Annotated in this window: 54 protein-coding genes, 6 tRNA genes, 3 rRNA genes and 2 other annotated features (2 of these 65 cut by a window edge); of the genes, 62 read left to right on the top strand and 1 reads right to left on the bottom strand. The window is 34.3% G+C overall.

The window, feature by feature from the left end:
- From ftsH to disA, 23 genes are all read left to right on the top strand, one after another.
- Positions 1–1647: the 3' portion of an ATP-dependent zinc metalloprotease FtsH gene (gene ftsH, locus CLJU_RS20460; RefSeq protein WP_013240730.1), read on the top strand. It extends 162 nt beyond the left edge of the window; 1647 of the gene's 1809 nt are visible here — the last part of the coding sequence; its start codon lies beyond the left edge, outside the window; its stop codon occupies positions 1645–1647.
- 314 nt (positions 1648–1961) lie between these two features.
- Positions 1962–2741, top strand: coding sequence for a type III pantothenate kinase (locus CLJU_RS20455; RefSeq protein WP_013240729.1), 780 nt, complete (start codon positions 1962–1964; stop codon positions 2739–2741).
- Between the two features lie 8 nt (positions 2742–2749).
- A complete protein-coding gene (dusB, locus tag CLJU_RS20450; RefSeq protein ID WP_013240728.1) occupies positions 2750–3712 on the top strand; it encodes a tRNA dihydrouridine synthase DusB in 963 nt (320 codons plus the stop codon).
- Positions 3713–3770: 58 nt separating this feature from the next.
- On the top strand, positions 3771–4592 hold the full coding sequence (locus CLJU_RS20445; protein WP_013240727.1) for a hypothetical protein: 822 nt from the start codon (positions 3771–3773) through the stop codon (positions 4590–4592).
- A 169-nt stretch (positions 4593–4761) separates the two neighbouring features.
- Complete coding sequence (greA, locus tag CLJU_RS20440; RefSeq protein ID WP_023162488.1) at positions 4762–5241, top strand: transcription elongation factor GreA; 480 nt, start codon at positions 4762–4764, stop codon at positions 5239–5241.
- Between the two features lie 16 nt (positions 5242–5257).
- Positions 5258–6769, top strand: a complete 1512-nt coding sequence (gene lysS, locus CLJU_RS20435; protein ID WP_013240725.1) for a lysine--tRNA ligase — start codon at positions 5258–5260, stop codon at positions 6767–6769.
- A gap of 130 nt (positions 6770–6899) precedes the next feature.
- Positions 6900–6974: transfer RNA gene (locus CLJU_RS20430), tRNA-Asn, on the top strand.
- A gap of 82 nt (positions 6975–7056) precedes the next feature.
- Positions 7057–7225, top strand: a binding site (T-box leader).
- An 85-nt stretch (positions 7226–7310) separates the two neighbouring features.
- Entirely contained in the window at positions 7311–8702 is a 1392-nt protein-coding gene (locus tag CLJU_RS20425; RefSeq protein ID WP_013240724.1) for a glycine--tRNA ligase, read from the top strand.
- 462 nt (positions 8703–9164) lie between these two features.
- A complete protein-coding gene (gene murD / locus CLJU_RS20420) occupies positions 9165–10541 on the top strand; it encodes a UDP-N-acetylmuramoyl-L-alanine--D-glutamate ligase (RefSeq protein WP_013240723.1) in 1377 nt (458 codons plus the stop codon).
- Positions 10542–10972: 431 nt separating this feature from the next.
- A 16S ribosomal RNA gene (locus CLJU_RS20415) occupies positions 10973–12482 on the top strand.
- 284 nt (positions 12483–12766) lie between these two features.
- Positions 12767–15656: ribosomal RNA gene (locus CLJU_RS20410) — 23S ribosomal RNA — on the top strand.
- A gap of 146 nt (positions 15657–15802) precedes the next feature.
- Positions 15803–15919: ribosomal RNA gene (rrf, locus tag CLJU_RS20405) — 5S ribosomal RNA — on the top strand.
- The 16S, 23S and 5S rRNA genes sit together here with 3 tRNA genes alongside, the layout of an rRNA operon.
- A 5-nt stretch (positions 15920–15924) precedes the next feature.
- A tRNA-Ile gene (locus CLJU_RS20400) sits at positions 15925–16001 on the top strand.
- Positions 16002–16004: 3 nt separating this feature from the next.
- Positions 16005–16080, top strand: a tRNA-Ala gene (locus tag CLJU_RS20395).
- Between the two features lie 54 nt (positions 16081–16134).
- Positions 16135–16209 (top strand) — tRNA-Asn (locus CLJU_RS20390).
- A gap of 222 nt (positions 16210–16431) precedes the next feature.
- Positions 16432–18516 carry an elongation factor G gene (gene fusA / locus CLJU_RS20385; RefSeq protein ID WP_013240722.1) on the top strand — a complete coding sequence of 695 codons (2085 nt, stop codon included), beginning with the start codon at positions 16432–16434 and terminating at the stop codon, positions 18514–18516.
- 130 nt (positions 18517–18646) lie between these two features.
- Positions 18647–18886, top strand: a complete 240-nt coding sequence (locus tag CLJU_RS20380) for a hypothetical protein (RefSeq protein WP_013240721.1) — start codon at positions 18647–18649, stop codon at positions 18884–18886.
- 206 nt (positions 18887–19092) lie between these two features.
- Positions 19093–19575: a CtsR family transcriptional regulator gene (locus CLJU_RS20375; protein ID WP_013240720.1), complete on the top strand. Its 483-nt coding sequence runs from the start codon at positions 19093–19095 to the stop codon at positions 19573–19575.
- 73 nt (positions 19576–19648) lie between these two features.
- On the top strand, positions 19649–20197 hold the full coding sequence (locus CLJU_RS20370; RefSeq protein ID WP_013240719.1) for a UvrB/UvrC motif-containing protein: 549 nt from the start codon (positions 19649–19651) through the stop codon (positions 20195–20197).
- Positions 20198–20199: 2 nt separating this feature from the next.
- Positions 20200–21240 carry a protein arginine kinase gene (locus CLJU_RS20365; protein ID WP_013240718.1) on the top strand — a complete coding sequence of 347 codons (1041 nt, stop codon included), beginning with the start codon at positions 20200–20202 and terminating at the stop codon, positions 21238–21240.
- Positions 21241–21260: 20 nt separating this feature from the next.
- Positions 21261–23702: an ATP-dependent Clp protease ATP-binding subunit gene (locus CLJU_RS20360; RefSeq protein WP_013240717.1), complete on the top strand. Its 2442-nt coding sequence runs from the start codon at positions 21261–21263 to the stop codon at positions 23700–23702.
- 105 nt (positions 23703–23807) lie between these two features.
- Positions 23808–25163 carry a DNA repair protein RadA gene (gene radA, locus CLJU_RS20355; RefSeq protein ID WP_013240716.1) on the top strand — a complete coding sequence of 452 codons (1356 nt, stop codon included), beginning with the start codon at positions 23808–23810 and terminating at the stop codon, positions 25161–25163.
- A gap of 14 nt (positions 25164–25177) precedes the next feature.
- Positions 25178–26242: a DNA integrity scanning diadenylate cyclase DisA gene (gene disA / locus CLJU_RS20350; RefSeq protein ID WP_013240715.1), complete on the top strand. Its 1065-nt coding sequence runs from the start codon at positions 25178–25180 to the stop codon at positions 26240–26242.
- Between the two features lie 39 nt (positions 26243–26281).
- Here disA and CLJU_RS20345 read toward each other — a convergent pair whose 3' ends face one another.
- A complete protein-coding gene (locus CLJU_RS20345) occupies positions 26282–26686 on the bottom strand; it encodes a nucleoside triphosphate pyrophosphohydrolase family protein (RefSeq protein WP_013240714.1) in 405 nt (134 codons plus the stop codon).
- Positions 26687–26989: 303 nt separating this feature from the next.
- On the opposite strand from CLJU_RS20345, the gene CLJU_RS20340 reads away from it, so the two are divergent.
- The 39 genes from CLJU_RS20340 to CLJU_RS20150 form a co-directional block, all read left to right on the top strand.
- Positions 26990–28117 (top strand): PIN/TRAM domain-containing protein, encoded by a 1128-nt coding sequence (locus CLJU_RS20340; RefSeq protein WP_013240713.1) that lies wholly within the window; start codon positions 26990–26992, stop codon positions 28115–28117.
- Between the two features lie 3 nt (positions 28118–28120).
- Positions 28121–28813 (top strand): 2-C-methyl-D-erythritol 4-phosphate cytidylyltransferase, encoded by a 693-nt coding sequence (gene ispD / locus CLJU_RS20335; protein WP_013240712.1) that lies wholly within the window; start codon positions 28121–28123, stop codon positions 28811–28813.
- A 281-nt stretch (positions 28814–29094) separates the two neighbouring features.
- Positions 29095–30492, top strand: coding sequence for a cysteine--tRNA ligase (gene cysS, locus CLJU_RS20330; RefSeq protein ID WP_013240711.1), 1398 nt, complete (start codon positions 29095–29097; stop codon positions 30490–30492).
- Between the two features lie 26 nt (positions 30493–30518).
- On the top strand, positions 30519–30944 hold the full coding sequence (locus CLJU_RS20325; protein ID WP_013240710.1) for a Mini-ribonuclease 3: 426 nt from the start codon (positions 30519–30521) through the stop codon (positions 30942–30944).
- Positions 30945–31254: 310 nt separating this feature from the next.
- Positions 31255–32055, top strand: a complete 801-nt coding sequence (gene rlmB, locus CLJU_RS20320) for a 23S rRNA (guanosine(2251)-2'-O)-methyltransferase RlmB (protein ID WP_013240709.1) — start codon at positions 31255–31257, stop codon at positions 32053–32055.
- Positions 32052–32564 (top strand): NYN domain-containing protein, encoded by a 513-nt coding sequence (locus CLJU_RS20315; RefSeq protein WP_013240708.1) that lies wholly within the window; start codon positions 32052–32054, stop codon positions 32562–32564. Before rlmB ends, CLJU_RS20315 begins: the two co-directional genes overlap by 4 nt.
- A gap of 73 nt (positions 32565–32637) precedes the next feature.
- Positions 32638–33279 (top strand): RNA polymerase sporulation sigma factor SigH, encoded by a 642-nt coding sequence (sigH, locus tag CLJU_RS20310; RefSeq protein WP_013240707.1) that lies wholly within the window; start codon positions 32638–32640, stop codon positions 33277–33279.
- 84 nt (positions 33280–33363) lie between these two features.
- Positions 33364–33438 (top strand) — tRNA-Gly (locus CLJU_RS20305).
- A 9-nt stretch (positions 33439–33447) separates the two neighbouring features.
- Positions 33448–33523, top strand: a tRNA-Thr gene (locus CLJU_RS20300).
- 82 nt (positions 33524–33605) lie between these two features.
- The gene (tuf, locus tag CLJU_RS20295) at positions 33606–34799 is read left to right on the top strand and encodes an elongation factor Tu (RefSeq protein WP_013240693.1); all 1194 of its coding nucleotides are present in this window, start codon (positions 33606–33608) and stop codon (positions 34797–34799) included.
- Between the two features lie 184 nt (positions 34800–34983).
- A complete protein-coding gene (gene rpmG, locus CLJU_RS20290; protein WP_013240706.1) occupies positions 34984–35133 on the top strand; it encodes a 50S ribosomal protein L33 in 150 nt (49 codons plus the stop codon).
- Positions 35134–35176: 43 nt separating this feature from the next.
- On the top strand, positions 35177–35407 hold the full coding sequence (gene secE, locus CLJU_RS20285) for a preprotein translocase subunit SecE (protein ID WP_013240705.1): 231 nt from the start codon (positions 35177–35179) through the stop codon (positions 35405–35407).
- Positions 35408–35448: 41 nt separating this feature from the next.
- On the top strand, positions 35449–35970 hold the full coding sequence (nusG, locus tag CLJU_RS20280; RefSeq protein ID WP_013240704.1) for a transcription termination/antitermination protein NusG: 522 nt from the start codon (positions 35449–35451) through the stop codon (positions 35968–35970).
- A gap of 70 nt (positions 35971–36040) precedes the next feature.
- Positions 36041–36466 (top strand): 50S ribosomal protein L11, encoded by a 426-nt coding sequence (gene rplK, locus CLJU_RS20275; protein WP_013240703.1) that lies wholly within the window; start codon positions 36041–36043, stop codon positions 36464–36466.
- Between the two features lie 56 nt (positions 36467–36522).
- Complete coding sequence (gene rplA / locus CLJU_RS20270) at positions 36523–37212, top strand: 50S ribosomal protein L1 (protein WP_013240702.1); 690 nt, start codon at positions 36523–36525, stop codon at positions 37210–37212.
- Between the two features lie 23 nt (positions 37213–37235).
- Positions 37236–37364, top strand: a sequence feature (ribosomal protein L10 leader region).
- 47 nt (positions 37365–37411) lie between these two features.
- On the top strand, positions 37412–37915 hold the full coding sequence (gene rplJ / locus CLJU_RS20265) for a 50S ribosomal protein L10 (RefSeq protein ID WP_013240701.1): 504 nt from the start codon (positions 37412–37414) through the stop codon (positions 37913–37915).
- A gap of 35 nt (positions 37916–37950) precedes the next feature.
- Complete coding sequence (gene rplL / locus CLJU_RS20260; RefSeq protein WP_013240700.1) at positions 37951–38322, top strand: 50S ribosomal protein L7/L12; 372 nt, start codon at positions 37951–37953, stop codon at positions 38320–38322.
- A 308-nt stretch (positions 38323–38630) separates the two neighbouring features.
- A complete protein-coding gene (gene rpoB / locus CLJU_RS20255) occupies positions 38631–42359 on the top strand; it encodes a DNA-directed RNA polymerase subunit beta (RefSeq protein ID WP_013240699.1) in 3729 nt (1242 codons plus the stop codon).
- A gap of 17 nt (positions 42360–42376) precedes the next feature.
- Complete coding sequence (rpoC, locus tag CLJU_RS20250) at positions 42377–45913, top strand: DNA-directed RNA polymerase subunit beta' (RefSeq protein ID WP_013240698.1); 3537 nt, start codon at positions 42377–42379, stop codon at positions 45911–45913.
- Positions 45914–46026: 113 nt separating this feature from the next.
- Positions 46027–46269: a ribosomal L7Ae/L30e/S12e/Gadd45 family protein gene (locus CLJU_RS20245; RefSeq protein WP_013240697.1), complete on the top strand. Its 243-nt coding sequence runs from the start codon at positions 46027–46029 to the stop codon at positions 46267–46269.
- 80 nt (positions 46270–46349) lie between these two features.
- Positions 46350–46727 (top strand): 30S ribosomal protein S12, encoded by a 378-nt coding sequence (gene rpsL / locus CLJU_RS20240; RefSeq protein WP_013240696.1) that lies wholly within the window; start codon positions 46350–46352, stop codon positions 46725–46727.
- Positions 46728–46882: 155 nt separating this feature from the next.
- A complete protein-coding gene (gene rpsG, locus CLJU_RS20235; protein WP_013240695.1) occupies positions 46883–47353 on the top strand; it encodes a 30S ribosomal protein S7 in 471 nt (156 codons plus the stop codon).
- A 78-nt stretch (positions 47354–47431) separates the two neighbouring features.
- Complete coding sequence (gene fusA, locus CLJU_RS20230) at positions 47432–49501, top strand: elongation factor G (RefSeq protein ID WP_013240694.1); 2070 nt, start codon at positions 47432–47434, stop codon at positions 49499–49501.
- A gap of 39 nt (positions 49502–49540) precedes the next feature.
- A complete protein-coding gene (tuf, locus tag CLJU_RS20225; RefSeq protein ID WP_013240693.1) occupies positions 49541–50734 on the top strand; it encodes an elongation factor Tu in 1194 nt (397 codons plus the stop codon).
- Positions 50735–51081: 347 nt separating this feature from the next.
- On the top strand, positions 51082–51390 hold the full coding sequence (gene rpsJ / locus CLJU_RS20220; protein ID WP_011988802.1) for a 30S ribosomal protein S10: 309 nt from the start codon (positions 51082–51084) through the stop codon (positions 51388–51390).
- Positions 51391–51459: 69 nt separating this feature from the next.
- On the top strand, positions 51460–52089 hold the full coding sequence (rplC, locus tag CLJU_RS20215; RefSeq protein WP_013240692.1) for a 50S ribosomal protein L3: 630 nt from the start codon (positions 51460–51462) through the stop codon (positions 52087–52089).
- A 24-nt stretch (positions 52090–52113) separates the two neighbouring features.
- On the top strand, positions 52114–52734 hold the full coding sequence (gene rplD / locus CLJU_RS20210) for a 50S ribosomal protein L4 (RefSeq protein WP_013240691.1): 621 nt from the start codon (positions 52114–52116) through the stop codon (positions 52732–52734).
- Positions 52734–53033 carry a 50S ribosomal protein L23 gene (gene rplW, locus CLJU_RS20205; RefSeq protein ID WP_013240690.1) on the top strand — a complete coding sequence of 100 codons (300 nt, stop codon included), beginning with the start codon at positions 52734–52736 and terminating at the stop codon, positions 53031–53033. Before rplD ends, rplW begins: the two co-directional genes overlap by 1 nt.
- Positions 53034–53087: 54 nt before the next feature.
- On the top strand, positions 53088–53921 hold the full coding sequence (gene rplB / locus CLJU_RS20200) for a 50S ribosomal protein L2 (protein WP_013240689.1): 834 nt from the start codon (positions 53088–53090) through the stop codon (positions 53919–53921).
- A 111-nt stretch (positions 53922–54032) separates the two neighbouring features.
- On the top strand, positions 54033–54329 hold the full coding sequence (gene rpsS, locus CLJU_RS20195; RefSeq protein WP_013240688.1) for a 30S ribosomal protein S19: 297 nt from the start codon (positions 54033–54035) through the stop codon (positions 54327–54329).
- Between the two features lie 21 nt (positions 54330–54350).
- The gene (gene rplV / locus CLJU_RS20190; RefSeq protein WP_013240687.1) at positions 54351–54686 is read left to right on the top strand and encodes a 50S ribosomal protein L22; all 336 of its coding nucleotides are present in this window, start codon (positions 54351–54353) and stop codon (positions 54684–54686) included.
- 18 nt (positions 54687–54704) lie between these two features.
- Positions 54705–55376, top strand: a complete 672-nt coding sequence (gene rpsC / locus CLJU_RS20185; RefSeq protein ID WP_013240686.1) for a 30S ribosomal protein S3 — start codon at positions 54705–54707, stop codon at positions 55374–55376.
- A 17-nt stretch (positions 55377–55393) separates the two neighbouring features.
- Positions 55394–55837 carry a 50S ribosomal protein L16 gene (rplP, locus tag CLJU_RS20180; protein WP_013240685.1) on the top strand — a complete coding sequence of 148 codons (444 nt, stop codon included), beginning with the start codon at positions 55394–55396 and terminating at the stop codon, positions 55835–55837.
- Positions 55827–56039 carry a 50S ribosomal protein L29 gene (gene rpmC, locus CLJU_RS20175; protein WP_013240684.1) on the top strand — a complete coding sequence of 71 codons (213 nt, stop codon included), beginning with the start codon at positions 55827–55829 and terminating at the stop codon, positions 56037–56039. The genes rplP and rpmC overlap by 11 nt, the downstream gene beginning before the upstream one ends.
- A 20-nt stretch (positions 56040–56059) precedes the next feature.
- Entirely contained in the window at positions 56060–56314 is a 255-nt protein-coding gene (rpsQ, locus tag CLJU_RS20170; RefSeq protein WP_013240683.1) for a 30S ribosomal protein S17, read from the top strand.
- 28 nt (positions 56315–56342) lie between these two features.
- Positions 56343–56711, top strand: a complete 369-nt coding sequence (gene rplN / locus CLJU_RS20165; protein WP_013240682.1) for a 50S ribosomal protein L14 — start codon at positions 56343–56345, stop codon at positions 56709–56711.
- A gap of 18 nt (positions 56712–56729) precedes the next feature.
- Positions 56730–57047 (top strand): 50S ribosomal protein L24, encoded by a 318-nt coding sequence (gene rplX / locus CLJU_RS20160; protein WP_013240681.1) that lies wholly within the window; start codon positions 56730–56732, stop codon positions 57045–57047.
- A 22-nt stretch (positions 57048–57069) separates the two neighbouring features.
- Positions 57070–57615 carry a 50S ribosomal protein L5 gene (rplE, locus tag CLJU_RS20155; RefSeq protein WP_013240680.1) on the top strand — a complete coding sequence of 182 codons (546 nt, stop codon included), beginning with the start codon at positions 57070–57072 and terminating at the stop codon, positions 57613–57615.
- A gap of 12 nt (positions 57616–57627) precedes the next feature.
- Positions 57628–57671: the start of a type Z 30S ribosomal protein S14 gene (locus tag CLJU_RS20150; RefSeq protein ID WP_013240679.1), read on the top strand. 142 nt of this gene lie beyond the right edge of the window; the window shows 44 of its 186 coding nt (coding positions 1–44); the start codon lies at positions 57628–57630; the stop codon falls past the right edge of the window.

Here is a 57671-nt window from a genome sequence, read left to right as displayed (position 1 = left end):
GAAGATAAAATGACAGTTCAAGGTAGTTTAAAAAATGGAACAGCATATGAGACTGTAGTCCCATCTGAAAGATTATTTCAATTTATAGGTCAGCATCCTAAAGATGGTGAAGTTCAAGAAATGTATGCTAAACCTGCAACAATACCTATGTGGGTACAATATTTACCAACGGTTCTTTTAATACTTATGCTTGTAGCATTTTGGTTTATGTTTATGCAGCAATCACAAGGTGGCGGTGGAAATCGTAATGTGATGAATTTTGGAAAGAGCAGAGCTAAAATGGCCACGCCAGACAATAATAAGAAGAAAGTTACTTTTGCAGACGTTGCAGGAGCAGAAGAGGAAAAAGCAGAATTAGCAGAAATAGTAGACTTTTTAAAACAACCTAAAAGATATATAGAAATGGGAGCTAGGATACCTAAAGGAGTTTTACTTGTAGGACCTCCAGGAACAGGAAAAACTCTTCTTGCTAAAGCTATATCTGGTGAAGCTGGAGTACCGTTTTTTAGTATATCTGGTTCAGATTTTGTGGAAATGTTTGTTGGTGTAGGAGCTTCTAGAGTTAGAGACTTATTTGATCAAGCCAAAAAAAATTCACCTTGTATAGTTTTTATAGATGAAATAGATGCAGTTGGAAGACAAAGAGGCGCTGGACTTGGCGGAGGACATGATGAAAGAGAACAGACCTTGAATCAACTCTTAGTTGAAATGGATGGATTTGGAGTCAATGAAGGAATAATCATGATAGCTGCTACAAATAGACCTGATATATTAGACCCTGCACTTTTAAGACCTGGAAGATTTGATAGGCAAATACTTGTAGGTGCACCTGATGTTAAGGGAAGAGAAGAAATACTTAAAGTTCACTCTAAAAATAAGCATTTATCAGATGAAGTTAAGTTAGATGTATTAGCTAAAAGAACACCTGGATTTACAGGTGCAGATCTGGAAAATCTTATGAATGAATCTGCACTTTTAGCAGTTAGAAAGAGTAAAACACTAATTGGTATGGATGAGCTAGAAGAAGCAGTAACTAGAGTAATAGCAGGACCTGAAAAAAAGAGTAGGGTAATTGATGAGGAAGATAGAAAGCTTACAGCATATCACGAGGCAGGTCATGCTGTTGTTATGAAACTTTTACCTAATTCAGATCCCGTTCATCAGATAAGTATAATACCTAGAGGAATGGCAGGAGGATATACCATGCACCTTCCTGAGAAGGACAGTTCTTATATGTCAAAGTCAAAACTGGAAGATGAAATTGTGGGTCTTCTAGGAGGAAGAGTAGCAGAAAAATTGATTATAGGCGATATAAGTACTGGAGCCAAAAATGATATTGAAAGAGCTACAACTATAGCTAAAAAAATGGTAATGGATTATGGTATGAGTGATTTAGGTCCTATTGCATTTGGATCAGGACATGATGAGGTATTCTTAGGTAGAGATTTAGGCAAGGGTAGAAACTTTAGTGAAGAAGTAGCTTTTGAGATAGATAAGGAAATAAGGAAATTAATAGATGAAAGTTATGATAAAGCAGAAAAGCTTCTTTCAGATAACTTAAATAAGCTTCATGCAGTAGCAAAACAGCTTTTAGAAAAAGAAAAACTTGAAGCAAATGAATTTGAAGAAATATTTGCTCAAGCCTAATTGAATATATTTAAGTAGAGAGTTCCTGTGATAGTATGCAGGGACTTTTTCTATATTACCACTACTTGTGCTAATACTCCTATGTATACTATAAAAGTGACTATCCCAAAGTTGTAGAACCTTTGGAGTATATGATTTTCTTTAAAGTGGATGATAGCAATTTAATCTTGACAAATAAAATTTTATTGATACAATTAAATTATTATTTTGACTTAAATTGATGTTTTATAGGGGCAGCTACAAAGCTGCTCCTTAATTGTGTATATCATGGGATTAATCATTATTATTTCGATTTAGAAGGGTGGTGTTGTTTAATGATTCTAGTTCTAGATGCAGGAAATACTAACATTGTTTTAGGAGTATATGATGAAAATAAACTTATTTCAGTATGTAGATTGTCTACAGATTCTAAAAGGACAGCAGATGAATATGGAATTCAAGTAATGGAACTTTTCTTACATGAAAAACTGGATCCTTCAGATATAAAAGGAGTTATCATATCCTCTGTAGTTCCAAATATAATGTACTCATTAGAGCATATGATAATGATATATTTTGGAATAGTTCCAATTATAGTTGGACCTGGAGTAAAAACTGGAATAAATGTGAAGTATGATAACCCAAGAGAAGTAGGGGCAGATAGAATAGTGAATGCTGTAGCAGCTCATGAAATGTATAATAGATCTATAATTATAATAGATTTTGGTACAGCTACTACATTTTGTGCAGTTACTGCAAAGGGAGATTATTTAGGGGGAGTAATATGCCCTGGAATAAAAATATCTGCAGATGCTTTAGTTGAAAAGGCAGCTAAACTTCCAAGAGTGGAAATAACCAAGCCTCAAAAAGTAATATGCAAAAACACAGTTGCTAGTATGCAATCTGGCATAGTGTATGGTTATATAGGTCAGGTGGATTATATAGTTGGGAAAATGAAAAAAGAAATGATAGATTTAGGAGAAGATGAACCTTTTGTAATAGCTACAGGTGGCCTTGCTAAACTGATAAATGAGGAGTCAAAGTCTATAGATAAAATAGATTCTATATTGACATTAACGGGACTTAAGATAATCTATGACAAAAATAAAGAGTAGGTGCTTTGATGAAAATAGGAAATTTTGAATTGAAAGATAATGTGGTTTTAGCTCCTATGGCTGGAGTTACAGATAGGGCTTTTAGAGAATTGTGCATAGAGATGAAGTGCGGATTTACCTATACAGAAATGATAAGTGCCAAAGCTCTTTTCTATGATAGTGATAGAACTAAACAGATGCTCAAAGTGTCTTCTATAGAAAAGCCTTTAGGTGTTCAAATATTTGGAAGTGATCCACTTATAATGGCTAAAGTTTGTGATTTTTTTAATTGCAATGAAGATATCGCCATTATAGATATAAACATGGGGTGTCCTGCTCCTAAAATAGTAAAAAATGGAGAAGGATCTGCACTTATGAAAAATTCTTCTCTTGCTTCTCAAATAGTAAAAGAAGTGAAAAAAGCTTCTGCAAAACCGGTTACTGTAAAAATGAGAATAGGATTTGACTTTGATAATATAAATGTAGTGGACTTTGCTCAAATTATGGAACAATCAGGAGCTGATGCTGTGACTGTTCATGGTAGAACTAGCACACAGATGTATAATGGCAGTGCAAATTGGGATATAATAAGTCAAGTAAAGAAAAAGGTCAACATTCCTGTAATCGGAAATGGAGATGTATTTACAGCAGAAGATGCAATTAGACTGTTTAATAATACAGGATGCGATGGGGTAATGGTTGGAAGAGGTTCTATGGGAAATCCGTGGATATTTAAACAGATATGTGAAATCAGAAATCATCAACCAGTTATATTTCCAAGTCCTTTAGAAAAAATAAATTTGTGTATGGAACACTATAGAAGGGCAATATATTATAATGGTGAAGATAGGGCTGTAAGAGAAATGAGAAAGCATATAGCATGGTATATAAAAGGACTAAAAAATAGTAAAGAGATAAAAGATAAAATAAATTGTGAAAAAAAGAGTGAAAATGTATTTAAAATTTTAAATGAATATAAATCTTTGCTGTAATTTTTAATAGAATAGGGGAATAGGATATTACTGTAAGCAATGTAACAGGAAGAAAAGTGTGAAATCGATTTTATATACTACACCGCAAAAAATTAGATTCTATAATGACAGTAGCTTTTGGGGAAAAATTAAGGATAGATTTAGGTTAAAATTGAAGGAAAAAATCTTTATAAAAGAACTAAAATTAGAAATAAAAAATGTTAAATTTCCGCCAAATATTAATATAGAGTCTTATAATAGTAACATTCTAAGGGCGAAAAAGATATCAAGGATAAGAGATATGGAACTAGCTCCTAAAGTATATAGATATTTAGATTATAATTTATACAATAAATTTCAAAGGGAACTAATGGCTTTTAGTATTATAAAGAGTTTAAAAATTATACTTAGAATTAAGAAAAAGAGTATAAGACATAGTTGCATAGTTGTTTATGATGCTTCAGAGAGAATTTTATTTGATACTATATGCTATTTGGCTAAAGAAGCTAAAAATATAATATTACTTTCTAGAGATATTATGAAAACTAATGATATTGGACAATATATTATTGCTAACTATGGAGTAACTCCCATAATTACATCTGATATGAAGTTTTCTTTTGAAAGTGCAGATTTTGTAATAAGTTCTAAGAATATCACTGTAAAGAGTGATGCATATGTATGGTATATAGATAATAGTTATATACCCAGTAATGGAGGCGTAATAGTGAACGATGTTGGTTATAAAGTTCCATGGGATTGTAAGTACAATGGAGTATCTTTTGAACTTTTAGGGTCCATACTTTGTCAAATGAATGAAAAAAATGTGGAAAAATCTTTATCCTATAATGGAATATTTCTTGATAAAATAAAATTTAATGAGGATATGCTAGTTTTATAATCTAGAAGAAATTGTAATATGAAAATTCAATTTTCAAAATGTTGACATTATAATAGTGCTGTTTTATAATTACTTAAATAATAATTAGTATGAGTAAAAGAGAGCACGTTGATGGCTAATAGGGTTATCTATAAGAATTTTAGATAAATTGTTAAAAGGGGATAGTTAAATGAGTGGATCAAAAAAATATGTAATGACCTATGAAGGAATAACAAAGCTTGAGGATGAATTAGAATATTTAAAAACAGCTAAAAGAAGAGAAATTATGGAAAAGATTAAAGTAGCACTTTCTTTTGGAGATTTAAGTGAAAATTCAGAGTATGATAGTGCTAAAAATGAACAAGCATTTGTAGAAGGAAGAATAGTACAACTTGAAAATATGCTAAAAAATGCTACTATAGTAGATGAAGAAGAAATTCCGCCAGGAGTAGTAGGCATAGGATCTATTGTAAAAGTTAGGGACTATGATTTTAATGAGGAAGTAGAATATTTGATTGTAGGTTCTGCAGAAGCGGATCCAATTAACAATAAAATATCCAATGAATCTCCAGTAGGTAAAGGACTTGTAGGTAAAAAAGCTGGAGATATAGTTGAAGTACAGGTTCCAGATGGAGTTAGTAAGTACGAGATACTTAGTATAAGAAGATAATTGGAGGGTAACATTGATGTCAAAAGACGAAAAGAAATTACATGCACTAGAAGAAAAGTCTAATGAGCTCATTAGGGAGAGACTGCAAAAATTTGAAGACCTTAAAGAAGCAGGAAAAGATCCTTTTGACGTATATAAAGTAGAAAGGACACATACTTCAAAAGAAGTAAAGGACAACTATGATACTTTAGAAGGTAAAGATGTAACTGTAGCAGGAAGGCTTATTTCGAAAAGAGTTCATGGAAAAGCTGGATTTTCCGATTTGTATGATAGATATGGAAAGATACAGTTATATATAAGGATAAACGATGTAGGTGAAGAGAAATTAAAAGAGTACAAATCCTATGATATTGGTGATATTTTATCTGTAACTGGTAGGGTATTTAAAACTAAAACAGAAGAAATATCAATTCATATTACAGATTTTGAACTGGTAGCTAAGTCTCTCAAACCGCTTCCAGAAAAATGGCATGGCTTAAAAGATCCAGATTTGAGATATAGGCAGAGATATGTGGATTTAATAATAAACAGTGACGTTAGAGATACTTTCTTGAAGAGAACTGCCATAATAAAGTCAATAAGAGAATTCCTAGATAATAAGGACTACATAGAAGTGGAGACTCCAATACTTTCGTCAATAGCTGGAGGAGCTGCAGCAAAACCTTTTACAACCCATCATAATGCACTTGATATAGATATGTATTTGAGAATTGCTACAGAACTATATCTTAAAAGACTTATAGTTGGTGGTTTTGAAAAAGTATATGAAATAGGTAAATGCTTTAGAAATGAAGGTATGGATATAAGGCACAATCCAGAATACACATCTATTGAATTATATGAAGCTTTTGCAGATTATAACGATATGATGGAAATTACTGAAAATATGATAGCCTATGTATGTGAGAAAGTCCTTGGTACTACAAAGGTAGTTTATGAAGATACGGAAATAGACTTTAAGCCACCATGGAATAGAATTACTATGGTAGAAGCAGTTAAAAAATTTGCAAATGTAGATTTTGATGAAGTGAAAGACGATGAAGAAGCTAGAGAAATTGCTAAAGGAAAACATATTGAATTAAAGAAGGAACTGAAGGATTGTTCAAAGGGTGATATATTGGATGCTATGTTTGAAGAATTTTGCGAAGAAAAGTTTATTCAACCTACTTTTGTAATGGATTATCCTGTAGAAATATCACCTCTTACTAAAAAGAAAAGAGGAAATCCTAAGTTTACGGAAAGATTCGAAGGATTTATATTTGGAAGAGAAATATGTAATGCATATTCAGAACTAAATGATCCTATAGTGCAGAGAGAAAGATTTATGCAGCAGCTAAAAGAAAGAGAACTAGGTGATGATGAGGCATATATGATGGATGAAGATTTCTTAAATGCACTTGAGATAGGCATGCCTCCAACTGGAGGTTTGGGAATAGGAGTAGATAGACTTGTAATGTTCCTTACGAATGCCACTTCAATAAGGGATGTTATATTATTTCCTACAATGAAGCCAAATCAACAGCAGTAAGTATATAACTTGTTTGAAGACCTAAGGAAATTTCAGTTAAAATCCATAGGTCTTCAAAATGTTTTTACATAAAAAATAAAAAAATGTTGCATTTTTAAAATCCCATGATATAATATTATATGTAAGTTATTCCGTGGTAGCTCAATGGTTGAGCATTCGGCTGTTAACCGAAGGGTTGGAGGTTCGAGCCCTCTCCACGGAGCCATTTCATTTTTTGTAATATTTAAAGACTTATTATTTACATTTAAAGATAATAGGATAAGATGAAAACTATATAGAAAAAATTAATATATGCTGTGATAAAGAATAGTATTAATGTAAATCTCTACAGAGAAGTTGTGGATGGTGTAAACAACTGGGATTTTATTTATGAAGGAACTTTTGAGCTAACTATGTATTTAAAGATGAGCTTGTGCTAAAGAGGGTGGAACCGCGGAAATAAAATTCGTCCCTTATGTGGCAGGTTCTTTTTTTATATTTTAAAATCCCAATTTAATGTTTAATAATAAGTAATGAATTAAAATAGAAAGGGGAAAAAATAATGTCTTTTGAAAAAACTATGGATAAAGTAGTAGCTTTAGCTAAAAGTAGAGGATTTGTATATCCTGGGTCAGATATATATGGGGGCCTTGCTAATACATGGGATTATGGCCCTATTGGAGTAGAACTAAAAAATAACGTAAAGAAAGTTTGGTGGCAAAAGTTTGTTCATGAAAGTGAACATAATGTAGGAATAGACTGTGCCATACTTATGAATAATGAAGTTTGGGTAGCTTCAGGTCATGTGGGGAACTTTTCTGATCCACTTATGGATTGTAAAGAATGCAAGGCTAGGTTTAGAGCTGATAAGTTGGTAGAAGAACATATGACAGCACAAGGAGTAGAAAAGGCTAGTGCTGATGGATGGAGCAATGAAAAATTAGAGAAATACATAGACGACAACAATATTGTTTGCCCTAGCTGTGGAAAGAAGAATTTTACTGATATCAGACAATTTAATCTTATGTTTAAAACATTTCAAGGAGTTACAGAGGATTCAAAATCAGAAATATATCTGAGACCTGAAACTGCACAGGGGATATTCGTAAATTTTAAAAATGTTCAAAGAACAAGTAGAAAAAAGATACCTTTTGGAATAGCACAAATAGGTAAATCTTTTAGAAATGAAATAACTCCAGGAAACTTTACTTTTAGAACTAGAGAATTTGAACAGATGGAACTTGAATTTTTCTGTAAACCGGGAACTGACTTAGAATGGCATGATTATTGGAAAAAGTATTGCTGGAATTTCTTATTGAGTCTTGGAATAAAAGAAGAAAATATAAGATTTAGAGATCATGATAAGGAGGAACTTTCCCATTATAGTAATGCCACTTCTGATATTGAATATTTATTTCCATTTGGATGGGGCGAGCTTTGGGGTGTAGCAGATAGAACGGATTATGATTTAAAACAGCATCAAGAGCATTCTGGTAAGGATATGACTTATTTAGATACGGTAACTAAGGAAAAATATATACCATACTGTATAGAACCTTCTGTAGGAGCTGATAGAGCTGTACTTGCATTTTTAGTTGATGCATATGATGAAGAAGAATTAGAAGGAGGAGATGTAAGGACAGTACTACATTTTCACCCTGCTATAGCTCCATTTAAAGCAGCTATTTTACCTCTTAGTAAAAAGTTATCAGAAAAAGCTTTAGAAGTATACAACATTTTAAGAAAAGATTTTAATGTGGAGTATGATGATGCAGGAAGTATAGGTAAGAGATATAGAAGAGAAGATGAAATTGGAACGCCTTATTGTATAACAGTAGATTTTGATACAATGGATGACAATACTGTTACTGTAAGAGATAGGGATACCATGGAGCAGTTTAGAATAAAAATAGAAGAATTATCGGCATTTATACAAGAAAAAGTGCAGTTTTAAAGTGCAGTTTTAGTAAAAAGGTGTCATATAAATTTGAGAAAATTTATATGACACCTTTTGTTATTCTGCGGTTATTTGTTCGGAATAGCAGTACTCTATATTTTTTATTAAAAAAATTTACCGAATCAAAAGATCCGGTAAATTAGGGTTTAATCATGGGGATATGTTATATGTTTAATTAAAACTTGGGGAATTATATTAATGTTTCCTTACGGCACGAATATAGTATAACATAACACAATAATAATTTTCAATAGAGTCATATAAAGTCATTAAATTAAATATTTTCTCACAATTTAGACTTTAATAGTATATTAGGGCGAATAAGCTAAATATTGTTTAAGATCTATACCGTCGGAGTTATTCTAGTACGATATATCTACTTCATACAAATTTATAGAAAATTATGTTATGATATAAGCGTGATTATAATTAGCAGATTTATTTTTGGAGGTTTTTTTAATGAAGGAAGATTTTGATAACTTTAAAAAGTTTATAAAGAATAAAAAGACGGCAGTAGTTGGAATAGGAATAAGTAATAGACCTTTAATTAATTTTTTATTGGGACTAGGTGCACAGGTAAGTGCTTTTGATAAAAAAGATGAAGGGGAACTTGGTGAAGTTGCCAAGGAATTAAAAAAGCGAGGAGTGAATTTAGTATTAGGCAAAAATTATCTCGAATATTTAGATAATTTTGATGTAATATTTAAGACTCCCTCTATGAGAATAGATAGTCCTGCACTTGTAAAAGCTAAACAAAATGGGGCATATGTAACTTCAGAAATGGAAGAGTTTATTAAATATTGTCCTGCTAAGATATATGGAGTAACTGGCAGTGATGGGAAAACTACAACTACTACGCTTATATACAATATGTTAAAGGAACAGGGATATAAAAGTTGGGTTGGCGGAAATATAGGTGCCCCATTATTTTCCAGGATAGAAGAAATAGATCCTGAGGATAAGGTAGTTCTTGAACTTTCAAGCTTTCAACTTATGGGTATGGATGTATCACCAGAGGTAGCTGTGATTACTAATATAAGTCCAAATCATCTTGATATTCATAAGGATATGGAAGAGTATGTGAATGCAAAAAAAAGTATATTTAAGTATCAAGGAAACCAGGATGTGGTCATTCTTAATAGAGATAATGAGTGTACTAATGCTATGGTAAAAGAAGCTAAAGGAAAAGTAAGACAGTTTAGTATTGAAGAAGAATTAACTTCTGGTGGATATTTAAAGGGAGACATTTTATGTATTGATGGGAAAAAAGTATGCAAGATAAGTGAGGTTAAACTTAGAGGAATGCATAATGTTGCAAATTTGCTTACTGCATTTTCTGCAATTAAAGAGGATGTTTCTGTAGATAATATGAAAAAAGTTGCTACTACATTTGAGGGAGTAGAGCATAGGTGTGAATTTGTAAGAGAATTAGATGGAGTTAAATATTATAATGATTCTATTGCCTCTAGCCCTACAAGAACATTGGCAGGATTAAGAGCTTTTGATAAACCTGTAATATTAATAGCAGGTGGATATGATAAAAAGATACCTTTTGATGTTTTGGCGGAGGAAGGATATTCAAAAATAAAAACTTTAATACTTATGGGAGCTACAAAAGATAAAATTAAAAAATCATTTGAGAAACTTAAGTGTGAAAAGGGAATTGACGTGCCTATAGTATCTGTAGATTCACTAACAGACGCAGTAAATGTTGCTAAAGAGTTATCAACTAATGGTGATATTGTGACTTTTTCACCTGCATGTGCTAGTTTTGATATGTTCCCTAATTTTGAAGTTAGGGGCAATGCGTTTAAGGATATAATAAATAATTTTTAGAATACATGAGAAGAGAAGTTGTTATAAAGAAGCAATTTCTCTTTTTTTGCCAAATTTATTGTAATAACGTTTCCTCGTGTATCGGTATGTGAATATTAAAGATTTTTATAGAAATTTATAGTATTATTTAGATAAATGATGCATATAATATGTAAGTATATAAAAGAAAATTGTAGGTATGGTATTATATCAACTGTTGTCACGTAAATAAGTCACACAGTTTGTTGAAAGTAAATTAAAAAATGTGTTGACAAAGAAAAAAATACATGATAAACTATAAAAGCTGTCGAAGTGAGGCAGCAAAATGATCCTTGAAAATTAAACAGAGGAAGATATAAGTACAACTTATTTAGAATAAACCAGCAATTCTTTTGAGCTGCGAGAGCAGCTAAAAAAGTAATTTCGTAATAAGAAGAGTCAATACAAACTTTTAAATTAAGAGTTTGATCCTGGCTCAGGACGAACGCTGGCGGCGTGCTTAACACATGCAAGTCGAGCGATGAAGCTCCTTCGGGAGTGGATTAGCGGCGGACGGGTGAGTAACACGTGGGTAACCTACCTCAAAGAGGGGGATAGCCTCCCGAAAGGGAGATTAATACCGCATAATAATCAGTTTTCACATGGAGACTGATTTAAAGGAGTAATCCGCTTTGAGATGGACCTGCGGCGCATTAGCTAGTTGGTAGGGTAACGGCCTACCAAGGCGACGATGCGTAGCCGACCTGAGAGGGTGATCGGCCACATTGGAACTGAGAGACGGTCCAGACTCCTACGGGAGGCAGCAGTGGGGAATATTGCACAATGGGCGAAAGCCTGATGCAGCAACGCCGCGTGAGTGAAGAAGGTTTTCGGATTGTAAAGCTCTGTCTTTGGGGACGATAATGACGGTACCCAAGGAGGAAGCCACGGCTAACTACGTGCCAGCAGCCGCGGTAATACGTAGGTGGCGAGCGTTGTCCGGAATTACTGGGCGTAAAGAGTGCGTAGGCGGATATTTAAGTGAGATGTGAAATACCCGGGCTTAACCCGGGCACTGCATTTCAAACTGGATATCTAGAGTGCGGGAGAGGAGAATGGAATTCCTAGTGTAGCGGTGAAATGCGTAGAGATTAGGAAGAACACCAGTGGCGAAGGCGATTCTCTGGACCGTAACTGACGCTGAGGCACGAAAGCGTGGGTAGCAAACAGGATTAGATACCCTGGTAGTCCACGCCGTAAACGATGAGTACTAGGTGTAGGAGGTATCGACCCCTTCTGTGCCGCAGTAAACACAATAAGTACTCCGCCTGGGAAGTACGATCGCAAGATTAAAACTCAAAGGAATTGACGGGGGCCCGCACAAGCAGCGGAGCATGTGGTTTAATTCGAAGCAACGCGAAGAACCTTACCTGGACTTGACATACCCTGAATATCTTAGAGATAAGAGAAGCCCTTCGGGGCAGGGATACAGGTGGTGCATGGTTGTCGTCAGCTCGTGTCGTGAGATGTTAGGTTAAGTCCTGCAACGAGCGCAACCCCTGTTGTTAGTTGCTAACATTTAGTTGAGCACTCTAGCAAGACTGCCGCGGTTAACGCGGAGGAAGGTGGGGATGACGTCAAATCATCATGCCCCTTATGTCCAGGGCAACACACGTGCTACAATGGGCAGTACAGAGAGAAGCAAGACCGCAAGGTGGAGCAAACCTCAAAAACTGCCCCCAGTTCGGATTGCAGGCTGAAACTCGCCTACATGAAGTTGGAGTTGCTAGTAATCGCGAATCAGAATGTCGCGGTGAATACGTTCCCGGGCCTTGTACACACCGCCCGTCACACCATGAGAGCTGGCAACACCCGAAGTCCGTAGTCTAACTTAGGAGGACGCGGCCGAAGGTGGGGTTAGTAATTGGGGTGAAGTCGTAACAAGGTAGCCGTAGGAGAACCTGCGGCTGGATCACCTCCTTTCTAGGGAGTCGAAAGATAGAGTATAATCTATCTTATAAATTGATGGTTTAAGTAAGTTAGAAAGTCTACTCTGTTTAATTTTGAAGGATCAGATAGATTCTTCTTTCAGTTTACAAGCAATTAGGAATGTAAATTGAAAAATTGTCCTTTGAAAATTGCACAGTAAATAAGAAATAAAGTAAAGCTAAGGTTATAATATAACCTTTGTAGAATAAACTTTAATATCATTTTAAAGATTTAAGATGATACAAAGAAAATTGCTAATAGCAATTTTCGACAATAAAGGTCAAGCTACAAAGGGCGCATGGAGGATGCCTTGGCACCAGGAGCCTAAGAAGGACGCGATAAGCTGCGAAAAGCTCTGGGTAGGCGCAAATAGCCAGAGAACCAGAGATATCCGAATGGGGAAACCCACCTAGACAACGCTAGGTACTGCAAACTGAATACATAGGTTTGTAGAGGCAAACCCGGGGAACTGAAACATCTAAGTACCCGGAGGAAGAGAAAGAAACATCGATTTCCTAAGTAGCGGCGAGCGAAAGGGAAAGAGCCCAAACCAGGAACTTGTTCCTGGGGTTGCGGATAGGTCATAAAAACTGTGAAGTGTTAATTGAAGAGAGCTGGAAGGCTCCGCCGGAGAAGGTAAAAGCCCTGTAAATGAAAACAAAGAGCAGTCAGATCTAATCCAGAGTACCACGAGACACGAGAAACCTTGTGGGAAACAGGGAGGACCACCTCCCAAGGCTAAATACTACCTGGTGACCGATAGAGAAGGAGTACCGTGAGGGAAAGGTGAAAAGAACCCCGGGAGGGGAGTGAAATAGAACCTGAAACCGTGTGTCCACAAACAGTCGAAGTACGTAAAGTACGACGGCGTGCTTTTTGTAGAACGAGCCAGCGAGTTACGATATGCAGCAAGGTTAAGTACTTAAGGTACGGAGCCGGAGGGAAACCGAGTCTGAAAAGGGCGAAAAGTTGTATGTTGTAGACCCGAAACCGAGTGACCTATCCATGGCCAGGTTGAAGCGGAAGTAAAATTCCGTGGAGGACCGAACCACGTTGGTGTTGAAAAACCATGGGATGAGCTGTGGATAGCGGAGAAATTCCAATCGAACTCGGAGATAGCTGGTTCTCCTCGAAATAGCTTTAGGGCTAGCGTCGGAAATGAGTAATGGAGGTAGAGCACTGAATGGGGTAGGGGCTGACAACAGTTACTGAACCTTATCAAACTCCGAATGCCATATACTTGAATTCCGGCAGTCAGACTGCGAATGATAAGATCCGTGGTCAAAAGGGAAACAGCCCAGACCACCAGCTAAGGTCCCAAAGTGTAAGTTAAGTGGGAAAGGATGTGTGATTTCTAAGACAACTAGGATGTTGGCTCAGAAGCAGCCACTCATTTAAAGAGTGCGTAATAGCTCACTAGTCAAGAGATCATGCGCCGAAAATGTCCGGGGCTAAAACTTACCACCGAAGCTGTGGACTCGAAAGAGTGGTAGAGGAGCATCCTGTATGAGTAGAAGTCGTACCGGAAGGAACGGTGGATTGTACAGGAGAGAGAATGCTGGCATAAGTAGCGAGAAATAAGTGAGAATCTTATTGGTCGAAAACCTAAGGTTTCCTGGGGAAGGTTCGTCCGCCCAGGGTAAGTCGGGACCTAAGCCGAGGCCGAAAGGCGTAGGTGATGGACAATCGGTTGAAATTCCGATACCGCATAAAAGCGTTTGACAAAAGGGATGACGCAGGAGGATAAGGTGTGCATACAAATGGATGTATGTCTAAGCATCGAGTCAGGTATACCAGGAAAATCCGGTATATCAATGATGAGGTGTTATGGGGAACCCGCAAGGGGAAGTACCTGATTTCACGCTGCCGAGAAAAGTCTCTATGGAGTTTTTATGTGCCCGTACCGCAAACCGACACAGGTAGGTGAGGAGAGAATCCTAAGACCATCGGAAGAATTGTTGTTAAGGAACTAGGCAAATTAACCCCGTAACTTAGGGAGAAGGGGAGCCACGCAAGTGGCCGCAGAGAAAAGGCTCAAGCAACTGTTTATCAAAAACACAGGTTTCTGCTAAAGCGAAAGCTGAAGTATAGGAGCTGACGCCTGCCCGGTGCTGGAAGGTTAAGGGGAAGACTTAGCGCAAGCGAAGGTCAGAACTTAAGCCCCAGTAAACGGCGGCCGTAACTATAACGGTCCTAAGGTAGCGAAATTCCTTGTCGGGTAAGTTCCGACCCGCACGAATGGCGTAATGATTTGAGCACTGTCTCGACAACAAATCCGGCGAAATTGAAGTGCAAGTGAAGATGCTTGCTACCCGCGATTGGACGGAAAGACCCCGTAGAGCTTTACTGCAGTTTAGCACTGAATTTCGGTATTGTCTGTACAGGATAGGTGGGAGACTAGGAAGTAGTGGCGCCAGCCATTACCGAGTCGATGTTGGGATACCACCCTGATAGTACTGGAATTCTAACCGGGCTCCATGAAACTGGAGACGGGACAATGTTAGGCGGGCAGTTTGACTGGGGCGGTCGCCTCCTAAAAAGTAACGGAGGCGTACAAAGGTTCCCTCAGAAGGGTTAGAAATTCTTCGAAGAGTGCAAAGGCAGAAGGGAGCTTGACTGCGACACAAACAGGTGGAGCAGGGACGAAAGTCGGGCTTAGTGATCCGGTGGTACCTCGTGGGAGGGCCATCGCTCAACGGATAAAAGCTACCTCGGGGATAACAGGCTGATCTCCCCCAAGAGTTCACATCGACGGGGAGGTTTGGCACCTCGATGTCGGCTCGTCGCATCCTGGGGCTGAAGTAGGTCCCAAGGGTTGGGCTGTTCGCCCATTAAAGCGGCACGCGAGCTGGGTTCAGAACGTCGTGAGACAGTTCGGTCCCTATCCGTCGCGGGCGCAGGAAATTTGAGAGGAGCTGTCCTTAGTACGAGAGGACCGGGATGGACCGACCGCTGGTGAACCAGTTGTTCCGCCAGGAGCATAGCTGGGTAGCCAAGTTGGGAAGGGATAAACGCTGAAAGCATCTAAGTGTGAAGCCCACCTCAAGATAAGATTTCCCATAGCGTAAGCTAGTAAGACCCCTCGAAGAACACGAGGAGATAGGTCAGAGGTGTAAGCAGGGCAACTTGTTAAGCTGACTGATACTAATAGGTCGAGGGCTTGACCAAATAAAAACGAAAGAAAAAAAGTTTACTGTGCAATTTTGAGAGGACAAAGTTCTTCTTTAACTATAAAATTTTTATAGTTAAATTCATGTTTAGTATTGACAGTTGTTTAAAAGCACTGTATAATATAAAACTGTGATAAGAAAATATCTGGTGGTAATGACGTGAAGGTAACACCCCTTTCCATACCGAACAGGAAGGTTAAGCTTCAGGGTGCCGATGGTACTGCAGGGGAGGCTCTGTGGGAGAATAGGTCGCTGCCAGGTAATAAGGATCTTTAGCTCAGTTGGTTAGAGCAACCGGCTCATAACCGGTGGGTCCGGGGTTCGAGTCCCTGAAGGTCCACCATGCGGGGGTATAGCTCAGCTGGGAGAGCATCTGCCTTGCACGCAGAGGGTCAAGAGTTCGAATCTCTTTATCTCCACCAAAACGAGTAACATTTTGTTACTCGTTTTTTAAAGAAATACACTGCATAGATTGTTCCGTGGTAGCTCAATGGTTGAGCATTCGGCTGTTAACCGAAGGGTTGGAGGTTCGAGCCCTCTCCACGGAGCCATTTTTATTTTTTGAATTTATTTAATTAAAATAGATTAGTAAAAATAAACCAAAGGTAGCTCACCTTTGGTTTATTTTTTATGAAGTGCATATTTTAGGTACTTGTTTTCATAGATAATAATATAAAAGTAAAATTATTTTGAAAATTTAATTAATTGTAGGAGGAATTTTAATTAGCAAATAGAATATATAATTAATCGAAAAGTAAGGGGAGGGATTGCTTATGAAAAAATATTCAGTAAATAATTTAAGAAATGTAGGATTTATTGGGCATAGCGGTTCTGGTAAAACTACATTAACAGAAGCAATACTTTATTACACAAAAGTTATTGATAGGTTTGGAAGAATTGAAGATGGAAGTACTGTTAGTGATTACGATATTGAAGAAAAAAAGAGAAAAATATCCATAGCTTCATCTTTAGCTTCTTGTGAATGGAAAAATACAAAGATAAATTTAGTTGATATGCCAGGATATTTTGACTTTATAGGAGAGACTATGGAAGGACTGAGGGCAATTGATGTAGCTATAATTGTTTTATCAAGTGTATCTGGAATTCAAGTGGGAGCTGAGAAATCTTGGAGTGGTGTCAATAAAAGTAAACTTCCTAGAGCTTTTTATATAAATAAGTTGGATAGAGAAAATTCAAATTTTGATAAAACATTGGCAGAATTAAAAGAAAAGTTTGGTATGTCTGTAGTACCAATTCAATATCCTATAGGAACGGAAAATAATTTTAAAGGAATTGTAAACGTTATTTCAGGAAAAGCTAAAATAATGAATAATAAGAACATAGCAGAGGAAACTACTATACCAAAAGATATTTTGGATAAAATCACAAAATGTAGAGATATGGTTATGGAAGCTGTGGCAGAAACAGATGAGGAACTTTTAGATAAATATTTTAGTGAGGGTACTTTAAGTGATGAGGACATTTACAAAGGATTAGTAAGAGGCTGTTCAAGAGGTGAAATTGCACCTGTAATGTGCGGATCTGCTGTAAATGGGATAGGAATAGATACTTTATTAGAAGATATAATCCAATGTTTCCCATCTCCTGAAACTTCAGAGGTAATTGATGTTAATTTAGAACAAAAATCACAGGTTGTAGTTAAAGTAGATGAAAAAAGTCCATTTTCAGCTTTTATTTTTAAAACTATAGCTGACCCTTTTGTAGGTAAGTTATCTCTATTTAGAGTTATGACTGGTAAGCTTAAATCAGATATGACAGTATATAATGTAAAAAAAGATAAAAGTGAAAAAATAGGAACCTTATATTTTTTAAAGGGAAAACAGCAGATACCTGTATCGGAAATAGGAGCTGGAGATTTGGGTGCTGTTGCTAAACTACAATTTGCCAGCACAGGGGATACCTTATGTGATCCATCGTCTTTGGTCGTATTTAAAGATATTGAATTTCCAGAACCAGTAATTTCGATGGCCATGCTACCTAAATCTAAAAATGATGAGGATAAAATATTTAATGGATTAAGTAAATTGTTAGAGGAAGATCCTACTTTTAAGATATCTAGAGATATAGAAAATGCAGAGACTATAATTTCTGGACAGGGTGAAGTTCATATTGACGTGATATCATCTAAATTAAAGTCTAAATTTGGGACGGATGTTATTCTGAGAGAACCAAAAGTACATTATAGAGAAACAATAAGGAAAACCTCAGATGTACAGGGCAAACACAAAAAGCAATCAGGAGGACATGGACAGTATGGAGATGTAAAAATCAAGTTTGAGCCAAGAAATGATAATGAAGATGATTTAGAATTTGTGGATAAAGTAGTAGGGGGAGTAGTTCCAAGACAGTATATACCGGCAGTTGAAAAAGGGCTTAGAGAATGTATTAGTCATGGGGTTTTAGCTGGATACCCTATAATAAGGATAAAAGCTACATTACATGATGGATCATATCATCCAGTAGACTCTTCAGAAATGGCTTTTAAGGTAGCAGCATCTTTAGCCTATAAGAAAGGAATTTTAGAAGCTGATCCTGTATTATTAGAACCAATTTTACATGTAGAAGTATGTGTCCCTGAAGAGTATATGGGAGATATAATTGGGAATATAAATAAACGAAGAGGTAGAGTACTGGGAATGGAAACTTCCGGCAAGAATCAGATAATAATAGCTGAAGTACCTGAAGCAGAAATGTTTAAATATGCTACAGATTTAAGGTCCATGACTCAAGCTAGAGGAAGTTTCAATATGAAATTTGAAAGATATGAAGAAGTCCCAGATGTTCAAGCAAATAAGATAATAGAAAGCAAAAATAAAATAAAAGTTAGGCAAGAATAAATTTCAGCCTCAATAGAATATAATTCTATTGAGGCTTTTTAAAACTAAATATTGTGTATATTTTAATTCACTACAATGAATAATAATTTTATTAATCATTAGATGAACTTTTCAATTAAGGAGAGATTATATGTCTGAATATAAAATGAGCATAAAAGGTAAAATTACTTTAGAGGATTATAGTAGTATATATGATTATATAGCAATAGTAAATAAAAATGATAAATTAACTATAGTTGTAGATAGCAATGAAAATGAAAATGTAGAGATAGTATGCAATATGTTAAAAAATAAGTATTTTACTGTTAATCCAAATAGGCCCTGTGATGGAGGAAAGTATTGTATAAAAGCATTTAAGAATGAGGATTAAATTATTCTACAGGGTGACTATTCTTATTTAACACATATAAACAGTATACAATAGTATGTATTAGAAAAATGGAGAAAATAGTATTTGAACTTAGTATTTATGTATAAAACAAATATATTTAGTGAAATATAGAAGTTGAATAAAACCTAAATTAATAATATTATTAATTTAAGGTCAAAGAAAGTCAAAGTCAAGAAGGTGGTAAATTGGCAAGATTATCAGATATAATAGAAGACTTTATAAAAGAAATGCTTAATAATAGTGAGGAGACTAAACTTCAAATTGGCAGAAACGAACTAGCTAATTATTTTAGCTGTGCGCCCTCCCAGATAAATTATGTATTGACTACTAGATTTACTATGGATAAAGGTTACTACATAGAAAGCAAGAGGGGCGGCGGCGGATGTATAATTATACGAAAAGTAGAATTTGACTGTAATGAGAATTTACTTAAAAGTATAATAGAAAAAATAGGGGATACCATAACATACAATACTGCTGCACAGCTTATAGAAACGCTACTTGAAGAGCAAGTTATAACGGAAAGAGAAAACATAATATTAAAGACTATAATAAATGATAGGACACTAAATATTGCATTGAATAATAAAAATAAATTGAGGGCAGATATATTAAAATCAATTATAGTAGTTATATTTAGAAGCCCTAAATTTGGTATGAATAGATAGATAAATATATGATATAATATTTATTGTATTAAATTACATTAAATGTTAATCATATATGCATAGGAGTGATGATATGATTTGTGATATATGTAAGAAGAATGAAGCTACAGTTCATATAACAAAAATAATAAATGGTTCCAAGCAGGATATTAATTTATGTGAAAAATGTGCTATGGAAAAGGGAGAACTTAATTTTGTACCTCAAATAGACTTTGTTTCTCCATTTGGATTCCAAAATATTTTAAGTGGAATCATGGATTATATGACAAGTGGCAATAATGAAGAACATAAAACCTTTGATATATCTTGTAAAACTTGTGGTACATCTTATAGTGAATTTAAAAAAACAGGTCTTTTAGGATGCAGTGAGTGCTATAAAAATTTTAGTAATATTTTAGGACCTGTAATTAAGAGGGTTCAAGCAAATTTAGGTCATACAGGTAAAATACCTAAAAATCAGGGAAAAAGTATTATTGAAAGAAATAAGCTTTTGAAGTTAAAGTCAGATCTTCAAAAGGCAGTATCCTTAGAGGAGTATGAAAAAGCAGCAACTATAAGAGATGCTATAAAAGAAATTGAGAAACAAGTTCATGTGAGCAACGAAAATAGGAAGGAGGGTTAACTTTGAATAATTGGACGACTACTTGTGATGACAGCAACGGCGGTTTGGTAATAAGTAGCAGGATAAGATTAGCTAGAAATTTGGCTGAAGTTCCATTTCCACATAAATTAAATGAAGAAAAAAGCAAAGAGGTAATCAAACTAGTAGAGAATGCTTTTTATACACCTTCTAGTAATAAGGACACATTTAAGACCAATTATTTGTGGGAAGAAACTGATAATGAGAAGCGAAATTATCTGGAAAAGCACCTTATAAGCAAAAATTTGATAGATAACAGCCACAAATCTGCTTTTATACTAGATAATCAGCAGACTATAAGTATTATGATAAATGAAGAAGATCATATTAGAATTCAATGTATAACAGCAGGGTTAAATTTAGAAGAAGTGTATAATGTAAGTGATAAAATAGATGATTTATTGGAAGGAAATTTAAAGTATGCATTTGATGAAAAGTTAGGTTATCTTACAGCATGTCCTACTAATATAGGAACGGGACTTAGAGCTTCTGTTATGCTGCATTTGCCAGCACTTTCTTTAAACAATCAGATGAATGGATTTTTAAATGCATTATCTCAAGTTGGAATGACTGTTAGAGGATTGTATGGTGAAGGTTCAAAGGCCATAGGGAATATATATCAAATTTCCAATCAGGTTACTTTAGGTAGAAGCGAAGAGGAAATACTGAGCAATTTAAAAGCTGTAGTTGTTCAGGTAACAAATGAAGAAAAGGCTTCTAGAGAAAATCTTATGAAAAAATTTAAATATGAGGTAGAAGATAAAATTTACAGAGCATTGGGTATATTAAAATCAGCAGTGATTTTAAATGTAAATGAATGTTTCAAACTTTTGTCTGATGTAAGATTAGGCGTTGAAATGGGAATAATTAAGAATATAAGCAAGGCAACTTTGAATAATCTTTTAGTAAGTACACAGCCTGCTACAATACAAGATGGAAATGAGAAAATTTTATCAGCCATTGAAATGAATCTTAATAGGGCAAAAATTGTAAAAGAAAAATTAAATATTGATAAAGTTCAATAAGAAGGATGGTGAAATATACTATGATGTTTGGAAGATTTACGGAAAGAGCACAAAAAGTATTAGTTTATGCTCAAGAAGAAGCACAAGCACTTCAACATGGATATGTAGGTACAGAACATATACTTTTGGGAATATTAAAAGAAGAAGGAATATCCAGGAATCTTTTAAGTGATATGAATGTAAACATTGAAACAGTAAGAAATTTTATAGAAGAATATGAGGGTAGGGGAGAAATAAATTTGTACAATAAAGAAATCCCTCTTACTCCAAGGACAAAAAGGCTTTTAGAGCTAAGTTTGTTTGAAGCCAGAAATCTAAACCATAACTATATAAGTCCAGAGCATATCCTACTTGCACTTATAAGAGAAGCAGAGGGAGTTGCGTTTACTATTTTAAATAATTTGGGAGTAGATTTTAATAAGCTGAGGAAGGAACTTGTGGATTCACTTTCGGGAGAGCAATCATCAATGAATTCAAACAGTACTAAGAAAGAAAATGGAGAGCCAACCCCAACTTTAGATCAGTTTGGAAGAGACTTAACAGACATGGCAAAAGAGGGAAAGTTGGACCCTGTTATAGGAAGAGATAAAGAAACTCAGAGGGTTTTGGAAATACTAAGTAGAAGAACTAAGAATAATCCTTGTCTAATAGGAGACCCTGGTGTAGGTAAAACTGCAATTGCAGAAGGATTGGCAGAAAAGATAGTATCGTGTAATATACCTGAACTTTTAAGGGGAAAAAGAGTAGTAACATTAGATCTTTCTTCAATGATAGCGGGATCAAAATATAGAGGAGAATTTGAAGAAAGACTTAAAAAAGTTATGGAAGAGATAAGAAAATCAGGTAATGTAATATTATTCATAGATGAAATTCATACTATAATAGGAGCGGGAGCAGCAGAAGGTGCTATAGATGCATCTAATATATTAAAACCAGCTTTAGCTAGAGGAGAAATACAATGCATAGGAGCCACTACTATAGATGAATATAGAAAATACATTGAAAAGGATGCTGCACTTGAAAGAAGATTTCAGCCTATAATAGTAGGAGAACCTACTAAGGAGGAGGCAGTTTTAATATTAAAAGGTCTTAGAGATAAATATGAGGCTCATCATAGAGTAAAAATAATAGATGAAGCTATAGATGCAGCAGTAAATTTATCAGATAGATATATTACAGATAGATATTTACCTGATAAGGCAATTGATCTTATAGATGAAGCAGCTGCTAAAGTTAGAATACAAAATTTAATTGCCCCACCAGATTTAAAAAATTTAGAAGAAGAATTAGAAAAGGCAACTAAGGAAAAAGAGGATTCTATTAGAGTACAGGATTTTGAAAAAGCTGCTAGTTTAAGGGATAAAGAAAAGGAATTAAAAAATAAGTTAGAAGGATTAAAAACTAACTGGAAGACTAAAAAAGAAGTATCAACACTTACGGTAGGAGAAGACCAAATTGCATCAGTGGTATCTCAGTGGACCAATATACCTGTAGAGAAGTTAACTGAAAAAGAATCAGAGAGATTGCTCAAACTAGAGGAAATTCTTCATAAGAGAGTAGTAGGTCAAGATGAAGCAGTTAAATCCATTTCTAAGGCAGTAAGAAGGGCTAGAGTTGGGCTTAAAGATCCAAAGAGACCTATAGGTTCATTTATATTTTTGGGGCCTACAGGTGTTGGAAAAACTGAGTTGTCAAAAGCTTTGGCAGAGGCTATGTTTGGCGACGAAAACAATATGATAAGAATTGATATGTCGGAATATATGGAAAAGCATACAGTATCTAGACTTATAGGATCGCCTCCAGGGTATGTAGGCTATGATGAAGGAGGACAGCTTACTGAAAAAGTAAGAAGAAATCCTTATTCAGTAGTATTGTTTGATGAAATAGAAAAAGCACACCCAGAAGTATTTAATATATTACTTCAAATACTTGAAGATGGAAGATTAACCGATGGAAAAGGAAAAACAATAAACTTTAAAAATACCATAATAATAATGACTTCTAATGTAGGAGCAGCTACCATTAGAAAACAAAAATCTATGGGATTTACTGCTGCTAAAGGTGATGACAAGGAAAGTCAATATGAAAAGATGAAAGATAATATAATGGAGGAACTTAAAAATTCTTTTAGACCTGAGTTTTTAAACAGAATAGATGATATTATAGTCTTCCACCAGTTAGAAGAGGAAGATTTAAAACAAATAGTAAAACTCATGTTAAAAGATGTTTCCTCAAGGCTTAAAGATCAGGAAATAGAAATTGGATTTACAGATAAAGCGCAGGAGCTTTTGGCAAAAGAAGGCTTTGATTTAACTTATGGTGCAAGACCGCTTAGAAGAGCAATTACAAAAACTGTAGAAGATAAACTTTCTGAAGAAATGCTTAGAGGTAATGTTAAAAAAGGAGATAAAGTTAAAGTAGTTGTAGAAAAAGGAGAATTATCATTTAATAAAGTCAATTAATGATTGACTCACATAAAATTAAACTTTATACTTTTTACAGTATAAAGTTTAATTTTTATATAAATTTAGCTATTTTTATCGATTTATACAGGAAGAGATGATTCAATGGTAAAGAAAAAAACGGTTTTTGTATGCCAGGAATGTGGATATGAATCCCCAAAGTGGCTTGGTAAATGTCCTAACTGTAATAAATGGAACTGCATGATAGAAGAGATTAAGTCACCTCAGGAAGTAACATTTTCTAATATGAAATTTAGCAGCACGCCAAAAAGTATAAATAATATAAAATCTGGTGAATACGAAAGGCTAGATACTGGTATAATGGAATTGAATAGAGTTCTTGGAGGAGGTATTGTAAAAGGTTCAATAACACTTATATCCGGGGCTCCTGGTATTGGAAAATCAACTCTGCTTTTACAGACAGCCAGCAATATTGCTGAAAAATATGGGAAAGTGCTGTATGTCTCAGGAGAAGAGTCAGAAGAACAGATAAAGATGAGGGGAGATAGACTTGATTCTTTGTCTAATGATCTTTATATAGTTTCAGAAGTTAATATTGATAAAATAAAAGCTCATATAGAACAAACTAAACCCGTATTTGTAGTAGTGGATTCTATTCAGACTTTATTTAAAGAATCTATTAGCTCAGCACCGGGTAGTGTGTCTCAAGTAAGGGAAACTTCTAACGATATTATGCGTATAGGGAAGTCTAATAATATATCTTTTTTTATAGTGGCACATGTTACAAAGCAGGGTGAGCTAGCAGGACCTAGGGTACTAGAGCACATGGTGGATACTGTACTGTCTTTTGAAGGAGAAAGAACTGGAGAGCTAAGAATTTTAAGAACTGTAAAAAATCGTTTTGGTACTACCAGTGAAATTGGTGTATTTGAAATGGCAGGAAGCGGACTTAAAGAAATATTAAATCCTTCTGCAGCATTTTTAGAAGATAGAGAATTTCAAAAAGAAGGTTCTGTAATTATTGGTATAATGGAAGGAAGAAGACCTATACTAGTAGAAATACAAGCGTTGGTTAGCGAAACTAAAGCAGTTATGCCAAGAAGAACAGCCGTTGGAGTAGATATTTCTAGATTAAATTTAATTTTAGCGGTACTTGAGAAAAAACTTAGAATTACATTTTATAATTGTGATGTTTATGTAAATGTAGTGGGGGGACTTAAGATAGAAGGAACTTTCGGAGATTTAGGGCTTGCACTTGCACTTATATCTAGTGCTAAATCTAGGGAAATTGGACTAGATAATCTTTTAGCAGTAGGTGAAGTTGGACTTACAAGTGAAGTTAGACCAGTATCATTTTGTGATAGAATAGTAAATGAAGCAAAAAAAATGGGATTTAGGAATATAATAATACCAGATAGAAATAAGGAAAAGGTAAATTCTAAAGATATAAATGTTATAGGTGTATCCTCCCTAAAGGAGGCATTAAATAAAGTTTTTTAATTAGGGTGATGATTTTGAGATTAGAAAAAGATAAAGAACTTAAAAGTATATTAAAACTTTTAGCACCAGGTACTCAACTTAGGGAAGGTCTTAGAAATATTTTGAGAGCTAAAACCGGTGGACTTGTAGTTTTAGGAGATAGTGAACAGATAATGAAAGTGGTAGACGGTGGATTTACCATTAATTCTGAGTACAGTTCTTCTTATATATATGAGCTTGCAAAAATGGATGGTGCTATAATATTGAGCAGTGATTTAAAGAGAATATTATATGCAAATACTCAACTTATTCCAGATTCATCTATTCCAACTTTTGAAACTGGAACAAGGCATAGAACTGCAGATAGAGTGGCTAAACAAACAGGGGCTATAGTTATTGCTATTTCTCAAAGGAGAAATGTCATAACCGTATATAAAGGATACATTAAATATGTATTACAGGATAGTAGTGTTATGCTTGGAAGGGCTAATCAAGCACTACAAACTTTAGAAAAGTACGTCTCTGTACTTGATGGGGTTGTTAACAATCTTAATATTTTAGAGTTTCAAGACATAGTAACATTATTTGACGTAATGACGGCTATCCAAAGAACTGAAATGGTAATGAGAATAGTATCAGAGATTGAAAGATACATATGTGAACTTGGCAATGAAGGAAGATTAATTTCAATGCAATTAAATGAATTAATTAAAAGCGTTGAGAGAGACGGAATATTTATGATAAGAGACTATTGTCAAAGTGGTATGGATTATGATGAAATATATAAGCAACTTCAAGAAATAAGTTCAAGTGAACTATTCAATCTTGATTGTATTTCTAAATCTTTAGGATATGCAGGAGTTCCTCTAGTTGATACATTGATATCACCAAGAGGATACAGAATGTTAAATAAAATTCCTAGAATACCAACTAATGTAATAGAAAATTTAGTGAAAAATTTTAAGGAGCTTAAAGGTGTTATGGAAGCATCTTATGAGCAGCTTGATAGAGTTGAAGGAATAGGAGAAGCTAGGGCCAGAGCTATAAAGAATGGATTGAGAAGGCTTAGAGAACAAATCATGATAGACAATAAGTTTTAAGCACAAAATAATATGACTGGTATTATTTTGTGCTAGAAATTATCTGAAAGAATACTTACCTAGGGTATTTATTTTGTCATACTCTTTTAAAAGTATGTCATATAGATTTATATCCAGCGTATTACATAAACAAGTAAGATAAAATAAATTATTTCCTATTTCGTTTTGTATTACATCTCTACAGTTGTCACATAGCTTACCTTTTACATGTGTACTTAAGCAAGATCTTAGGGATTCAATATCCAAAGTATTATCTTCGGATGGAATATGTTGTTTCTTACCACAAACTTCTATACATCCGCAATTAGTAATAGATTTTGCAACAGCTCTATTTATTCTAGCATTTGACTCCTGAAGTTTCGTAATTATATCTAAAATACTCTTATGCCTTAATAAAGATTCACTTACTGCGTTTTGAAAATTATCAAAAATTATATCTTTCATCAAGTTCAACTCCTTATATATTTAGGATATTATTTGTAAACTTTAGTTAGTACTAAGTAAAATTGCTCTATGCATATATAATAAACCAAGAATAAATTTATGAATAGGGGGATTGTCATGTGAAATAATGGACAAAAATGTTTATAAATTTTATTTTTTGGTATAATTATCTAAAAGGAGGTTGTTAAATTAAGGACGTAAAGTAAATAATTTATTAAATAAATTTGGTTTTATTGAAAAATCTAGTTTATTAATATATAGTAAGTGTAATGAAAAAACATCAATGTAGGGGAGGTGAGTCTATTGTTAAAAAAAATACTGAGAGGACTTTTTACAATAATAGGCTTAATATTAGGATATTTGTTAGGAAAGAGTGCGTTAAGTTCTGACTATTTTGCTAAAATGTTTTATCTAGCCAATAGTCCGGTTAAACAATTTTTATTTTTATCTATATTAACTTTGTTTTTTGGAATCATTTTATTTTTAATATCACCGTGGATTAATTCAATTATTATGAAAACTATGGATTATATCGAAAAGAGCCTTCAAAAACTTCCTGCAGTAGAAATATTATTAGGTGTTTTGGGAGCATTAATAGGACTTCTAATATCAGCAGTATTTCTTAACTTGTTAGAAAAGATACCAGTTGTGGGGACTGTACTTGCAGTAATAGTAGCTATACTTATGGCTGCATTAGGTGCAAATATTGCCATACGAAAAAGGGAAGAATTAATGTCCATGTTTTCTAATATAGCAACTAGTGTAGCAACTAAAAGACTTCAGGGAACTAGAGAAAAAAAATCTAAAGGGGAGCACCAACATGCACATAAAGGTTACCCTAAGGTTTTAGATACTTCTGTAATAATAGATGGAAGAATATTTGATATATGCCAAACAGGATTTATAGAGGGGCCACTTGTAATTCCAAACTTTGTACTAGCAGAATTAAGACATATAGCTGATTCTTCAGATGGGTTAAAGAGAACTAGGGGAAGAAGAGGATTAGATATATTAAATAAGATACAGAAAGAGTTAAATATTGACGTCCAGATATATGAAAAAGATTTTCCAAACATACCGGAAGTAGATGCCAAGCTTTTAAAACTATCACAAGTTTTAGATGGAAAAGTAGTGACTAATGACTACAATTTAAATAAAGTTGCAGAGTTCCAAGGAGTACCAGTACTTAATATAAATGAACTTGCTAATGCGGTGAAACCTGTTGTACTTCCAGGAGAAGAAATGAATGTACAAATAATTAAGGACGGAAAAGAATCAGGACAGGGTATTGCATATTTAGATGATGGAACAATGATAGTTGTAGAAGGTGGAAAAAAGTATATAGGAGATACAAAAGGTGTGGTAGTAACTTCTGTTCTGCAAACAGCAGCAGGGAGAATGATATTTGCAAGACAAAAAGGGGATCTATAGCTTATGAATGGTAATTATGCTATTATTGTAGCTGCCGGCAAGGGAAAAAGAATGGGAACTACTATTAATAAGCAATTTATTAAAATTAAGGGTAAGCCTATATTATATTATTCCATAAGGGCATTTTCCATAAATCCTCTTATAGATGGAATTATACTGGTATGTGCAGAAACTGAGATAGAATATTGTAAAAGAGAAGTAGTAGATAAATATGGGCTTCAGAAGGTAATTAAATTAGTTGCTGGGGGTAAAGAACGTCAGGATTCGGTATTTAATGGACTAGGAGTTTTAGAAAAAGAAAACTGTAGTGTTGTTCTAATTCACGATGGGGCTAGACCTTTTGTCACTAGTAAAATTATTGATGATGGAATAAAATATTCTAATAGGTATGGGGCTTGTGCTTGTGGAGTTAGGCCTAAGGATACACTAAAAGTTAGGGAAGAAAGTGGATTTTCTTCTTCTACATTAGAGAGAAAAAGTTTATTTGCAGTTCAAACTCCGCAGTGTTTTAAATATGATTTAATTTATGACTGTCATAAAAAATTAATGAATGAAAAAATGTGTGTTACTGATGATACTATGGTAGTAGAGCGTTATGGAAATAAGGTTTATTTGTATGAAGGTAACTATGAAAACATAAAAGTGACCACACCAGAAGATTTAAATATAGCTGAAAGTATAGTTGAAAAATATTAAAGTAAGTTAAAGACCTATAAGTTTCCATGATGTTATGGATACTTATAGGTCTTCCTTATCTAAAGCAATGGGGATAAAAATATTAATAGCACTTAAATAAGTTATAATAATGTGATAAAATATTTAGGGAATTTAAATCGAAATTAGAGTAAAAATTTTATCCAATAGCTATCTATTGCAGATGAGAAATTCTAAGGATTTTATTTGGTGTAAAAAACTTTATTTATATTTTTAATTTAGCTTATATAAATAGAGAAACTAAACAAGGAGGCCAAAATATCATGAAAATTTTTAATACAATGACCAGGGAAAAGGAAGAATTCGTTCCATTGGATTCCGATGAAGTAAAAATGTATGTATGTGGCCCTACAGTATATAATTTTTTTCATATAGGCAATGCAAGAACTTTTGTTGTGTTTGATACGGTTAGACGGTATTTAGAGTACAAGGGATATAAAGTAAGATTCGTGCAAAATTTTACGGATATTGATGATAAGATGATAAAAAAAGCACAAGATGAGCATATAACTGTAAAAGAACTGGGAGATAAGTTTATAAAAGAGTATTATAAGGATGCGGATGCCTTGCATATAAAAAGAGCTACTGTAAATCCTAGAGCTACTTTATACATAACAAAAATAATTGAATTTATAGGAGATTTAATAGATAGAGACTATGCCTATGAGATAGATGGGGATGTCTATTTTAGTACAAAAAAATTTAGCAATTATGGAAAACTTTCCGGACAAAATATAGATGATCTTAGAGCAGGAGCTAGGATAGATGTTGATGAGAGAAAAAAAGATCCTATGGATTTTGCAGTTTGGAAGGGGCAAAAACCTGGTGAACCTGCATGGGAAAGCCCTTGGGGAATGGGAAGACCGGGATGGCATATAGAATGTTCTTGTATGGCGCATGATTTATTAGGAGAAACTATAGACATACATGCAGGAGGGTCTGATTTAATGTTTCCCCATCATGAGAATGAAATAGCTCAAAGTGAAGGTAGGACCGGTAAAACATTTGCTAGGTATTGGATGCATTCTGCTTTTGTAAATGTAAATAACCAAAAGATGTCAAAATCATTAAACAACTTTTTTACTGTAAGGGAAATTCTGGAAAAGTACGAACCGGACGTAATAAGAATGTTTATGCTATCAGGTCATTATAGAACTCAAATAAATTTTAGTATGGAACTTTTAGATTCTACAAAATCAGCGTTAGATAGATTGTACAATTCAATAACAAATTTAGAAAATCTTTTAGATAATAAAGAAGACATACCAATTTCAGAAAATGAAAAAGAGTATAGAAATAAATTAGGTAAGTACAAGCAAAGATACATTGAAAAGATGGATGATGACTTTAATACAGCAGATGCTATATCTGTAATTTTTGACCTGGTAAAGGATATAAATGTAAGCATAAATAAGGATTCCTCTGTGGAAGTAATTAGGGATTCGCTCAATTTAATAAGGGAACTGGGAGCTCCACTTGGAATACTACAGCAATCTAAACGAGGAAGCATTGAAAAAGAAATTGAAGCTTTAATAGAGAAGAGACAAATAGCTAGAAGTGAAAAAAACTGGGCACTTTCCGATAAAATAAGGGATGATTTGAAGGCGCAGGGAATAGTATTAGAAGATACACCAGAAGGAGTAAGATGGAAAAGAGTATAGAGATTATAATTTAACGGGGGATAAAGATGGAAAATGATTTGTTAGAGATAAGAATGAGTGAAGCAGAGGTAAGACAGATGAGTCCCCTTGCACTTGCGTTTATTGGAGATGCTGTATATGAGGTGTTTGTAAGAACTTACTTAGCCAGTGAACACAGAAATATGTCTGTACACAATTTGCATGTGGAAGCTATAAAATTTGTAAAGGCACATTCTCAAAGTGAAGTTATAAAAAAACTGGAACAAGAGTTATCTGATAGAGAAATGTATTTTTTTAAAAAAGGACGAAACGCTAAGTCAGGGACAGTTCCTAAAAATGCAGATGTACAGGAGTATAGATTTGCAACTGGATTTGAAACATTAATTGGCTTTTTATATTTAATAGGTAACCGAGATAGATTAAATTATTTATTTAGGTTTATAATAAACTTGAAGAATAAAGGGGGATTTTAATTGGCATTAAAGGTTAAGCTAATTGAATATACGCCTAATTTGTTTATCCGATGACTACCTGCTCTAATAATCCCACTTCTCCAAGTGGGATTAAAGAGTAGCTACGTCCCTGGATAACGATTCCTAAGCATCAGGTGGAGTCAAAACTCCATCTGATGCCAAGAACTCTGTTTATGAACTGTGGACCTTCCTGTGTAAATGGATATTGCTCGGAAGGGAAAATGACTTGTGGAAAATTATAAGAGATACGAAAGAAATATAAGGTAGACGAAAAAAGTAAATAAGAAATTGAGGTATAAAGGGTAGGATTATGAAAAATAAGTATAAAAAATCAACGAACTTGACAGATAAAACTGAGTTTAGAGAGGATTTAATTGAAGGCAGAAATGCAGTTATTGAAGCTTTAAAATCAAGTAATACAACTATAGAACAGATTTTTCTTGCAGAGGGAAATATGTCAGGTTCTATAAATATAATACTTGCTAAAGCTAAAGAGAAGCATATAGTTGTAAAACAGGTGGATAGAAAAAAGTTAGACAAAATTTCCCAAACAGGAGCACATCAAGGAGTAATTGCACAGATAACTCCCTATAAATACTGTGAAGTAGAGGATATACTAGAATACGCCAGAGAAAAAAAGGAAGCTCCTTTTATAATTGTATTAGATGAAATAGAAGATCCCCATAACTTTGGTGCAATAATAAGAACTGCTGAAATATGCGGTGCTCATGGAATTATAATACCTAAAAGAAGAAATGTGGGAATTACGCCTGTAGTATATAAATCCTCTGTAGGAGCAGCAGAGTATATGAAAATATGTAAAGTTACAAATTTAAATACTACAATAGAAAAATTAAAGAAAGATGGTATATGGGTATATGGGGCTGATATGAGTGGAGAAAATTATTGCTTTGATGTCGATTTTAAGGGACCTGCGGCTTTAATAATAGGAAGTGAAGGAAGAGGAATAGCTAAATTGACTAAAGAAAAATGTGATGTGCTGGTAAAGATACCTATGGTAGGAAGAGTATCATCCTTAAATGCTTCTGTGGCAGGTGGCATATTGATGTATGAAATATTAAAGCAAAGAATAAAATGTGGTAGAAGTTGAGAAATATTTTTGTAGATGGATATAATGTTATAAATAGTTGGCCTAAGTTAAATAATATAAAAAATTATAGCCTTGAAACCGCAAGACAGTCGCTTATAGAAACTTTAAGCAATTATTCGGTATATAAGGGCTATAAAGTTTTTATAGTATTTGATGCCCATATGGTATCGGGAAGCTTAGAAAAAAAAGAAAAAATTAATAAAAATGTTGTAGTAGTATTTACTAAAGAGAATGAGACGGCAGATAGTTTTATAGAAAGAACTGTAAACAATATAGGACGTAAAAATGAGGTATTTGTAGTAACTTCTGATTCGCTGGAACAGCAAGTAACATTTCAAAGGGGCGCTGTTAGGATGTCTTCTATTGAATTTTATCATGAAGTTAATAATGTTGAGAACCATATAAAAAGTAAAATTGAAAAGAAATATCACGAGCAAAGAAATACTTTGGAGGATAGCATAAAAGAGGATGTATTGGAAATACTTGAAAAGATTCGTAAAAGTGACTAAAATGTATTGACTATAAATTTACTTTTAATGTATAATTGTAGCAGTGGTTTATAATTATGTTGGAGGGGATACCTTGGATAATAGGAGTTATAATGCTAGGAAAGTTTCCCCCTTTGAAGAAAAATTAGATGAAGAAATAGTTATTGAAGCAAAAAAAGGGGATGTAAGTGCTCAAGAGTACCTGATAAATAAATATGGAAATTTTGTTAAATCAAAATCAAAGTCATATTTTTTAATCGGTGCGGATAAGGAGGATATCTACCAAGAAGGTATGATAGGTTTATATAAGGCTATAAGAGATTTTAAACCAGATAAGTTATCATCTTTTAAAGCTTTTGCAGAACTTTGCGTGACCCGTCAAATAATAACTGCTATAAAAACTGCTACTAGACAGAAGCATATTCCATTAAATACATATATATCTTTAAATAAGCCTATATATGATGAAGAATCAGATAGAACTTTATTGGATGTTTTGTCTGAAACTAAGGTGGCAGATCCCGAAGAACTTGTAATTGGAAGGGAAGAGCTAAATCATATACAAAGTGAAATAGGAGAAGTGTTGTCAAATTTAGAAATGGAAGTACTTATGTCTTATGTGGATGGGAAGTCATATCAAGAAATTGCATGTGATTTAGATAGACATGCCAAGTCTATAGATAATGCTTTACAGAGAGTTAAAAGAAAATTGGAAAAATGTTTAATTCATAAATAAAAAATAGTATATTGACAAAAAAATATACTTGTATTAGAATTAATAACTGATATGTTACTTTTGATATTTAATTGAAGTTTATTGGCGGGAGTAGTTCAGTGGTAGAACACCAGCTTCCCAAGTTGGCCGTCGCGGGTTCGAGTCCCGTTTCCCGCTCCAAGAGAAATTGCCCATGTAGCTCAGTAGGCAGAGCGTCACCTTGGTAAGGTGGAGGTCACCAGTTCAATCCTGGTCATGGGCTCCAATAATGATGTATAAAGTTTTTACAACACACCAGGATGAGTTTACTTAAATAAGATGTGTATAACCAACAAGGAGGAAGAGTAATGTCAAAAGAAAAATATGAAAGAACCAAACCACATGTAAACATAGGAACAATAGGACACGTAGACCATGGTAAGACAACATTAACAGCAGCAATAACAATGGTATTGTCAAAAGAGGGAAAAGCAGCAGCAACAAAGTATGATGAAATAGATAAAGCACCAGAAGAAAAAGAAAGAGGAATAACAATAAATACAGCGCATGTAGAATATGAGACAGACAAGAGACACTATGCTCATGTAGACTGCCCAGGACATGCAGATTATGTAAAGAACATGATAACAGGAGCAGCACAGATGGATGGAGCAATCCTAGTAGTAAGTGCAGCAGATGGTCCAATGCCACAGACAAGAGAACATATATTGTTAGCAAGCAGAGTAGGAGTACAGTATATAGTAGTATTCTTAAATAAGTCAGACCAGGTAGATGATCCAGAATTACTAGAATTAGTAGAGATGGAAGTAAGAGAGTTATTAAGTGAGTATGGATTCCCAGGAGACGACGTACCAATAATAGTAGGAAGTGCATTAAAGGTATTAGAGAACCCAGATGATCCAGAAACAACAAAATGCATACATGAATTAATGGATGCAGTAGATGAATATATACCAACACCAGAAAGACCAACAGATAAAGACTTCTTAATGCCAATAGAAGATGTATTCACAATAACAGGAAGAGGAACAGTAGCAACAGGAAGAGTAGAAAGTGGAGTATTAAAAATCGGAGACGAATTAGAGATAGTAGGATTAAAGGAAGAAAAGAAGAAGACAACATGTACAGGAGTAGAGATGTTTAGAAAACTTCTAGACCAGGCAATGGCAGGAGATAACATCGGAGTACTATTAAGAGGAATACAGAGGGACGAAGTAGAAAGAGGTCAAGTACTAGCAAAACCAGGAACAGTACATCCTCATAAGAAATTTGTAGGTCAGGTATATGTACTTAAGAAAGAAGAAGGCGGAAGACATACACCATTCTTCAATGGATACAGACCACAATTTTACTTCAGAACAACAGATGTAACAGGATCAATCGCTTTACCAGAAGGAGTAGAAATGGTAATGCCAGGAGATCACATAGACATGAACGTAGAACTTATAACACCAGTAGCAATGCATGAAGGATTAAGATTTGCAATAAGAGAAGGCGGAAGAACAGTTGGTTCAGGTGTTGTTACTACAATAACTGAGTAATATTTTAGGGACTGGGTTTCTAAATCCAGTCCCTTTGAAAGTAAAAAATTAGGTAGTACCTGTTTATATTTTAAGCCATTGACATAAAAACTAAGTTGTGATAATTTAGTTAAGTAATGCATGATTTTCAAAATAAATTTCTAATTGATTATGTTTGTGAGCTATATTAGGAGGTTAGAGAATAATGAGAGTAAAAGTGATACTAGCGTGTACAGATTGTAAACAAAGAAATTACAATACAATGAAAAACAAGAAAAATGATCCAGATAGATTAGAAATGAAAAAGTATTGTCCTTTTTGTCATAAACACACAGTTCATAAAGAAACTAGATAATATTGTAGAGGCACATATTAAATTGTTTTGAGGATGTGAGCAAATGGGTGCAAACGGTGATATGAAAAAAGTTGATAAGCAGACAGCACTTGAAGGTGGGTTCTTTAATTTTTTTAAAGGACTAGTATCAGAATTCAAACGGATAACTTGGGCCTCTAAAGAACATACAAAAAAAGCTACAATTGCCGTTATTGTATTTTGTGCTATTTATGTGGTGATTGTTGGAGTTATAGATTTTGGATTTAATTCTTTAGCTAAGATTATTATGAAATAAAAAGGAGGTAGGGACTAAGAAATAGTTTTGTCCCTAGAGTTATGTCAGATAAAGCTAAGTGGTATGTAGTTCATACATATTCTGGTTATGAAAATAAAGTTAAAGTTAATCTTGAAAAAACCATAGAAAATAGGAACCTTTATGATTGGATAGATGATGTTCAGGTTCCAATGGAAGAGCAAGTTGAAATTAAAGATGGAAAAAAGAAAATAACTTTAAAAAAAGTATTCCCAGGATATGTTTTAATACACATGATAATGACTGATGATTCTTGGTATATAGTTAGAAATACTAGAGGAGTTACAGGCTTTGTTGGACCTGGTTCTAAACCTGTTCCACTTACTGATGAAGAAGTAAAGGATATGGGAATTAGCGAAAAACCAGTAAATGTAGATATATCAGTAGGAGAAAATGTAAAGGTGAAATCGGGACCGTTAGAGAACTTCTTAGCTGTTATCCAGGAAATAAATACTGAGAAAAGAAAAATTAAAGCTTTAGTTAACATGTTTGGCAGGGAAACTCCTGTTGAACTTGATTTTAATCAAATAGAAAAAATAGAATAATGCATAAAGCAAAAGTTTATAGTAAGTGGGAGATGTATTTATACATAACCACATATAGGAGGTGTATATTATGGCTAAAAAAGTAGTAGGAATGATAAAACTTCAACTTCCTGCAGGAAAAGCAAGCCCAGCACCACCAGTTGGACCAGCACTTGGACAGCATGGTGTAAACATTATGGGTTTTTGTAAGGAATTCAATGCTAAGACTGCTAAACAAGCAGGATTTATAATTCCAGTAGTAATTACTGTATATCAGGACAGATCTTTTAGTTTTATACTAAAGACTCCTCCAGCAGCAGTATTACTAAAGAAAGCAGCAGGAATAGAAAGTGGATCTGGTGTACCAAATAAAACTAAAGTTGCTAAAGTAACTAAAGAGCAAGTAAGACAGATTGCTGAAACAAAAATGCCAGATTTAAATGCTGCATCAGTTGAAACTGCTATGAAGATGATAGCAGGAACTGCAAGAAGTATGGGAATAACTGTAGAAGACTAGTTAACCAAAATAAGTGGGAGGTATAAACCGTTAAAACCACAAGGGAGGATTTCGACATGGGAAAAAAGTATGTAGAAAGTGCTAAGCTTATTGATAAAGGTACATTATATGAACCATCAGAAGCTATAGAACTTGTCTTAAAAACATCAAAAGCAAAGTTTGATGAAACAATAGAATTAGCATTAAAGCTTGGAGTAGATCCAAGACATGCAGATCAACAAGTTAGAGGAGCTGTAGTTCTTCCTCATGGAACAGGAAAAAAAGTTAAAGTACTTGTATTTGCAAAAGGCGCTAAGGTTAAAGAAGCTCAGGAAGCAGGAGCAGATTACGTAGGTGCACAAGAATATGTTGATAAGATTCAAAAAGAAAATTGGTTTGATTTTGATGTTGTTGTAGCAACCCCAGATATGATGGGAGTTGTAGGAAGATTAGGAAGAGTGCTTGGACCTAAGGGATTAATGCCAAATCCTAAATCTGGTACTGTTACTTTTGATGTTGCAAAGGCAATAGAGGAGATTAAGGCTGGTAAAGTTGAATATAGAGTAGATAAAACTAGTATAGTTCATGTTCCAATAGGAAAGAAATCTTTTGAATCACAAAAGTTATTAGATAACTTTCATACATTAATGGAAGCTGTAGTAAAAGCAAAACCATCAGCATCTAAAGGTCAATATTTGAAGTCTGTAGTAATATCAAGTACTATGGGACCAGGAATAAAGATAAATTCAACAAAAGTTTTAGATTAAATTAACTTGTATGTGATGCAAAAATTAAATATGTAAATATTCCGTAGACAATAGGTGCGATAGCATAACGGTGTAACCAACCTATCAAGGATTCCAATAGAAAGTATAGTTGGTCTCTCTCTGTGTCTATGGAGAGACTTTTTAATTTATATGTGTTTATTATGTATTGTAGTTTAGACTGCAAGGAGGTGGATACACAGTGAAAAAGAATTATAGAGAAGTAAAAGAAGCTAGAGTTCAAGAGATTAAGGAAAAAATGGAAAAGGCTCAGGGCGTAATATTAGCTAAATATCAGGGCTTAACTGTAGAAGAGGATACTAAACTTAGAAAAGAATTAAGAGATGCAGGTGTAGAATATAAAGTTTACAAAAACACATTAGCCTTAAGAGCTGCTAAAGAATTGGGATTTGACCAATTAGAAGATTACTTTATAGGTCCAATATCTATAGCATTTGGATATGAAGATCCAACTGCACCAGCAAGAATTCTTAATGATTTTTCAAAAGATCATAAGGTTTTAGAACTAAAGGCAGGAATTGTTCAAGGCGAAATCTTTGATGAAAATAAAGTTAAAGAGCTTGCTACAGTACCACCGAAAGAAGTACTTATTGCAAAATTACTTGGAAGCTTCAAAGCTCCATTATCAAATTTTGTATATGCATTAAATGCAATTGAAGAAAAACAAAAATCAGAAGAAGCTTAATAATTTAAAGAGAGAAATTTTGGAGGTGTTCATTAATGAGTAAAGAAGAAATCATTCAAGCAATAAAAGAGATGAGTGTTTTAGAATTAAATGAATTAGTAAAAGCATGTGAAGAAGAATTTGGAGTAAGTGCAGCAGCACCAGTAGCAGTAGCAGGAGCTGCAGGAGCAGGAGCCGCAGCTGGAGCAGAAGAAAAAACTGAATTTGACGTAGTACTTAAAGCTGCAGGTGGAGAAAAGATAAAAGTTATAAAAGCAGTTAGAGAAGCAACAGGATTAGGATTGAAAGAAGCTAAAGCATTAGTAGATGGAGCTCCTAAGACTTTAAAAGAAGCTGTAAGCAAGGAAGATGCTGAAGCTATGAAAGCTAAATTTGAAGAAATTGGTGCTGAAATAGAATTAAAGTAATAAATTAATATAAGGCTTATAAAAGGGGCACTTTAATTTAAAGTGCCCCTTTTATAGTTTTTTATTATAAGTTTACAAATTTTATTGTTGACAATTTTTTGATATTATGATAACATAATAAATTGCATTGATTAGTTATGCAGAAAACATAAATACTTTATTATTTAACACAAATTGAATTAATTATAAAAAAATAGGTTATACTATTACAATGGCAATTAATAAATCCATAAACATCCATATAGTACATATATATACATTGTGAATGTTTTTGGTTATTTTTAGTTTATGCAAGGGGTGAAAAATCAATGGTACATCCTGTCCAGGTTGGTAAAAGAACAAGAATGAGCTTTTCCAGACTTAAAGAAATAGGCCACATGCCTAATTTAATTGAGGTTCAGCTAGATTCCTACAATTGGTTTTTGAAAGAAGGATTACAAGAGGTATTTGATGATATTAATCCTATTCAAGATTATACTGCTAACCTTAATTTGGAATTTGTAGGATATAAGTTAGATATGGATAATATCAAATATTCTGTAGAGGAATGTAAAGAAAGAGATGCAACTTACGCAGCACCTTTAAAAGTAAAAGTAAGGCTAATTAACAAAGAAACTGGTGAAGTTAAAGAGCAAGAAGTTTTTATGGGAGATTTCCCTCTTATGACGGAGCAAGGAACCTTTATAATTAATGGTGCAGAGAGAGTTATAGTTAGCCAACTTGTAAGATCACCAGGTGTATATTATGATCTTTCAGTTGATAAAACAGGAAAAAATCTTTTTTCTTCAACTGTAATACCTAATAGAGGAGCTTGGCTAGAATATGAAACTGACTCTAACAATGTAATATACGTTAGAATAGATAAAACTAGAAAGTTACCCATAACTATTCTTATTAGAGCCATGGGTTATGGTACAGACGCAGAAATTACTAATTTCTTTGGAGAGGATGAAAGGCTAAAAGCCACAATTGAAAAAGATAATACAAAGACTCATGAAGAGGCTTTGCTTGAAATATATAAAAGGTTACGACCGGGAGAACCTCCTACAGTGGATAGTGCCCAATCACTAATTGAATCTTTATTTTTTGATGCGAAAAGATATGATCTTTCAAGAGTTGGAAGATACAAATTCAATAAGAAGTTATCATTACACCTAAGAATTGCTAATCAGATAGCAGCACAGGATGTAGTTAATCCAGATACAGGAGAAATTCTTATCCAAAAAGGTGAAAAGATAAATAGAGAAAAGGCAGTAGAAATCCAACAGTGTGGAATAAATGTAGTAGATATCCAAATTGAAGATATAGTTTTAAGAGTTATAGGTAATAACTTTGTAGACATACGTAGTTTTATTGACTTTGATATAGATGATTTAAATATAAAAGAAAGTGTTCATTATCCCACTTTAAAGAAAATTTTAGATAATTATAGTGATGAGGAAAGTATTAAGGAACAAATAAGAAAGAACATCCATGAATTAATTCCAAAACATATAGTTAGAGATGATATGTATGCTACCATTAGCTATGAGTTGGGATTAGCATATGGAGTAGGTCATACTGATGACATAGACCATCTTGGAAATAGAAGACTTAGATCTGTTGGTGAATTACTTCAAAATCAATTTAGAATAGGTCTCTCAAGAATGGAGAGAGTGGTTAAGGAAAGAATGACCATACAGGATCAGGAAGTTATAACACCTCAAGCTCTTATAAATATAAGACCAGTAGCTGCGTCTATAAAAGAGTTTTTTGGAAGTTCTCAACTTTCTCAATTCATGGATCAAACTAATCCATTGTCAGAGCTTACCCATAAGAGGAGACTATCTGCTTTAGGACCAGGCGGACTTTCAAGAGAAAGAGCTGGATTTGAAGTCAGGGATGTTCATCACTCACATTATGGAAGAATGTGTCCAATAGAGACGCCAGAAGGACCTAACATAGGACTTATTAACTCTCTAGCTACATATGCAAGAGTTAATCAATATGGCTTTATAGAAACGCCTTATAGAAAAGTAGATAAAGAAAATAAGAGAGTTACAAATGAAATTGTATATATGACAGCAGACGAGGAAGATGAATATTTAATAGGTAGGGCAAACGAGCCTATTGATGAAAATGGTAATTTTATAGATAATAAAATTACAGTTAGAGATAAAGAAGATGTTATTGTAGTACCTGGTCAAGACGTTGATTATATGGATGTGTCTTCAAGGCAATTAGTTTCTGTAGCTACAGCTATGATACCATTCCTTGAAAATGATGATGCCAGCCGTGCACTTATGGGATCAAATATGCAAAGGCAGGCAGTTCCACTTTTGAAACCACAAGCACCTATTGTAGGAACAGGTATTGAATACAAGGCTGCAGTAGATTCAGGAGTACTTCCTAAAGCTAGAAATGCAGGCGTTGTCTCTTATGTATGTGCTAACGAAGTAAGGGTTAAGAGAGACTCAGATGGAGGAACAGATATTTATAGACTTCTTAAGTTCCAGAGATCTAACCAATGCACATGCATCAATCAAAGACCTATAGTTGAAAAAGGGGAAGTAGTTAAAAAGGGAACAGTTTTAGCAGATGGACCTTCTACAGATCTTGGAGAAATAGCACTTGGAAAAAATATTAGAATGGGATTTACAACTTGGGAAGGATATAATTATGAAGACGCAATGCTTATATCTGAAGAGTTAGTAAAAAAAGATGTATTTACATCAATACATCTAGAGGAATACGAATCTGAGGCTAGAGATACAAAATTAGGACCAGAGGAAATTACAAGAGATATACCAAATGTAGGAGAAGATGCATTAAAGGATATAGATGAAAGAGGAATTATAAGAATAGGTGCAGAAGTTAGAGCAGGAGATATATTAGTAGGTAAAGTAACACCTAAGGGGGAAACTGAACTTACAGCAGAAGAAAGGCTTTTAAGAGCAATATTTGGCGAAAAGGCCAGAGAAGTTAGAGATACGTCCCTTAGAGTACCACATGGTGAAGCGGGCATAATTGTAGATGTAAAAGTATTTACAAGAGAAAATGGAGATGAGCTTTCACCAGGAGTTAACAAATTAGTTAGATGTTATATAGCTCAGAAGAGAAAGATATCTGTAGGAGATAAAATGGCAGGAAGACACGGAAATAAAGGTGTTATTTCTAGAGTACTACCAGAGGAAGATATGCCTTTCCTACCAGATGGAAGACCTCTTCAGATATGCTTAAATCCACTTGGTGTACCTTCACGTATGAATATAGGTCAGGTATTAGAAGTTCATTTAGGATGGGCTGCCAGTAAATTAGGATGGCATGTAGCGACTCCAGTATTTGATGGAGCCACAGAAGAAGATATATTGGAATGCTTGAAAAAAGCAGGGTATAGAGAAGACGGAAAAACAATACTATATGATGGTAGAACAGGAGAAGAATTTAATAGGCCTGTAACTGTAGGATATATGTATATCTTAAAATTAGCACATTTGGTTGACGATAAGATCCATGCAAGATCTACAGGACCATATTCGTTAGTAACTCAACAGCCATTGGGTGGTAAAGCTCAATTTGGTGGCCAAAGATTTGGTGAAATGGAAGTTTGGGCATTAGAGGCATATGGAGCAGCTCATACACTTCAGGAAATATTGACAGTTAAGTCAGACGATGTAGTTGGAAGAGTTAAAACTTATGAAGCTATTGTAAAAGGTGAAAATATACCAGAACCGGGAATTCCAGAATCATTTAAGGTTCTGATAAAGGAACTTCAAGCTTTATGCTTGGATGTAAAAGTATTAAATGATAATAAAGAGGAAATCAAACTTAAAGAGTCTGTGGACGAAGAGATGGAAAAACTAGATGTAAATATTGAAGGAAAAGAAGATTCTACTGATTTACCTCAAGAACAAAATGATGACTATAATACTGAGCAAGAAGAAAACAATGATAGTGAAAATGACAGCGATGAAGATCTTGATTTAGATTATGAAGATCTTACTTTAGATGATTTGCAGAGTGATTTAGAAATAGATGATTTTAATGATGAACATTAGGAAGGGAGGATGTACCCTTGTTTGAATTAAATAATTTTGATGCACTTCAAATAGGCTTAGCTTCACCAGAAAAAATAAGAGAATGGTCAAGAGGTGAAGTAAAGAAACCAGAAACAATAAATTATAGAACATTAAAACCTGAAAGAGATGGACTGTTCTGTGAAAGAATTTTTGGACCAACTAAAGATTGGGAATGTCACTGTGGTAAGTATAAGAGGATAAGATACAAAGGTATAGTTTGCGATAGGTGCGGTGTAGAGGTAACTAAGGCAAAGGTTAGAAGAGAGAGAATGGGACATATTGAGCTTGCAGCTCCTGTATCCCATATATGGTACTTTAAAGGAATACCATCCCGAATGGGATTGATCTTGGATATGTCACCTAGAGCTCTTGAAAAAGTACTATATTTTGCGTCTTACGTTGTTTTAGATCCAAAAGAAACTCAACTGTTAAAAAAGCAACTTTTAACTGAAAAAGAATATAGGGAAGCTGCAGACAAATATGGTGAGCAAAATTTTGTAGCAGGTATGGGTGCTGAATCTGTTAAGAAACTATTAGAAGAAATAGACTTAGACCAGTTATCTGTAACCCTAAAAGAAGACCTAAAGAGCAGTACAGGGCAAAAAAAGGTAAGGATAATTAGAAGATTGGAAGTAGTTGAATCTTTTAGAAAATCTGGTAATAAGCCTGATTGGATGATTATAGATGTAATACCTGTAATCCCACCTGATTTGAGACCTATGGTTCAATTAGATGGAGGAAGATTTGCTACATCAGATTTGAATGATCTTTATAGAAGAGTAATAAATAGAAATAATAGGCTTAAAAAATTATTAGATTTAGGTGCGCCGGATATAATAGTTAGAAATGAAAAGAGGATGCTTCAGGAAGCTGTAGATGCTCTTATAGATAATGGTAGACGTGGAAGAGCAGTAACGGGACCTGGAAATAGACCTTTAAAATCATTATCTGATATGTTAAAAGGTAAACAAGGTAGATTTAGACAAAATTTGCTGGGAAAACGTGTAGATTACTCTGGGCGTTCTGTTATAGTAGTTGGACCTGAACTTAGAATGTATCAATGTGGTCTGCCTAAAGAAATGGCACTTGAATTATTTAAGCCATTTGTTATGAAGAAATTAGTAGAAAGTGGCTTAGCACACAATATTAAAAGTGCGAAGAGAATGGTAGAAAGAGTACAGACTCAAGTATGGGATGTATTAGAAGAAGTAATATCAGACCATCCAGTAATTTTAAATCGTGCTCCAACTCTCCATAGATTAGGAATTCAGGCATTTCAGCCTGTACTTGTAGAGGGTAGAGCTATAAAACTTCATCCATTAGCATGTACTGCATATAATGCAGACTTTGATGGAGACCAAATGGCGGTACATGTTCCTCTATCTGTTGAAGCTCAATCAGAGGCTAGATTTTTAATGCTTGCTGCACATAATATATTAAAACCTTCAGATGGAAAGCCGGTAGTTGTGCCTACACAGGATATGGTACTTGGTTCATACTATTTAACTATAGAAAAGGATGGAGCTAAAGGAGAAGGCAGAATTTTTTCTTCACCGGACGAAGTAATAATGGCATATCAGTTAAAACAGGTTGATATTAATGCCAAAATAAAGGTTAGACTTACTAAGGTTAAGGACGGAAAAACTATAAGTGGTATAATTGATGCCACCCCAGGTAAAATAATATTTAATGAATCCATACCTCAAGATTTGGGATTTGTAGATAGAAGTAAACCTGAGAACGAGTTTAAACTTGAAATTGATTTTCTTGTAGCTAAGAAAAACTTAGGTAAGATAATAAATAAGTGCTATATGAAGCATGGTGCTACTAAAACTTCCATAATGCTTGATAAAATAAAAGCTAGAGGATATCATTATTCTACTATAAGTGGTATAACAGTTTCCACTTCAGATATGGTGGTTCCAGAAGCTAAAAAAAGGCTCTTGGGCGAAGCAGATGCAGCAGTAGATAAAATAGAAAAAATGTATAGAAGAGGATTTATATCAGAGGAAGAAAGATATCAAAGAGTTATTGAGAAATGGACTAAAACTACAGAAGATGTTGCAGATGCACTTATGGATAATCTAGATAAATTCAATCCAATATTTATGATGGCGGATTCAGGAGCTAGAGGATCTAAAAGTCAGATCAAGCAGCTTGCAGGTATGAGAGGACTTATGGCAAATCCTTCAGGAAAGATAATAGAACTTCCTATAAGAGCATCTTTCAGGGAAGGTTTGGATGTACTAGAATATTTCATATCAACTCACGGAGCTAGAAAAGGTAATGCAGATACTGCATTAAAGACTGCTGATTCTGGTTATCTTACAAGAAGGCTTGTAGATGTAAGCCAGGATGTTATAGTAAGACAAGAAGATTGTGGAACTCACGAAGGATACGACGTTTCTGAAATAAAAGAGGGAAATGAAGTTATAGAAAGTTTGGCAGAAAGACTTACTGGTAGGTATTCTGCTGAAGATATTAAAGATCCTAAAACTGGAGAAATAATAATACCAAAAGATGTTTATATGGATCCAAAAATAGCTGAGAAAATAGAAGCTTCTGGAATTAAAAAAGTAAAGATTAGGTCCGTATTTACCTGTAAGTCAAAACATGGAGTATGTGCAAAGTGTTACGGTATGAATATGGCTACTGCAAAGAAAATTGATATAGGAGAGGCTGTAGGTATAATAGCAGCTCAAAGTATAGGAGAGCCAGGTACACAGCTCACTATGAGAACTTTCCATACTGGAGGAGTTGCAGGATCTGATATAACTCAAGGTCTTCCTAGAGTTGAAGAATTATTTGAAGCTAGAAAACCAAAGGGGCTTGCTATAGTAAGTGAGGTTTCAGGTACTGTAAAAATGGAAGAAACCAAAAAGAAGAGAAGTGTTTCCATAGTTATGGATACTGGAGAAGAAGTAAGCTATGATATACCGTTTGGTTCAAGACTTAAAGTATCTAATGGAGATACAATAAGTGCTGGAGATGAGATAACAGAAGGTTCTGTAAATCCACATGATATTTTAAGAATAAAAGGTGTTCAGGGAGCTAAAAATTATCTTTTGTCTGAAGTTCAAAAAGTTTACAGACTTCAGGGTGTTGATATAAATGATAAGCATCTAGAAGTAGTAATAAGACAGATGACAAGAAAGATTAAAATAGAGGAATCGGGAGATACAGAATTGCTTCCAGGAACTATGATTGATATGTTTGATTTTGAAGAGGCTAATGAAAAAGTAGAAGCTAATGGTGGAGAACCAGCTAAAGGAAGGGTAGCTTTACTTGGTATAACTAAAGCAGCACTTGCAACTGAATCTTTCCTTTCTGCAGCGTCGTTCCAGGAAACTACAAGAGTTCTTACAGATGCAGCTATAAAGGGCAAAATAGATCCATTACTAGGATTGAAGGAAAATGTAATTATAGGTAAACTTATACCAGCAGGAACAGGTATGACCAGGTATAGGTCTGTAAGAATTAATACAGAAGATAAATCTGAAGAAAAACAGGTAAGTGATGAGGCAGAAGTGTAGCATATAATTTATTGACATAGCAATATTAAAATGATAAAATACATCTGTATGTTTTTTCAAGAACAAAGTATCATGTACTTTATTTATATAGAATTGAAGGAGGGAATAAAATAATGGTTAACAGACTAAAAGGAAACAAGGTTGTCGGTTTAAAGCAAACAGTTAAAGCAATAAAGAATAGCACTGCAAAAACTGTTTATATAGCTAAAGATGCTGACGATAAGTTAATACAGTCAGTGAAAGTGTTAATTGAAGATAATTCCCCTGAGTTGATTTATATAGATACTATGAAAGAATTGGGAAAATTATGTGGTATAGATGTAGGAGCTGCTACAGCTGCTGTATTAAAAGATTAAATATACAGTATACTAAATAAGCTTTCAAGAATAATTAATATAAATTGTAAGATATTTTAATTAAAAGAGGAGGTGTAGATATGCCAACAATAAGCCAATTAGTAAGAAAAGGCAGAAAGACAATAAGCACAAAATCAACAGCACCAGCACTAAAAGAATGTCCACAGAAAAGAGGAGTTTGTACAGTAGTAAAAACTACTACTCCTAAAAAGCCAAACTCAGCACTTAGAAAAATTGCCAGAGTTAGGTTGACAAATGGATATGAAGTAAGTGCGTACATCCCAGGTATAGGACATAACTTACAAGAGCACAGCGTTGTTCTAATAAGAGGAGGAAGAGTTAAAGACCTTCCAGGTGTCAGATATCATATTGTAAGAGGAGCATTGGATTCAGCTGGAGTTGCTGACAGATTGCAGTCAAGATCAAAATATGGCGCAAAAAAGCCAAAACAAAAGTAATTGATTAATTAAGTTGAGTATTAGTGCTATGTCTTCAGCGTTTATATATATTTACAGTACTTTATCATATTTTGCAGGAGTACAAAGCACTTTGCGGCTTTATTAAAGCCGAGTACCGATGAACTTAAATTTTAATTGTTAAGGAGGGAAGAAAAGTGGCAAGAAAAGGACATATAGGAAAAAGAGATGTATTACCAGATCCAGTATATAATAGTAAGGTAGTTACAAAATTAGTAAACAGTATAATGGAAGATGGTAAAAAGGGAGTAGCTCAAAAAATATGCTACGGAGCTTTTGACATAATTCATGAAAAAACAAATAAAGAGGCAATGGAAGTTTTTGAAGAGGCAATGAACAATATAATGCCTTTACTAGAAGTAAAAGCAAGAAGAATTGGTGGTGCAACATACCAGGTTCCAATAGAAGTTAGACCAGAGAGAAGACAGACTTTAGGAATAAGATGGCTTCTTATTGCATCAAGAAAAAGAAATGAAAAATATATGAGAGAAAGACTTGCTTCAGAATTAATGGATGCAGCAAATAATACAGGTGCAGCTGTTAAGAAGAGAGAAGATACTCATAAAATGGCTGAAGCTAACAAGGCTTTTGCACATTATAGATATTAATATTAAAAACTGTTTTGGTATTTTTACTAAAGCAGTTTTGTCAAATCCTAAATTTACACTTGCGAGGAGGAAATTTAAGTGGAAAGAGAATATCCGCTAGAGAAGTTCCGTAATATAGGAATAATGGCACATATCGATGCCGGAAAAACTACTACTACGGAGCGTATACTCTTCTATACGGGAATAACCCATAAAATAGGAGAAGTACATGATGGTGAAGCTACAATGGATTGGATGGCTCAGGAGCAAGAAAGAGGAATAACTATAACTTCTGCTGCTACTTTTTGTAAATGGAAAGGCCATGCAATAAATATAATAGACACACCAGGACACGTAGATTTTACAGTAGAAGTTGAAAGATCACTTAGAGTTCTTGATGGAGCTGTTACTGTTTTAGATGCCAAAAGTGGTGTTGAACCACAAACAGAAACTGTATGGAGGCAGGCAGATAATTACGGTGTACCAAGAATGGTTTATGTAAATAAAATGGACTCAGTAGGAGCAGATTTTTACATGTGTATAAATACTTTGAGAGAAAGATTACACTGTAATGCAGTTCCTATCCAAATCCCAATTGGAACAGAAGATAAATTTAAAGGTATAGTAGATCTTATTAGAAATGAAGCTATAATATACGAAGATGATCTTGGAACTGTTATGGATGAAGTTAAAATACCTGATGAATTAGCAGATAAGGCAGAAGAGTATAGGACAGCTTTAATTGAAGCAGTAGCTGATGTAGATGAAGATTTAATGATGAAATATTTAGATGGAGCAGAAATAACACAAGAAGAAATAGTAGCTGCTATGAGAAAAGGTGTTATTGAAAATAAAATAGTTCCAGTTTTATGCGGATCTTCTTATAAGAACAAAGGCGTTCAGCCAATGATAGATGCTGTAGTTGATTTTATGCCATCACCTCTTGATGTACCACCTGTAAAGGGTACTAATCCGGATACTAAAGAGGAAGAAGAAAGAGTAGCTGATGATAATGCACCATTAACTGCATTGGCATTTAAAATTGCTACAGATCCTTTTATAGGAAAATTAGCATTTACAAGAGTTTACTCAGGAATTATGAAGAGTGGTACTTATGTATATAACTCAACAAAAGGAAAAAAAGAAAGAATTGCAAGACTTGTAAAGATGCATTCAAATCATAGACAGGAAGTTGACGAACTTCGTGCAGGTGATTTAGGTGCTATAGTAGGATTGAAAGATACTACTACAGGTAATACTCTTTGTGATGAAAACAGTCCTATAGTACTTGAAAGTATGGAATTCCCTGAACCAGTTATACGTGTAGCTATAGAGCCAAAGACAAAGGCTGGTCAGGAGAAAATGGGTATAGCTTTAGCTAAACTTGCTGAAGAAGATCCAACATTTAAAACTTATACAGATCAAGAGACAGGTCAAACAATTATAGCAGGTATGGGAGAACTTCACTTAGAAATAATTGTTGATAGACTTCAAAGGGAATTTAAAGTAGAATGTAATGTTGGTGAGCCACAAGTTGCCTATAAAGAGACTATTAGAAAAACTGTTAAAGCACAAGGTAAATTTATTAGACAGTCTGGTGGACATGGACAATATGGTGATTGTTCCATAGAAATGTCACCTTCAGAAGAAGGATATACATTTGAAAATGCCATTGTAGGAGGAGCAATTCCTAAAGAATTCATTGGACCAGTTGATAATGGAATTCAAGAAGCTGCTCAAAATGGTGTAATTGCAGGATATGAAACTATAAACTTTAAAGTTAAGTTATATGATGGATCTTATCATGATGTAGACTCATCAGAAATGGCATTTAAAATAGCTGGATCTATGGCATTTAAGAATGCTATGAATAAAGCAGACCCAGTTTTACTTGAGCCAATGATGAAAGTTGAAGTTACAATACCAGAAGAGTATATGGGAGATGTAATGGGAGATATAAATTCCAGAAGAGGAAGAATCGAAGGAATGGATCCAAGATCAGGAGCTGAAATTATAAGAGCTTTTGTTCCATTGTCTGAAATGTTTGGATATGCTACTACACTTAGATCTAGAACACAAGGTAGAGGAGTTTATTCAATGACATTTGACCATTATGAAGAAGTGCCAAAGAGTATTCAAGAGAAAATTGTAGGAGAGAGAAATAGCTAATTTTAATTAATATATTAGTGTATTTAAGGAGGAAGAGTAATGTCAAAAGAAAAATATGAAAGAACCAAACCACATGTAAACATAGGAACAATAGGACACGTAGACCATGGTAAGACAACATTAACAGCAGCAATAACAATGGTATTGTCAAAAGAGGGAAAAGCAGCAGCAACAAAGTATGATGAAATAGATAAAGCACCAGAAGAAAAAGAAAGAGGAATAACAATAAATACAGCGCATGTAGAATATGAGACAGACAAGAGACACTATGCTCATGTAGACTGCCCAGGACATGCAGATTATGTAAAGAACATGATAACAGGAGCAGCACAGATGGATGGAGCAATCCTAGTAGTAAGTGCAGCAGATGGTCCAATGCCACAGACAAGAGAACATATATTGTTAGCAAGCAGAGTAGGAGTACAGTATATAGTAGTATTCTTAAATAAGTCAGACCAGGTAGATGATCCAGAATTACTAGAATTAGTAGAGATGGAAGTAAGAGAGTTATTAAGTGAGTATGGATTCCCAGGAGACGACGTACCAATAATAGTAGGAAGTGCATTAAAGGTATTAGAGAACCCAGATGATCCAGAAACAACAAAATGCATACATGAATTAATGGATGCAGTAGATGAATATATACCAACACCAGAAAGACCAACAGATAAAGACTTCTTAATGCCAATAGAAGATGTATTCACAATAACAGGAAGAGGAACAGTAGCAACAGGAAGAGTAGAAAGTGGAGTATTAAAAATCGGAGACGAATTAGAGATAGTAGGATTAAAGGAAGAAAAGAAGAAGACAACATGTACAGGAGTAGAGATGTTTAGAAAACTTCTAGACCAGGCAATGGCAGGAGATAACATCGGAGTACTATTAAGAGGAATACAGAGAGATGAAGTAGAAAGAGGTCAAGTACTAGCAAAACCAGGAACAGTACATCCTCATAAGAAATTTGTAGGTCAGGTATATGTACTTAAGAAAGAAGAAGGCGGAAGACATACACCATTCTTCAATGGATACAGACCACAATTTTACTTCAGAACAACAGATGTAACAGGATCAATCGCTTTACCAGAAGGAGTAGAAATGGTAATGCCAGGAGACCACATAGACATGAACGTAGAACTTATAACACCAGTAGCAATGCATGAAGGATTAAGATTTGCAATAAGAGAAGGCGGAAGAACAGTTGGTTCAGGTGTTGTTACTACAATAACTGAGTAATTAAACTAGAAATATATTGCTTGTAAAATTTACTAAATATGTTGTATTAAAAGGGAAAGAGTGCACTCTTTCCTTTTTAATAGGCAGAAATATAAATTTTTACTTGTCATGTATATAAATTTATTGTATAATTAAGAAGTTGTGATGTTATAACAGCGATGAGGCAAGAGGTTGCCGGGCTTCCGGGTAATTCTTGACTGAGTATGCCTAGGTCTTGAACTTAGGCGACGGTGATTTTGTAAAGACAGTGCTTTCATAAAATAAAAGAAACGCCTGGAACAGTTTACAGAATATATCCGCTGTTGTACGTAAGAAGCATAGCGTGCATGAAAAGGAGGGAAATAACAATGGCAAAACAAAAAATTAGAATAAGATTAAAGGCTTTTGATCATACAATATTAGATCAATCATCTGAAAAGATAGTAGAAACTGCTAAGTCCACAGGGGCAAAAGTAGCAGGACCAGTACCACTGCCTACAGAAAAAGATGTGGTTACAATTTTGAGAGCCCCACATAAATATAAAGATTCAAGAGAACAATTTGAAATAAGAACTCATAAAAGATTGATAGATATAATAAGCCCATCACCAAAAACTGTTGATGCGTTAATGAGACTTGACTTACCAGCAGGTGTTGATATTGAAATAAAATTGTAATAAGTGGTTTATTACTAACTATTATGACCGTTTTGGCGATCCGCTAATATGTTTAGGAGGTGTATGTAAATGAAAAAAGCTATATTAGGTAGAAAGCTTGGTATGACTCAAATATTTAATGAAAATGGAAAGGTAATTCCTGTTACAGTAATTGAAGCAGGACCTTGTGCTGTTATACAGAAGAAAACTGTAGAAAAAGATGGATATGAGGCTGTACAGGTTGGTTTTAGCGATATAAGAGAAAAGTTGGTAAACAAACCAATGAAGGGACATTTTGAAAAAGCAGGAGTTACATTAAAGAGATTTATAAAGGAATTCAAACTTGAAAATGCTAGTGAATACAAGGAAGGCCAGGAAATAAAGGCAGATGTTTTCACAGCAGGAGATAAAGTTGATGTATCTGGAGTTTCTAAAGGTAAGGGATTCCAAGGTACAATAAAAAGATGGAATGCTCAAAGAGGACCAATGTCCCATGGTTCTAAATTTCACAGGGCACCAGGTTCAATGGGAGCTTGCTCAGATCCGTCCAGAACATTCAAGAATATGAAAATGGCAGGACATATGGGAAATAGAAACACAACAGTGTTAAATTTAGAAGTTGCAAAAGTTATTCCTGAGAAAAACATTATTTTAATAAAAGGTGGAGTACCGGGACCTAACAAAGGACTTGTAGCAATAAGAAATACAGTTAAGGCTTAGTCTTAGTAGAAAGGAGGATGCAGAATGCCTAAAGTAGGATTATTTAATAAAGAAGGTCAAAAAGTAGAAGATTTTGAATTATCAGATAAAGTATTTGGAGTTGAAGTAAACGAAAATGCTGTTCATCAAGTAGTTGTAGCATTACTTGCTAATAAGAGACAGGGAACTCAGTCAGCAAAGACTAGAGCTGAGGTTTCTGGAGGTGGAATTAAACCATGGAGACAAAAGGGAACAGGTAGAGCAAGACAAGGATCTATAAGAGCACCACAATGGATTCACGGTGGTATAGTTTTTGCTGTAAAACCTAGAGACTATAGAATTTCACTTACAAAATCAGTTAAAAGAGTAGCTATGAAATCAGCATTGTCAAGTAAAGTAGCAGATAACGAAATGGTTGTTTTGGAAAACTTAGAATTAGAAACTCCAAAAACAAAAGAAATAGTAAAGATGTTAGACGCATTCAATGCAAAGAAGGCATTGATTGTTACAGCTGAATCAAATAAAAACGTATATGTATCAGGTAGAAATATACAGGGCGTATCAGTTATACCTGTTAACAATTTAAATGTTTATGATTTATTAAAGTATGAAAAACTTATAATAACAAAGGACGCTGTATCAAAAATTGAGGAGGTGTATGCATAATGAAATATACTAATTATGATATCATAAGAAGGCCTGTTGTAACAGAAAAGAGCATGGCTGGTATGAATGAGAAGAAATACACCTTTATAGTTGACATACATGCAAACAAATCAATGATAAAGAAAGCTGTAGAAGATGTTTTCGGAGTAAGCGTTGAAAATGTAACAACAGCAAGATATATAGGAAAGAAAAAAAGAGTTGGCGTTCATATTGGAAAAAGAGCGGATTTCAAAAAAGCTATTGTAAAACTTAAAGAAGATAGTAAGACAATAGAATTTTTTGATGGAATGGAACAATAATTAAAGCAGTTATTGGAGAAATCCAGATAAGCGAAAAAAGGAGGGAATACCGTTATGGCAGTTAAAGGATTTAAACCTACTACACCTTCAAGAAGGAATATGACTGTAAGTACATTTGAAGAAATAACTACAGATGTACCAGAAAAATCACTTCTTGCAGCTTTAAAAAGAAGTGGTGGTAGAAATGCTCACGGTAAAATAACAGTTCGTCATATAGGTGGCGGGGCAAAGCAAAAGTATAGATTAATAGATTTTAAGAGAAATAAAGATGGTATACCAGCAAAAGTTGCTACTATAGAATATGATCCTAATAGATCAGCTTATATAGCTTTGGTAGTTTATGCAGATGGAGAAAAGAGATATATAATAGCTCCAGTTGGATTAAAAGTTGGAGATGCTGTAGTTTCAGGACCAGATGCAGATATAAAAGTTGGAAATTGTTTGCCATTAGTAAATATACCTGTTGGTACTATAATTCATAATGTAGAATTACAAGCAGGAAAGGGAGCACAACTTGTAAGATCTGCAGGAGCTTCAGCTCAGCTTATGGCTAAAGAAGGAAAGTATGCAACATTAAGACTTCCAAGTGGCGAGATGAGACATGTAAGAATAGCATGTAGAGCTACAATTGGAACAGTTTCAAACTTAACTCATGAGATAGTTAATATAGGTAAAGCAGGAAGAAAGAGACATTTAGGAGTAAGACCTACAGTTAGAGGTTCTGTTATGAACCCTAATGACCATCCACATGGTGGTGGTGAAGGTAAGGCTCCAGTAGGTCATCCAGGACCACTTACTCCTTGGGGCAAACCTGCATTAGGATATAAGACTAGAAAACATAATAAGTATTCAGACAGATTTATAGTTAAGAGAAGAAATAGTAAATAGTTTGAAGAGAATATATGTTCTCTTCACTGATTTCTATTTAATAAACTAGTCGCTTTTAGCTATAAACAAAAAAGTTATATCATGCAAATTGTATGAAGGGAGGCAAAATGAATGAGCAGATCAGTAAAAAAAGGACCTTATGTCCAAGAAGCACTTTTAAAGAAAATAAATGAATTAAATAAAAATGGTGAGAAGAAAGTTGTAAAAACTTGGTCAAGAAGTTCAACGATATTTCCTCAGATGATAGGTCACACTATAGCAGTTCATGATGGAAGAAAGCATGTTCCTGTATATATATCAGAGGATATGGTAGGACACAAATTAGGAGAATTTGCACTAACTAGAACATACAGGGGACACGTTGCAGACAAAACTGAAAAAACAACTCGTGTTGCTTCTCAAAAGTAGTTAGGAAGGGAGGTAGAATAAATGGAAGCTAAGGCTATAGCTAGATATGTTAGAATGTCTTCAATGAAAGTAGGAGTTGTACTTAATTTAGTTAGAGGTAAAAATGTAAATGAAGCTTTTGCTATATTAAAATATACTCCAAGAGATGCAGCTGTAGTGGTTAATAAAGTTCTTAAATCAGCAGTTGCTAATGCAGAGAATAATTTGGATTTAGATAAGGATAATCTATATGTTTCAGAAGCTTATGCTTGTGAAGGCCCAACATTAAAGAGATTTCAACCACATGCTCAAGGTAGAGCATTTAGAATAAATAAGAGAAGTAGTCATATAACTTTGGTAGTTAAGGAAAGAGAGTAATAAGAAGGAGGGAAACAGATGGGACAGAAAGTACATCCACATGGCCTAAGAGTTGGTGTTATTAAAGAATGGGATGCTAAATGGTATGCAGATAAGAAAAATTTTGCAGACAATATAGTTGAAGATAATAAAATTAGAAAATTTGTAAAAGAAAAAACTGCTATTGCTGGAGTTTCAAAGATTCAAATTGAAAGAGCAGCAAAAAGAGTTAAGCTAAATGTATTTACAGCAAAACCTGGAATGATAATAGGAAAAGGCGGCCAAGGAATTAATGCTTTAAAAGCTGAAATTCAAAAAATGGTTACTGAAAAAACTGTGCTTATAAACATTGTTGAAGTAAAGCAGGCAGAAGCTGATGCTCAGCTTATGGCAGAAAATGTAGCTTTGCAATTGGAAAAGAGAATTTCCTTTAGAAGAGCTATGAAACAAACAATACAGAGAGCTATGAAGTCTGGCGTTAAGGGTGTTAAGACTACATGTTCAGGAAGACTTGGTGGTGCAGAAATTGCAAGAGCTGAGTCATACCATGAAGGTACAATTCCACTCCAGACATTAAGAGCCGACATAGATTATGGATTTGCAGAAGCAAATACCACATATGGTAAAATAGGTGTAAAAGTATGGGTATATAGAGGAGAAGTGCTCCCTGCTAAAAAACCTGTTGAAAACAAGGAAGAAGTTAAAGCATAGGGAAGGAGGAATAGCATATGTTAATGCCTAAGAGAGTTAAGCATCGTAAAGTACAACGTGGTAGAATGAAAGGCAAAGCTACAAGAGGTAATTTTATAGCATATGGAGATTACGCTATACAGGCTACAGAATGTGCATGGATAACAGCAAATCAGATAGAAGCAGCCAGAATAGCTATAAATAGATATATCAAAAGGGGAGGAAAACTTTGGATAAAGATTTTCCCAGATAAACCAATTACAGAAAAACCTGCTGAAACACGTATGGGATCAGGTAAAGGATCACCAGAATATTGGGTAGCAGTTGTTAAACCAGGTAGGGTATTATTTGAACTATCAGGTGTTCCTGAACCAGTAGCAAGAGAAGCAATGAGGCTTGCATCACATAAATTGCCTATAAAGACTAAGTTCGTTACAAGAAAAGATTTTGAAGAAGTGGGTGGTGAAAGCAATGAAGGCTAGAGAATTGCAAGAGTTAAGACAAAGCAGCACTCAAGATTTACAGGCAAAAGTACAAGATCTTAAGTCAGAATTGTTTAATTTGAGATTTCAGTTGGCTACAGGTCAATTAGAAAATCCAATGAGAATAAAGGAAGTCAAAAAATCTATAGCCCAAATTAAAACCATCCTTAGGGAAGAAGAGCTAAGATCATTTGAACAATAGTTTGAAAGGAGGTTTATTCTGTGGAAAGAGGATACAGAAAGACAAGAACAGGAAGAGTTATCTCAGATAAAATGGATAAAACTATAGTAGTTGCAGTTGAAACTAAAGTACGTCATCCACTGTACGGAAAAACAGTTAACAGAACTACTAAATTTAAAGCTCATGATGAAAACAATGAAGCAAGGAATAATGATAGAGTATTAATAATGGAAACAAGACCTTTATCAAAGGATAAAAGATGGAGACTTGTGGAAATAGTAGAAAAGGCTAAATAGTATAATAGCTGAAAGGAGGGTATTTTCAATGATTCAGCAACAGACATTATTGAAAGTTGCAGATAATTCCGGAGCTAAGGAAATTATGTGTATAAGAGTTTTAGGTGGATCCAAGAGAAAATGGGGAAACATCGGTGATACAATAGTTGCTAGCGTTAAAAGTGCAACACCAGGCGGTGTTGTTAAAAAAGGAGAAGTCGTAAAGGCTGTTATCGTCAGATCTGTAAGAGGACTTAGAAGAGCAGACGGTTCATATATAAAGTTTGATGAAAATGCTGCTGTTATAATAAAAGATGATAAGCAACCAAAGGGAACTCGTATCTTCGGACCAGTTGCGAGAGAGCTAAGAGATAAAGATTATACAAAAATATTATCACTAGCGCCTGAAGTTCTATAAGATAAGGAGGTGGCTATAATGGCAAAGGTACACGTTAGAAAAAAGGATACAGTCATGGTTATATCCGGTAAAGATAAAGGAAAAACAGGAGAAGTTTTAAAGGTTATGCCTAAAACAGGTAAAGTCATTGTTAAAGATGTTAATGTAGTTTCAAAACATCAGAAACCAAATAAGCAAAATATGCAGGGCGGCATAATTAAAAAAGAAGCTCCTATATATAGCTCAAAAGTAATGTTATATTGTGACAAATGTAAAAGTGTAACTAGAATAAGTCACAAAATATTAGATGATGGAACAAAAGTAAGAGTATGTAAAAAGTGCGGAGAAACATTTTAATCTTTGAAAGGAGGGCAAAAATATGAGTTCAAGGTTACAAGAGAAATATGAAAAGGAAGTTATTCCTGCTTTAATGGATAAGTTTAAATATAAGAACATAATGCAGGCACCAAAACTTGATAAGATAGTTATAAATATGGGTGTAGGAGAAGCTAAGGATAATCCAAAGGTTTTAGAATCAGCAGTTAGTGACTTAACTTTAATTACAGGACAAAAACCAGTTTTAACTAGAGCAAAAAAATCTATAGCAAACTTTAAAATAAGAGAAAATATGGCTATAGGATGTAAAGTTACTTTAAGAAAACAATATATGTATGAATTTGCAGATAAATTAATTAATATAGCACTACCAAGAGTTAGAGATTTCTCAGGAGTTCCAGATAAGTCTTTCGATGGTAGAGGAAATTATTCCATAGGAATTAAAGAGCAATTAATATTCCCTGAAATAGAATATGATAAGATAGACAAAGTCAGAGGTATGGATGTTATCTTTGTCACTACTGCAAATACTGATGAAGAAGCAAGAGAGTTGCTTAAACTTCTTGGAATGCCATTTGCTCAAAAATAAGGAGGGAAAAACGTGGCACGTAAAGCTTTGATAGAAAAGTGGAAAAAAGAACCTAA

This window comes from Clostridium ljungdahlii DSM 13528 (assembly GCF_000143685.1).
Taxonomy (GTDB): domain Bacteria; phylum Bacillota; class Clostridia; order Clostridiales; family Clostridiaceae; genus Clostridium_B; species Clostridium_B ljungdahlii.
This window is presented reverse-complemented; position numbering and strand designations above follow the sequence as displayed.

What these genes read in the sequence shown, in the direction of transcription:
- rplA (WP_013240702.1), top strand. Translation starts at nt 36,523, where the DNA reads ATGGGAAAAAAGTATGTAGAAAGTGCTAAGCTTATTGATAAAGGTACA.
- rpsL (WP_013240696.1), top strand. Translation starts at nt 46,350, where the DNA reads ATGCCAACAATAAGCCAATTAGTAAGAAAAGGCAGAAAGACAATAAGC.
- CLJU_RS20245 (WP_013240697.1), top strand. Translation starts at nt 46,027, where the DNA reads ATGGTTAACAGACTAAAAGGAAACAAGGTTGTCGGTTTAAAGCAAACA.
- cysS (WP_013240711.1), top strand. Translation starts at nt 29,095, where the DNA reads ATGAAAATTTTTAATACAATGACCAGGGAAAAGGAAGAATTCGTTCCA.
- rplN (WP_013240682.1), top strand. Translation starts at nt 56,343, where the DNA reads ATGATTCAGCAACAGACATTATTGAAAGTTGCAGATAATTCCGGAGCT.
- rplB (WP_013240689.1), top strand. Translation starts at nt 53,088, where the DNA reads ATGGCAGTTAAAGGATTTAAACCTACTACACCTTCAAGAAGGAATATG.
- CLJU_RS20380 (WP_013240721.1), top strand. Translation starts at nt 18,647, where the DNA reads ATGTCTGAATATAAAATGAGCATAAAAGGTAAAATTACTTTAGAGGAT.
- rplV (WP_013240687.1), top strand. Translation starts at nt 54,351, where the DNA reads ATGGAAGCTAAGGCTATAGCTAGATATGTTAGAATGTCTTCAATGAAA.
- rpsS (WP_013240688.1), top strand. Translation starts at nt 54,033, where the DNA reads ATGAGCAGATCAGTAAAAAAAGGACCTTATGTCCAAGAAGCACTTTTA.
- rpmG (WP_013240706.1), top strand. Translation starts at nt 34,984, where the DNA reads ATGAGAGTAAAAGTGATACTAGCGTGTACAGATTGTAAACAAAGAAAT.
- rpmC (WP_013240684.1), top strand. Translation starts at nt 55,827, where the DNA reads ATGAAGGCTAGAGAATTGCAAGAGTTAAGACAAAGCAGCACTCAAGAT.
- CLJU_RS20370 (WP_013240719.1), top strand. Translation starts at nt 19,649, where the DNA reads ATGATTTGTGATATATGTAAGAAGAATGAAGCTACAGTTCATATAACA.
- rplX (WP_013240681.1), top strand. Translation starts at nt 56,730, where the DNA reads ATGGCAAAGGTACACGTTAGAAAAAAGGATACAGTCATGGTTATATCC.
- nusG (WP_013240704.1), top strand. Translation starts at nt 35,449, where the DNA reads ATGTCAGATAAAGCTAAGTGGTATGTAGTTCATACATATTCTGGTTAT.
- secE (WP_013240705.1), top strand. Translation starts at nt 35,177, where the DNA reads ATGGGTGCAAACGGTGATATGAAAAAAGTTGATAAGCAGACAGCACTT.
- greA (WP_023162488.1), top strand. Translation starts at nt 4,762, where the DNA reads ATGAGTGGATCAAAAAAATATGTAATGACCTATGAAGGAATAACAAAG.
- CLJU_RS20325 (WP_013240710.1), top strand. Translation starts at nt 30,519, where the DNA reads ATGGAAAATGATTTGTTAGAGATAAGAATGAGTGAAGCAGAGGTAAGA.
- CLJU_RS20360 (WP_013240717.1), top strand. Translation starts at nt 21,261, where the DNA reads ATGATGTTTGGAAGATTTACGGAAAGAGCACAAAAAGTATTAGTTTAT.
- fusA (WP_013240722.1), top strand. Translation starts at nt 16,432, where the DNA reads ATGAAAAAATATTCAGTAAATAATTTAAGAAATGTAGGATTTATTGGG.
- rplD (WP_013240691.1), top strand. Translation starts at nt 52,114, where the DNA reads ATGCCTAAAGTAGGATTATTTAATAAAGAAGGTCAAAAAGTAGAAGAT.
- rplE (WP_013240680.1), top strand. Translation starts at nt 57,070, where the DNA reads ATGAGTTCAAGGTTACAAGAGAAATATGAAAAGGAAGTTATTCCTGCT.
- rplP (WP_013240685.1), top strand. Translation starts at nt 55,394, where the DNA reads ATGTTAATGCCTAAGAGAGTTAAGCATCGTAAAGTACAACGTGGTAGA.
- radA (WP_013240716.1), top strand. Translation starts at nt 23,808, where the DNA reads ATGGTAAAGAAAAAAACGGTTTTTGTATGCCAGGAATGTGGATATGAA.
- dusB (WP_013240728.1), top strand. Translation starts at nt 2,750, where the DNA reads ATGAAAATAGGAAATTTTGAATTGAAAGATAATGTGGTTTTAGCTCCT.
- rpsJ (WP_011988802.1), top strand. Translation starts at nt 51,082, where the DNA reads ATGGCAAAACAAAAAATTAGAATAAGATTAAAGGCTTTTGATCATACA.
- murD (WP_013240723.1), top strand. Translation starts at nt 9,165, where the DNA reads ATGAAGGAAGATTTTGATAACTTTAAAAAGTTTATAAAGAATAAAAAG.
- tuf (WP_013240693.1), top strand. Translation starts at nt 49,541, where the DNA reads ATGTCAAAAGAAAAATATGAAAGAACCAAACCACATGTAAACATAGGA.
- CLJU_RS20425 (WP_013240724.1), top strand. Translation starts at nt 7,311, where the DNA reads ATGTCTTTTGAAAAAACTATGGATAAAGTAGTAGCTTTAGCTAAAAGT.
- rpsC (WP_013240686.1), top strand. Translation starts at nt 54,705, where the DNA reads ATGGGACAGAAAGTACATCCACATGGCCTAAGAGTTGGTGTTATTAAA.
- rplW (WP_013240690.1), top strand. Translation starts at nt 52,734, where the DNA reads ATGAAATATACTAATTATGATATCATAAGAAGGCCTGTTGTAACAGAA.
- rpoB (WP_013240699.1), top strand. Translation starts at nt 38,631, where the DNA reads ATGGTACATCCTGTCCAGGTTGGTAAAAGAACAAGAATGAGCTTTTCC.
- rplC (WP_013240692.1), top strand. Translation starts at nt 51,460, where the DNA reads ATGAAAAAAGCTATATTAGGTAGAAAGCTTGGTATGACTCAAATATTT.
- ispD (WP_013240712.1), top strand. Translation starts at nt 28,121, where the DNA reads ATGAATGGTAATTATGCTATTATTGTAGCTGCCGGCAAGGGAAAAAGA.
- rplK (WP_013240703.1), top strand. Translation starts at nt 36,041, where the DNA reads ATGGCTAAAAAAGTAGTAGGAATGATAAAACTTCAACTTCCTGCAGGA.
- rlmB (WP_013240709.1), top strand. Translation starts at nt 31,255, where the DNA reads ATGAAAAATAAGTATAAAAAATCAACGAACTTGACAGATAAAACTGAG.
- CLJU_RS20345 (WP_013240714.1), bottom strand. Translation starts at nt 26,686, where the DNA reads ATGAAAGATATAATTTTTGATAATTTTCAAAACGCAGTAAGTGAATCT.
- tuf (WP_013240693.1), top strand. Translation starts at nt 33,606, where the DNA reads ATGTCAAAAGAAAAATATGAAAGAACCAAACCACATGTAAACATAGGA.
- rplL (WP_013240700.1), top strand. Translation starts at nt 37,951, where the DNA reads ATGAGTAAAGAAGAAATCATTCAAGCAATAAAAGAGATGAGTGTTTTA.
- lysS (WP_013240725.1), top strand. Translation starts at nt 5,258, where the DNA reads ATGTCAAAAGACGAAAAGAAATTACATGCACTAGAAGAAAAGTCTAAT.
- CLJU_RS20455 (WP_013240729.1), top strand. Translation starts at nt 1,962, where the DNA reads ATGATTCTAGTTCTAGATGCAGGAAATACTAACATTGTTTTAGGAGTA.